Annotated in this window: 42 protein-coding genes and 1 tRNA gene (1 of these 43 only partly in view); 12 read left to right on the forward strand and 31 right to left on the reverse strand. The window is 58.7% G+C overall.

Annotated features, from left to right (window positions below; all coding sequences use genetic code 11):
- Window positions 1-289 precede the first annotated feature (289 nt).
- The 17 genes from HMPREF2884_RS02025 to modA form a co-directional block, all read right to left on the reverse strand.
- Window positions 290-4,192: a DNA-directed RNA polymerase subunit beta' gene (locus HMPREF2884_RS02025; RefSeq protein WP_049356344.1), complete on the reverse strand. Its 3,903-nt coding sequence runs from the start codon at window positions 4,190-4,192 to the stop codon at window positions 290-292.
- Window positions 4,193-4,302: 110 nt separating this feature from the next.
- Complete coding sequence (gene rpoB / locus HMPREF2884_RS02030) at window positions 4,303-7,809, reverse strand: DNA-directed RNA polymerase subunit beta (protein WP_070615143.1); 3,507 nt, start codon at window positions 7,807-7,809, stop codon at window positions 4,303-4,305.
- 257 nt (window positions 7,810-8,066) lie between these two features.
- Entirely contained in the window at window positions 8,067-9,563 is a 1,497-nt protein-coding gene (locus HMPREF2884_RS02035; RefSeq protein ID WP_070615146.1) for an L-serine ammonia-lyase, read from the reverse strand.
- 276 nt (window positions 9,564-9,839) lie between these two features.
- Window positions 9,840-10,958 (reverse strand): glycine cleavage system aminomethyltransferase GcvT, encoded by a 1,119-nt coding sequence (gene gcvT / locus HMPREF2884_RS02040; protein WP_049353778.1) that lies wholly within the window; start codon window positions 10,956-10,958, stop codon window positions 9,840-9,842.
- Window positions 10,959-11,130: 172 nt separating this feature from the next.
- The gene (gene gcvP / locus HMPREF2884_RS02045) at window positions 11,131-13,971 is read right to left on the reverse strand and encodes an aminomethyl-transferring glycine dehydrogenase (protein ID WP_070615149.1); all 2,841 of its coding nucleotides are present in this window, start codon (window positions 13,969-13,971) and stop codon (window positions 11,131-11,133) included.
- A gap of 306 nt (window positions 13,972-14,277) precedes the next feature.
- Window positions 14,278-15,501 (reverse strand): MFS transporter, encoded by a 1,224-nt coding sequence (locus tag HMPREF2884_RS02050; RefSeq protein ID WP_070615152.1) that lies wholly within the window; start codon window positions 15,499-15,501, stop codon window positions 14,278-14,280.
- A gap of 30 nt (window positions 15,502-15,531) precedes the next feature.
- Complete coding sequence (narI, locus tag HMPREF2884_RS02055; RefSeq protein WP_070615155.1) at window positions 15,532-16,365, reverse strand: respiratory nitrate reductase subunit gamma; 834 nt, start codon at window positions 16,363-16,365, stop codon at window positions 15,532-15,534.
- Between the two features lie 26 nt (window positions 16,366-16,391).
- Window positions 16,392-17,132, reverse strand: coding sequence for a nitrate reductase molybdenum cofactor assembly chaperone (gene narJ, locus HMPREF2884_RS02060; protein ID WP_070615157.1), 741 nt, complete (start codon window positions 17,130-17,132; stop codon window positions 16,392-16,394).
- Between the two features lie 3 nt (window positions 17,133-17,135).
- Window positions 17,136-18,749, reverse strand: a complete 1,614-nt coding sequence (gene narH / locus HMPREF2884_RS02065) for a nitrate reductase subunit beta (protein ID WP_005504921.1) — start codon at window positions 18,747-18,749, stop codon at window positions 17,136-17,138.
- Entirely contained in the window at window positions 18,749-22,468 is a 3,720-nt protein-coding gene (locus HMPREF2884_RS02070; RefSeq protein ID WP_070615160.1) for a nitrate reductase subunit alpha, read from the reverse strand. The genes narH and HMPREF2884_RS02070 overlap by 1 nt, the downstream gene beginning before the upstream one ends.
- A 78-nt stretch (window positions 22,469-22,546) precedes the next feature.
- Entirely contained in the window at window positions 22,547-23,740 is a 1,194-nt protein-coding gene (locus HMPREF2884_RS02075; protein ID WP_070615163.1) for a ThiF family adenylyltransferase, read from the reverse strand.
- A gap of 113 nt (window positions 23,741-23,853) precedes the next feature.
- Window positions 23,854-24,360 (reverse strand): molybdenum cofactor biosynthesis protein MoaE, encoded by a 507-nt coding sequence (locus HMPREF2884_RS02080; RefSeq protein ID WP_005504913.1) that lies wholly within the window; start codon window positions 24,358-24,360, stop codon window positions 23,854-23,856.
- Window positions 24,350-24,868, reverse strand: a complete 519-nt coding sequence (locus HMPREF2884_RS02085) for a MogA/MoaB family molybdenum cofactor biosynthesis protein (protein ID WP_005508377.1) — start codon at window positions 24,866-24,868, stop codon at window positions 24,350-24,352. Before HMPREF2884_RS02085 ends, HMPREF2884_RS02080 begins: the two co-directional genes overlap by 11 nt.
- A gap of 65 nt (window positions 24,869-24,933) precedes the next feature.
- Window positions 24,934-25,434: a cyclic pyranopterin monophosphate synthase MoaC gene (moaC, locus tag HMPREF2884_RS02090; protein WP_005504909.1), complete on the reverse strand. Its 501-nt coding sequence runs from the start codon at window positions 25,432-25,434 to the stop codon at window positions 24,934-24,936.
- 107 nt (window positions 25,435-25,541) lie between these two features.
- Window positions 25,542-26,921: a molybdopterin molybdotransferase MoeA gene (locus HMPREF2884_RS02095; protein WP_070615167.1), complete on the reverse strand. Its 1,380-nt coding sequence runs from the start codon at window positions 26,919-26,921 to the stop codon at window positions 25,542-25,544.
- A gap of 123 nt (window positions 26,922-27,044) precedes the next feature.
- Window positions 27,045-27,917, reverse strand: a complete 873-nt coding sequence (locus tag HMPREF2884_RS02100; RefSeq protein ID WP_070615170.1) for an ABC transporter permease — start codon at window positions 27,915-27,917, stop codon at window positions 27,045-27,047.
- Window positions 27,918-27,960: 43 nt separating this feature from the next.
- Window positions 27,961-28,758 (reverse strand): molybdate ABC transporter substrate-binding protein, encoded by a 798-nt coding sequence (gene modA, locus HMPREF2884_RS02105; protein WP_070615173.1) that lies wholly within the window; start codon window positions 28,756-28,758, stop codon window positions 27,961-27,963.
- Between the two features lie 232 nt (window positions 28,759-28,990).
- Between modA and moaA the strand changes: the two genes are divergently transcribed.
- The 5 genes from moaA to HMPREF2884_RS02130 all read left to right on the forward strand — a co-directional run bounded on the left by moaA (window position 28,991) and on the right by HMPREF2884_RS02130 (window position 33,934).
- Window positions 28,991-30,202, forward strand: coding sequence for a GTP 3',8-cyclase MoaA (moaA, locus tag HMPREF2884_RS02110; protein ID WP_070615176.1), 1,212 nt, complete (start codon window positions 28,991-28,993; stop codon window positions 30,200-30,202).
- A 129-nt stretch (window positions 30,203-30,331) separates the two neighbouring features.
- Window positions 30,332-30,598 (forward strand): MoaD/ThiS family protein, encoded by a 267-nt coding sequence (locus tag HMPREF2884_RS02115; protein ID WP_070615179.1) that lies wholly within the window; start codon window positions 30,332-30,334, stop codon window positions 30,596-30,598.
- Complete coding sequence (locus HMPREF2884_RS02120; RefSeq protein ID WP_070615183.1) at window positions 30,598-31,308, forward strand: molybdenum cofactor guanylyltransferase; 711 nt, start codon at window positions 30,598-30,600, stop codon at window positions 31,306-31,308. The genes HMPREF2884_RS02115 and HMPREF2884_RS02120 overlap by 1 nt, the downstream gene beginning before the upstream one ends.
- A 137-nt stretch (window positions 31,309-31,445) precedes the next feature.
- Window positions 31,446-32,759, forward strand: coding sequence for a molybdopterin molybdotransferase MoeA (locus HMPREF2884_RS02125; protein ID WP_070615186.1), 1,314 nt, complete (start codon window positions 31,446-31,448; stop codon window positions 32,757-32,759).
- Window positions 32,760-32,857: 98 nt separating this feature from the next.
- Entirely contained in the window at window positions 32,858-33,934 is a 1,077-nt protein-coding gene (locus tag HMPREF2884_RS02130) for a LacI family DNA-binding transcriptional regulator (RefSeq protein WP_070615190.1), read from the forward strand.
- Between the two features lie 103 nt (window positions 33,935-34,037).
- Here the strand turns inward: HMPREF2884_RS02130 and HMPREF2884_RS02135 are convergent, their stop codons facing one another.
- The 12 genes from HMPREF2884_RS02135 to HMPREF2884_RS02190 form a co-directional block, all read right to left on the reverse strand.
- Window positions 34,038-34,691, reverse strand: a complete 654-nt coding sequence (locus HMPREF2884_RS02135; RefSeq protein ID WP_005504890.1) for a GNAT family N-acetyltransferase — start codon at window positions 34,689-34,691, stop codon at window positions 34,038-34,040.
- A gap of 273 nt (window positions 34,692-34,964) precedes the next feature.
- Window positions 34,965-36,953: a PTS sucrose transporter subunit IIABC gene (locus HMPREF2884_RS02140; protein ID WP_049353794.1), complete on the reverse strand. Its 1,989-nt coding sequence runs from the start codon at window positions 36,951-36,953 to the stop codon at window positions 34,965-34,967.
- Between the two features lie 239 nt (window positions 36,954-37,192).
- Window positions 37,193-38,734 (reverse strand): glycoside hydrolase family 32 protein, encoded by a 1,542-nt coding sequence (locus tag HMPREF2884_RS02145; RefSeq protein WP_070615193.1) that lies wholly within the window; start codon window positions 38,732-38,734, stop codon window positions 37,193-37,195.
- 322 nt (window positions 38,735-39,056) lie between these two features.
- Window positions 39,057-39,431, reverse strand: coding sequence for a 50S ribosomal protein L7/L12 (gene rplL / locus HMPREF2884_RS02150; RefSeq protein WP_005504884.1), 375 nt, complete (start codon window positions 39,429-39,431; stop codon window positions 39,057-39,059).
- Window positions 39,432-39,586: 155 nt separating this feature from the next.
- Window positions 39,587-40,117, reverse strand: a complete 531-nt coding sequence (gene rplJ, locus HMPREF2884_RS02155; RefSeq protein ID WP_005504882.1) for a 50S ribosomal protein L10 — start codon at window positions 40,115-40,117, stop codon at window positions 39,587-39,589.
- Window positions 40,118-40,505: 388 nt separating this feature from the next.
- Entirely contained in the window at window positions 40,506-41,633 is a 1,128-nt protein-coding gene (locus tag HMPREF2884_RS02160; protein WP_070615197.1) for an ABC transporter ATP-binding protein, read from the reverse strand.
- A gap of 101 nt (window positions 41,634-41,734) precedes the next feature.
- Window positions 41,735-42,709 carry a TDT family transporter gene (locus HMPREF2884_RS02165; protein WP_070615200.1) on the reverse strand — a complete coding sequence of 325 codons (975 nt, stop codon included), beginning with the start codon at window positions 42,707-42,709 and terminating at the stop codon, window positions 41,735-41,737.
- Window positions 42,710-42,924: 215 nt separating this feature from the next.
- Window positions 42,925-43,620, reverse strand: a complete 696-nt coding sequence (gene rplA / locus HMPREF2884_RS02170) for a 50S ribosomal protein L1 (protein WP_005504876.1) — start codon at window positions 43,618-43,620, stop codon at window positions 42,925-42,927.
- A 137-nt stretch (window positions 43,621-43,757) separates the two neighbouring features.
- The gene (gene rplK / locus HMPREF2884_RS02175) at window positions 43,758-44,186 is read right to left on the reverse strand and encodes a 50S ribosomal protein L11 (protein ID WP_005504870.1); all 429 of its coding nucleotides are present in this window, start codon (window positions 44,184-44,186) and stop codon (window positions 43,758-43,760) included.
- 266 nt (window positions 44,187-44,452) lie between these two features.
- Complete coding sequence (gene nusG, locus HMPREF2884_RS02180) at window positions 44,453-45,199, reverse strand: transcription termination/antitermination protein NusG (RefSeq protein WP_070615203.1); 747 nt, start codon at window positions 45,197-45,199, stop codon at window positions 44,453-44,455.
- A gap of 104 nt (window positions 45,200-45,303) precedes the next feature.
- Complete coding sequence (gene secE / locus HMPREF2884_RS02185) at window positions 45,304-45,582, reverse strand: preprotein translocase subunit SecE (protein ID WP_005504868.1); 279 nt, start codon at window positions 45,580-45,582, stop codon at window positions 45,304-45,306.
- 77 nt (window positions 45,583-45,659) lie between these two features.
- Window positions 45,660-45,732 (reverse strand) — tRNA-Trp (locus HMPREF2884_RS02190).
- Between the two features lie 353 nt (window positions 45,733-46,085).
- Here HMPREF2884_RS02190 and HMPREF2884_RS02195 point away from each other — a divergent pair.
- Together HMPREF2884_RS02195 and HMPREF2884_RS02200 are read left to right on the forward strand one after the other, a co-directional pair.
- Window positions 46,086-47,288: a pyridoxal phosphate-dependent aminotransferase gene (locus HMPREF2884_RS02195; protein ID WP_005508355.1), complete on the forward strand. Its 1,203-nt coding sequence runs from the start codon at window positions 46,086-46,088 to the stop codon at window positions 47,286-47,288.
- A gap of 472 nt (window positions 47,289-47,760) precedes the next feature.
- Window positions 47,761-48,792 carry a 6-phosphofructokinase gene (locus HMPREF2884_RS02200; protein WP_005504866.1) on the forward strand — a complete coding sequence of 344 codons (1,032 nt, stop codon included), beginning with the start codon at window positions 47,761-47,763 and terminating at the stop codon, window positions 48,790-48,792.
- A gap of 132 nt (window positions 48,793-48,924) precedes the next feature.
- On the opposite strand, the gene HMPREF2884_RS02205 is transcribed toward HMPREF2884_RS02200, so the two are convergent.
- Window positions 48,925-50,160: a CAF17-like 4Fe-4S cluster assembly/insertion protein YgfZ gene (locus tag HMPREF2884_RS02205; RefSeq protein WP_070615205.1), complete on the reverse strand. Its 1,236-nt coding sequence runs from the start codon at window positions 50,158-50,160 to the stop codon at window positions 48,925-48,927.
- Window positions 50,161-50,225: 65 nt separating this feature from the next.
- Window positions 50,226-50,915 carry a nitrobindin family protein gene (locus HMPREF2884_RS02210; protein WP_049341091.1) on the reverse strand — a complete coding sequence of 230 codons (690 nt, stop codon included), beginning with the start codon at window positions 50,913-50,915 and terminating at the stop codon, window positions 50,226-50,228.
- A 639-nt stretch (window positions 50,916-51,554) separates the two neighbouring features.
- On the opposite strand from HMPREF2884_RS02210, the gene HMPREF2884_RS02215 reads away from it, so the two are divergent.
- The 5 genes from HMPREF2884_RS02215 to HMPREF2884_RS02235 form a co-directional block, all read left to right on the forward strand.
- Window positions 51,555-52,232, forward strand: coding sequence for a winged helix-turn-helix transcriptional regulator (locus tag HMPREF2884_RS02215; RefSeq protein ID WP_005508348.1), 678 nt, complete (start codon window positions 51,555-51,557; stop codon window positions 52,230-52,232).
- A 179-nt stretch (window positions 52,233-52,411) separates the two neighbouring features.
- On the forward strand, window positions 52,412-53,476 hold the full coding sequence (mshD, locus tag HMPREF2884_RS02220; protein WP_070615208.1) for a mycothiol synthase: 1,065 nt from the start codon (window positions 52,412-52,414) through the stop codon (window positions 53,474-53,476).
- Between the two features lie 65 nt (window positions 53,477-53,541).
- Window positions 53,542-55,815 carry an RNA degradosome polyphosphate kinase gene (locus tag HMPREF2884_RS02225; RefSeq protein ID WP_083309665.1) on the forward strand — a complete coding sequence of 758 codons (2,274 nt, stop codon included), beginning with the start codon at window positions 53,542-53,544 and terminating at the stop codon, window positions 55,813-55,815.
- Window positions 55,816-56,066: 251 nt separating this feature from the next.
- Window positions 56,067-57,074 carry an NUDIX hydrolase gene (locus HMPREF2884_RS02230; protein WP_070615210.1) on the forward strand — a complete coding sequence of 336 codons (1,008 nt, stop codon included), beginning with the start codon at window positions 56,067-56,069 and terminating at the stop codon, window positions 57,072-57,074.
- Between the two features lie 153 nt (window positions 57,075-57,227).
- Window positions 57,228-57,671: the 5' portion of a thymidylate synthase gene (locus HMPREF2884_RS02235; RefSeq protein ID WP_049353365.1), read on the forward strand. The gene runs 438 nt beyond the window's last position; only the first 444 of its 882 coding nucleotides appear in the window; its start codon is at window positions 57,228-57,230; its stop codon lies off the right edge, out of view.

Here is a 57,671-nt window from a genome sequence, read left to right on the forward strand (position 1 = left end):
TATTTGATCATCATCTAATTTCTTACCCAGTCAAGAAATTTTCCCGATTTGAAAAAATAATGCACTCCAATGATTTTTTATAAATAAATTTGCCCACTAGGCAAAAAATATACAACCTTCTGCTGAAGGATAAAGAATATTAAAGTACCACTTAAAAGAACGCCACCCCTCCCCCACCTATTCGTTAAACACAGAACGCGGATACCCGAGACAACTCGAGTATCCGCGTTCTTTATCAAGGACCAGGCCGGGAGCCTAAACCCCCAATCTACCCCTCACGGCAGGAGCCTTAGTCCAGACCACGACCGTACTCATCCAGCGAAACAGCCATAAAGCCGCCGTTGCCGTAAGTGTACACCTCGTTATCCATCTGGAATGCGCTCTGGTAACCACCGAAAGTGTCCAGAGCCTGCATACGCTCAGCAGTAGCCTGGGCGCTGGGCTCAACCTCAATATCGTTGTAACGTGCCAGACCGGTACCGGCGGGAACCAGCTTACCGATGATCACGTTCTCCTTCAGGCCGAGCAGCGGGTCAGTCTTCGCCTCCATAGCAGCCTGAGTCAGGACACGGGTGGTCTCCTGGAAGGAGGCCGCCGACAGCCAGGACTCGGTAGCCAGCGAAGCCTTGGTAATACCCATCATTTCCGGACGACCAGCTGCGGGCTTCTTACCCTCAACCAGTGCCTTACGGTTAGCAGTCTGGAAAGCAATGTTATCAACCAGCTCACCAGGCAGCAGATCAGTATCACCGGACTCAATCACGGTCACGCGACGCAGCATCTGGCGAACAATAACCTCAACGTGCTTGTCGTGGATTTCCACACCCTGCGACTTGTACACGCCCTGAACCTCGCTCACCAGGTGCTTCTGAGCCTCACGAGGACCACGAATACGCAGAACCTCCTTCGGATCAACAGAACCGGTAGCCAGCTGATCGCCAACCTGAACGTGATCGCCGTTCTGCAGCTTAGAAGCTGCACGACGCAGAACGGTGTAGGACTGGGGCTCGGAACCATCGTCCGGGGTCACCACAATCTTGTAGGACTTCTCGGTATCCTCAATGGTCACGCGACCGGACACCTCAGAAATCGGGGCAACACCCTTGGGGGTACGAGCCTCGAACAGCTCCTGGATACGGGGCAGGCCCTGAGTAATATCGTCGGCCGAAGCCACACCACCGGTGTGGAAGGTACGCATGGTCAGCTGGGTACCGGGCTCACCAATCGACTGAGCCGCAATAATACCAACAGCCTCACCAATGTCCACCAGCACGTTCGAAGCCATCGAACGACCGTAGCACAGTGCACACACACCAATAGCGGACTCACAGGTCAGAACCGAACGGACGCGAACATCCTTCACACCTGCCTTGAAGAGCTTCTCAATGAGCTCATCAGAGACATCGGAGCCAGCAGCAGCCAGAACGTTGCCAGCCTCATCCTTCACGTCAACCGCAAGGGTACGACCGTGAATCGAAGTCTCAACATCCTGGTGCAGACCGCCGTCCTCATCAATCAGAGGCAGAACCAGACCGCGGCGAGTGCCACAGTCGTGCTCGCGAACGATAACGTCCTGCGAAACGTCCACCAGACGACGAGTCAGGTAACCCGAGTTAGCGGTACGCAGCGCGGTATCAGCCAGACCCTTACGTGCACCGTGGGTCGCGATGAAGTACTCCAGAACCGACAGGCCCTCACGGTACGAGGACTTAATCGGGCGAGGCATAATCTCACCCTTCGGGTTCGACACCAGACCACGGATACCCGCAATCTGACGGACCTGCATCCAGTTACCACGTGCACCGGAGGTCACCATACGGTAAATGGTGTTCAGGCCACCGTGAGAGCTCAAGTTCTCACGCATAGCCTCTGCAACCACGTCGGTAGCCTCGGTCCAAACCTTAATCAGCTCCTGACGACGCTCTTCGTCATCGATAGTACCGATCTCAAAGTCGTCCTGAATTGCAGCAGCCTGCTTCTCGTAGCGCTCCATAATTGCCGGCTTCTCAGCAGGAGTAGCAATATCGGAAACAGCCACGGTCACGCCCGAACGAGAAGCCCAGTAGAAACCGGAGTTCTTCAGGTTATCCAGAGCACGAGCCACAACATCCATCGGGTAGCGCTCAGCCAGATCGTTAATCAGGCTACCCAGGCCCTTCTTATCTGCCACACCGGAGAACCAGGGGTAATCCTTCGGCAGAGCCTGGTTGAACAGAACCTGACCAACGGTGCAGTCCAGCAGCACGGGGTCGCCAGCCTTGTAACCCTCAGGAGCTTCCCAGCCCTCAGGAGCAACAAACTGGTCACCATCAAGGCGAATCTTCACCTTGGTGTACAGCTCAATCTCGTGACGATCCATCGCCATCAGGGCCTCAGACACCGAAGAGAATGCGTGACCCTCGTTCTTCTGACCCTCGCGAGGAGTAGTCAGGTGGAACAGACCAATGATCATATCCTGCGAAGGAACAGCCACAGGGCGGCCATCCGACGGCTTCAGGATGTTGTTCGAGGACAGCATGAGGATACGAGCCTCAGCCTGAGCCTCGGGAGACAGCGGCAGGTGAACTGCCATCTGGTCACCATCGAAGTCAGCGTTGAACGCGGAGCAAACCAGCGGGTGCAGCTGAATAGCCTTACCCTCAACCAGCTTCGGCTCAAACGCCTGAATACCGAGGCGGTGCAGGGTAGGTGCACGGTTCAGCAGAACCGGGTGCTCAGCAATAACCTCTTCCAGAACGTCCCAAACCTGCGGGCGGAAACGCTCAACCATACGCTTAGCGCTCTTAATGTTCTGAGCGTGGCTCAGCTCCACCAGACGCTTCATGACGAAGGGCTTGAACAGCTCCAGAGCCATCTGCTTGGGCAGACCACACTGGTGCATCTGCAGCTGAGGACCAACCACAATCACGGAACGACCCGAGTAGTCAACACGCTTACCGAGCAGATTCTGACGGAAACGGCCCTGCTTACCCTTCAGCATGTCAGACAGAGACTTCAGGGGGCGGTTACCGGGGCCGGTCACCGGGCGACCGCGACGACCGTTATCGAACAGCGAGTCCACAGCTTCCTGCAGCATACGCTTCTCGTTGTTCACGATAATCTCGGGAGCACCCAGCTCCAGCAGACGCTTCAAACGGTTGTTACGGTTAATCACACGACGGTACAGGTCGTTCAGGTCGGAGGTCGCGAAACGGCCACCGTCCAGCTGAACCATCGGGCGCAGTTCCGGCGGAATAACCGGAACAACATCCAGGACCATACCCAGCGGAGAGTTGTTAGTGGTCAGGAAGGCGTTAACAACCTTCAGACGCTTCAGAGCGCGGGTCTTCTTCTGCCCCTTACCGGTCTGAATAATCTCCTTGAGAGCCTCAGCCTCAGCCTCCAGGTCGAAGGACTCCAGACGCTTCTTAATGGCCTCTGCGCCCATAGCGCCCTCAAAGTACAGGCCGTACTTATCAATCATGGAACGGTACAGAGCCTCATCACCCTCAAGGTCAGCGACCTTCAGGTTCTTAAAGCGATCCCACACACGATCCAGGTGCTCAGCCTCACGCTCGTAGCGCTTACGCACCGACGCGAGCTGACGCTCAGCGTTATCGCGCAGCTTACGCTTCTCAGCAGCCTTGCCGCCCTCAGCCTCAATACGAGCCAGCTCCGCCTCAACCTCACGGCTGATAGCGTTCACGTCAGCGTTCAGAGCAGCCTCAAGCTCCTGCTTCTCACGATCGTGAGCAGCCTGCAGCATCGGCAGATCCTCGTGACGAGCCTCCTCGTCAACCTTAGTGATCATGTACGCAGCGAAGTAAATGACCTTCTCCAGGTCCTTCGGAGCCAGATCCAGCAGGTAACCCAGGCGGGAAGGAACACCCTTGAAGTACCAAATGTGGGTAACAGGAGCAGCCAGCTCAATGTGACCCATACGCTCACGACGTACCTTAGAGCGGGTCACCTCAACACCACAGCGCTCACACACAATGCCCTTGAAGCGCACGCGCTTGTACTTACCGCAGTAGCACTCCCAGTCCTTGGTGGGGCCGAAGATACGCTCGTCGAAGAGGCCGTCCTTCTCGGGCTTCAGGGTACGGTAGTTGATGGTCTCGGGCTTCTTAACCTCACCAAAGGACCAACGACGGATGTCGTCGGCGGTGGCGAGGCCAATTCGCATCAAACCAAGCGAAGATTCGTTGGACATATCGGTCCTAATCTCTTTCTGTAAGTTTCTGAAGACTTGGGTTAGCGGGCGGGAACCCCACAACGCACGCGAGCGCATGCGGGGTTCCCCACCCTAGAAGGAGGCGGTGCTTATGCCTCGTCGACGGAGCTAGGCTCGTCGTGGGTCAGGCTCACGCCCATATCTTCTGCTGCCCGGAAGCCTTCTTCCTCCGAGTCGCTCATCTCAATAATCTTGCCGTCGGTGGAGAGCACCTCGACGTTCAGGCACAGAGACTGCATTTCCTTGATAAGAACCTTGAAGGATTCGGGGATACCCGGCTCGGGGATGTTCTCGCCCTTCACGATAGCCTCGTAAACCTTCACACGGCCCGCCACGTCATCGGACTTGACGGTCAGGATTTCCTGCAGGGTGTATGCGGCGCCGTATGCTTCCAGCGCCCACACTTCCATCTCACCGAAGCGCTGACCACCGAACTGCGCCTTACCACCCAGAGGCTGCTGGGTAATCATCGAGTACGGACCGGTGGAACGAGCGTGAATCTTGTCATCCACCAGGTGGTGCAGCTTCAGGATGTACTGGTAACCAACCGAAATCGGGTCCGGGAACGGTTCACCGGAACGGCCGTCAATCAGACGTGCCTTACCGGAACGGTTGATCAGACGGTCACCATCGCGGTTCGGGTTCGAGTGGTCCATAAGGTCGAACAGTTCGTCCTCGTGGGCACCGTCGAACACCGGGGTTGCCAGGCGGGTCGGGCCGGATTCCTTCGGGAAGTTCGGCATGTGCTTAAGCCACTCGGGCTCGCCCTCAATCTTCCAACCCTGCTTAGCCAGCCAACCGGTGTGGACTTCCAGAACCTGACCAATGTTCATACGACCGGGCACGCCCAGCGGGTTCAGGATGACATCCACGGGGGTACCGTCTTCCAGGAAGGGCATATCCTCGATCGGCAGGATCTTAGAAATAACACCCTTGTTACCGTGGCGGCCTGCAAGCTTGTCGCCGTCGGTAATCTTACGCTTCTGAGCCACGTACACGCGGACCAGCTGGTTCACGCCCGGGGGCAGATCGTCCTCATCGTTGTTCTCGCGGTCGAAGATACGGATACCGATGACGGTACCGGACTCGCCGTGAGGAACCTTCAGGGAGGTGTCGCGAACCTCGCGAGACTTCTCACCGAAGATTGCGCGCAGCAGGCGCTCCTCGGGGGTCAGCTCGGTCTCGCCCTTGGGGGTAACCTTACCGACGAGGATGTCGCCAGCCTCAACCTCAGCACCGATATGGATGATGCCGCGCTCGTCCAGAGCCGAGAGAACATCCTCGGACACGTTCGGAATGTCGCGGGTAATCTCCTCGGGGCCCAGCTTGGTGTCGCGGGCGTCAATCTCGTGCTCCTCAATGTGAATCGAGGTCAGCACGTCCTCAGAAACCATGCGCTGGGAGAGGATGATTGCATCCTCGTAGTTCAGGCCTTCCCACGGCATGTATGCCACGAGCAGGTTCTTACCCAGTGCCAGCTCGCCACCGTCGGTGGAGGGGCCATCAGCAATAACGTCGCGGTACTCGACGCGCTGGCCTTCCTTCACCACAACGCGCTGGTTGTAGCAGTTACCCGGGTTCGAGCGGGAGAACTTCATGATCGGGTAGGTGGAGACAGAGCCGTCGTCGTTACGGACGATAACGGTCTTAGCGTCCACGGAGGAAACCACACCGGGCTTCTTCGCGAGCACGGAGTCACCGGAGTCCAGTGCTGCGTACTTCTCCATACCGGTACCAACCACGGGAGCCTCAGACTCCAGCAGGGGCACAGCCTGACGCTGCATGTTAGCACCCATCAGTGCTCGGTTAGCGTCGTCGTGCTCCAGGTAAGGAATCAGAGCGGTAGCAACAGACACCATCTGGCGCGGGGAGACGTCCATGTACTGAACGGCGCCGGGAGCAACCAGAACAGCTTCGCCAGAACCATCGCCCGCACGGCAGAGAACCTCGTTCTCAGCGAAGGTGCGGTCAGCGTTCAGCGGTGCGTTTGCCTGTGCGATAACAACAGACTTCTCGTCGTCAGCAGTCAGGTAGCGGACCTCATCGGTCACGCGGCCATCAGTCACCACGCGGTAGGGGGTCTCAATGAAACCGAAGGAGTTGATGCGACCGTAGGTTGCCAGCGAACCAATCAGACCAATGTTCGGGCCTTCAGGGGTTTCAATGGGGCACATACGACCGTAGTGCGAGGAGTGGACGTCTCGAACTTCCATGCCTGCACGGTCACGGGACAGACCGCCCGGGCCCAGTGCGGACAGACGACGCTTGTGGGTCAGACCTGCCAGCGGGTTGTTCTGGTCCATGAACTGCGACAGCTGAGAAGTACCGAAAAACTCCTTGATAGCCGCCACGACGGGGCGGATGTTCACCAGGGACTGCGGGGTGATAGCGTCCACGTCCTGGGTGGTCATGCGCTCGCGAACCACGCGCTCCATACGGGACAGACCGGTACGGATCTGGTTCTCAATCAGCTCGCCCACGGTGCGGATACGACGGTTACCGAAGTGGTCGATGTCGTCGATATCAATCTTGAGGGAGATCTCCTCGCCGTCACGGACGCCGGGGATGCTGGTCTCGCCTGCGTGCAGAGCGCAGAGGTAACGAATCATCTGAGCGATGTCGTCCTGGCTCAGAACGGAAGCCTCGGGAGAATCCATGGGAACGTCCACACCGAGCTTACGGTTCAGCTTGTAACGGCCAACCTTCGCCAGGTCGTAGCGACGCGGGGTGAAGTACATGTTGTCCAGCAGAGCCTGGGCAGCTTCAACCGTCGGGGGTTCGCCCGGACGCAGCTTGCGGTAGATATCCAGCAGAGCCTCGTCGCGGTCCTTGACGGAGTCCTTCTCCAGAGTTGCGCGGATGGAGTCGTACTGACCGAACTCAGCCAGAATCTTGGACTCGGTCCAACCCAGAGCCTTCAGCAGAACAGTCACGGACTGCTTACGCTTGCGGTCCAGACGCACACCAACCTGGTCGCGCTTATCAATCTCAAGCTCGAACCATGCACCGCGGGAAGGAATCACGCGGGCAGAGTAAATGTCCTTATCGGAGGTACGGTCCGGAGCCTTCTCGAAGTAAGCACCGGGGGAACGCACCAGCTGAGAAACGACCACACGCTCAGTACCGTTAATAACGAAGGTACCGGCCTCGGTCATCAGGGGGAAGTCACCCATGAACAGGGTCTGCTGCTTGACCTCGCCGGTAGCGAGGTTCATGAATTCAGCCTTAATGTACAGCGGAGCCGAGTAGGTTGCGTCGCGGTCCTTGCACTCCTCAACAGAGTACTTGGGGTCAGCAAACTCAGGCTCAGAGAAGGAGAGCTGCATAGTCTCCTGGAAGTCACGAATCGGGGAGATTTCTTCAAAAATCTCAGCCAGACCGGACTGAGCGGGGACAGAAGTGTCACCAGCAGCCTGCGCCTTCTCCAGACGCTCCGCCCAGCGCTCGTTACCAACGAGGCGGTCGAAGCTATCGGTCTGGATAGCAAGCAGGTTGGGAACCTTCAGCGGTTCGTTAATCTTCGCGAATGAAATTCGGCGCGAGACGTTCTCTGCGCCGTTAGCGGCGTCATGGTTAGAGGTGCTCGAAGCGACCAAAATGGGGATCCTTCCACAGACATGTCTGTTAGCAATCAGCCTCCCGGCGACATTACCGGCGACACGACAACCTCAGCCCCCGAATAAAACGGTGCTCGAAGCTATAGAGTCGGACGGAAAAACGTCACCTTCAGCCCGTGCCCACCGCTATATGAAGGCACAAAGGTTAGGGAAAGCGTAAATACTAACGATACAGGAAGAAAGCCCTTCTGTCTACCACACCCTCATCAGGAGTGCAAACCTGCCACAGCGTGCACCTAGCATTCCACCACATTCACAGCCAAACCACCCATAGACGTCTCCTTATAACGGTGAGACATATCCAAACCGGTCTGACGCATCGTCTCAATCACCTGATCCAACGACACACGGTGCGTACCATCACCACGCAACGCCATACGAGCCGCCGTCACAGCATTCGACGCAGCCATCGCATTACGCTCAATACACGGAATCTGCACCAAACCACCCACCGGGTCACACGTCAGACCCAGGTTGTGTTCCATCGCAATCTCAGCCGCATTCTCAACCTGCTCGGGAGTACCACCCATCACCTGCGCCAAACCAGCAGCAGCCATCGAGGAGGCGCTACCCACCTCACCCTGGCAACCCACCTCAGCACCAGAAATCGACGCGCGCTTCTTATACAGCACACCCACAGCAGCAGACGCCAAGAAGAAATCAACAACCGCTTGATCACGAGCAGCCTGACCGCAATGGCGGATACCCTGCGTGTAATTCATCGCGTAATGCAGCACCGCAGGAATAATACCCGCAGCACCATTCGTCGGAGCAGTCACCACACGACCACCAAAAGCGTTCTCCTCATTGACCGCCAAAGCAATCAGATTCACCCAGTCAATAGCGAACTCAGGAGACTTCGAAGGATCCTCCACCATCAAATCGCGATGCCACGCACCCGCACGGCAACGCACCTTCAGCGGCCCCGGCAAATAACCCACACGCGCCAACGAAGAACCGATACACTCCTTCATCACACGGTAAATATGCAAGATACCATCACGGACCTCCTGCTCAGAACGCAGAGAACACTCATTCGCCATCTTCAACTGCGCAATCGACAGACCAGACTCATTCGCCATCTCCAGCAGCTCAGCAGCCGAACCAAACGGATACGGAGGGTTCATCAGCGACGCACAACCGGTCGCCTCCTCATCACCCTCAACAATGAAGCCGCCACCAATCGAATAGTAAGTGCGCTCCAACAGCAGCTGCTCACCCGCAAACGCCGCAATCTTCATACCGTTCGTATGACGCGGAAGAACCGTCAACGGACGCAGGGTCATATCCAGCTCACGGTAATTCACCACCGGGCCGTACACCTTCTGCTCCTCACCACCGGGCGCAGTCACACCGTACGCAGAGGACGGGTAACCAGCAAGCGGCAAAGTACCATCCACGCTATTGCGCTCAATCATCGCCTCAGAATCAGCGATATTGATAGTCTCCGGAACAAAACCGCACAGGCCCTTCAACGCAGCACTCATCGTACCGTGACCAGCACCCGTAGCCGCCAACGAACCATACAGGTCAACATGCACACCCGTCACACGGTCCAGCAGACCCTTATCAATCAGCTCCGCCACAAAACGGTTCGAAGCGCGCATCGGCCCCACCGTATGCGAACTCGAAGGGCCCACACCAACGCTGAACATCTCAAAAACACTGATGTCATACGGCAGAGCCTCTGCCTTCTTCTGGGCGCTACTGGGCGCGCTCTGGTTAATAGCCACGTTCTGTCCTTCAAATAAATAATGTCTGTGCACCGCGCCAAAAGATACGCGCCCCTCAATGGAGGAACCACACATCAATCTGCGGTCTATAAGTGCGGACAATCACCCTTGACTGGCCGCTCTAATCCTAACGCACTTCAGAACCAGCACAAACTAAGGCTCAGAACACCTCACGCCCTCCCCCGCTATTCAACGCCCACCTCACGGCGCAGAAAAGGCGCCGTGCCCACACAGGACACGACGCCTCTACCCTACAGATTACCTGCAGAAAAACTCTTACTTCTCACGCTTGTAGAACGGCAGAGCCACAACATCAAACGGAGCACGCTTACCGCGGATATCAACATCCACAGTAGAACCAACCTCAGAGAATTCACGGTTCACCAGCGCCATAGCAATCGGGAAGCCCAGAGTCGGGGAAGGAATACCGGAGGTAACCTCACCAATCTCATTGCCCTCAGCATCCACCAGCTTAGAACCGGCACGAGCAGGACGCTTCGCCTGAGCCTTCAAACCAACCAGGATGCGCTTCGACTCGCTCTTAGCCAGCTCAGTCAGAGCCTCACGACCAACGAAGTCAGCCGCCTTCTTCTCCAGAGCAATCTCGACCAGACGGCCCAGACCGGACTCAAACGGAGTAATCTCAAGACCCAGCTCATGACCGTACAGCGGCATACCAGCCTCAAGACGCAGGGAGTCACGAGAAGCCAGACCGGCAGGAATCATACCGAAAGGCTCACCAGCAGCAGCAAGCTTATCCCACAGCTCAACAGCGTTCTCATTCGGAACGAACAGCTCGAAGCCATCCTCACCGGTGTAACCGGTACGAGCCAGCAGAACATCAACACCGGCAACAGTCAGCGGCACCGAAGCGTAGTACTTCAGCTCGCGGACAGCCTCCTCATCAGAAACACCAGCAGCCAGCAGAATCTCCTCAGCACGAGGACCCTGAACAGCCACCAGAGAAGTCTGATCCGACTCGTTCACGAACTCAACGTTGAAATCGCCCAGGCGCTCGCTCATCGCAGCGAAGTCAGTGTCAATGTTCGAAGCGTTCGGAACGACCATGAACTCCTCATCGCCCAGACGGTAAGTAATCAGGTCGTCAATCACGCCGCCCTTGTCGTTGACCAGGATCGAGTACTTTGCCTTACCGACCTTCAGGATGGACATATTCGACACCAGAGCGTAATCCAGGAACGCACCCGCATCCGGACCGGTCACACGGAACTCACCCATGTGGGACAGGTCGAAAATACCGGCACGAGTACGGACCGCCTCATGCTCAGCAACATCATTAGCGTACTTCAGGGGCATATCCCAGCCGCCGAAGTCGGTGAAAGAAGCGCCAAGCTTCTCGTGGACAGAGTACAAAGAGGTCTTCTTGGGGGACATTAGATTCTCCTCACGCACAGCCTTGTGCTGTTATCGTTCAATCGTCGTAGATTTAGTTCACCCCCACAGACACGAGATACGCTGCGGAGGCGACCCCCACCCGCCCCCAGAAACCTGAGGACGGGTGAGGCAGGTAGGCCGCTACAGCCTACCCAGGAGCGTTACAGGCTCCTTATGCTTCCAGGTCGAAAGCCTCCATCGGGGGGCATTCGCACACGAAGTTACGGTCACCGCCAGCGCCATCAATACGACCCACCGAGGTGAAGTACTTGTTAGCGCGCAGGCTCGGGACAGGGAAAGCTGCCTGAGTACGGCTGTAGGGGCGATCCCACTCATCAGCGCTCACCACATCAACGGTGTGCGGTGCGTTGCGCAGAACCGAATCATCCACAGCGACCTTGCCCTCAGCCACCTCGATAATCTCGTCGTAGATGGTCTCCATTGCCTCAATGAAGCGGTCCAGCTCTTCCTTCGACTCAGACTCAGTCGGCTCAACCATCAGGGTGCCCGGAACCGGGAACGCCAAGGTCGGAGCGTGGAAACCGAAGTCCATCAGACGCTTGCAGACATCCTCAGCAGTCACATGAGACTGATCAGTCAGCTGACGCAGGTCCAGGATGCACTCGTGAGCGACCAGACCGCCGGGGCCGGTGTACAGCACCGGGTACTTGTCGTTAAGCTTCTTCGCAATGTAGTTAGCGTTCAGAACCGCGTACTGCGAAGAGTCCTTCAGACCCTGAGCACCAGTCATCGCAATGTACATCCAGCTAATCGGCAGAACACCGGCAGAACCGAAGAACGCCTGCGAAATCGGCAGTGCGGCATCGTTGGGGAGCTTACCCTCAGCATCAGCGCGGTATGCGTCACCGGGCAGGAACTTCGCCAGGTGCTCACGAACAGCCAGCGGGCCAACACCGGGGCCGCCACCACCGTGAGGAATGGAGAAGGTCTTGTGCAGGTTCAGGTGCGAAACGTCGCCGCCGAACTTACCGGGCTGAGCGAAGCCCATCTGAGCGTTCAGGTTCGCGCCATCCAGGTACACCTGGCCGCCAGCCTCGTGAACCAGCTGGCAAACCTCAGCAACCTGCTCCTCAAATACACCGTGAGTGGAAGGGTAGGTAATCATGATGCCGGCAACCTTGGGGCCGTACTTCTCAATCTTTGCCTTCAGGTCGTCAACATCAATCGAACCGTCAGCCGCAGTTGCCACACCGGCAACCTTCAGACCAGCCAGAGCAGCAGATGCCGCGTTGGTGCCGTGAGCAGACAGCGGAATCAGGACGGTATCGCGCTCGTGGTCACCGTTAGCCTCATGGAAGGAACGGATAGCGCGCAGACCAGCGTACTCACCGGTCGCACCCGAGTTCGGCTGCAGCGAGATAGCATCGTAACCGGTAATAGCAACCAGCCACTCGCTCAAATCCTTAATCAGCTCGTGCCAGCCCTCAGCCTGATCCTCCGGGACCAGCGGGTGGATGTTCGCGAACTCAGGCCAGGAGATGGGCTCCATCTCAGCAGCCGCGTTCAGCTTCATAGTGCACGAACCCAGCGGAATCATGGTGCGGTCAAGTGCCAGATCCTTGTCAGCGAGGTGACGCAGGTAGCGCATCATCTCGGTCTCGGAACGGTACTTGTGGAAAATCGGGTGCTGCATGTAGTCATCGGTACGCAGCAGCTCAGCGGGCAGATCGTACTGTGCATCTGCCTCACCCAGGGTGCCGCCCAGAGCCTCAACCAGGCCCTTGAGCAGCTCCTCACCGTGAGACTCACCCACGGAAATACCGATGCGGTTCTCGTCGAAGCGGCGGATGTTCACGCCAGCTTCCAGAGCCTTCGCAACCAGCTCGTCGGCACGGCCAGCAGCCTCCACCACGACGGTGTCGAAGAAAGTATCGTGAGCGATACCGTAGCCCGCAGACTTCAGCGCGGTAGCAACACGAGCGGCATTAGTGTGCAGGCGGTTCGCGATAGCGCGCAGACCCTCAGGACCGTGGTACATCGCGTAAGCACCAGCAACAATCGCCAGCAGAGCCTGAGCAGTACAAATATTGGAAGTAGCCTTCTCACGGCGAATGTGCTGCTCACGAGTCTGCAGAGCCAGACGGTACGCAGGCTTACCAGCCGAATCCTTAGAAACACCCACCAGACGGCCAGGCATGGTACGCTCCATGCCCTTGTGAACAGCCATGTACGCAGCGTGGGGGCCACCGAAGAAGAAGGGCAGACCGAAACGCTGAGTGTTACCCACAGCGATATCAGCGCCCAGCTCACCTGGAGACTTCAGCAGGGTCAGAGCCAGCAGGTCAGCGACCACAGTGACCAGGGCGTTACGCTCCTTAGCGGCCTTAATCAGCGGCTCAATATCGCGAATATCGCCTTCATTGCCGGGGTACGCCAGGACGATACCGTACAGGTCGCCCTCAGGCAGACCCTCAGAGAAATCAGTAATGACGAAGGGAATGCCGAGCATCTCTGCACGGCCGCGAGTCACCGAAATAACCTGAGGCAGGCAACGGGAGTCAATCGCGAAGAAGCCATTCTTCACCTTGCGGTTCGCACGGTGCATCATGACAGCTGCCTCAGCTACTGCGGATGCCTCATCCAGCAGGGAGGAGTTTGCAATCTCCAGGCCGGTCAGCTCCATCACGGTGTTCTGGAAGTTCAGCAGAGCCTCCAGACGGCCCTGAGAAATCTCAGCCTGGTACGGGGTGTAAGAAGTGTAGAAACCGGGGTTTTCCAGAATGTTACGGCGCAGAACCGCGGGAGTTACTGCATCGTAGTATCCGGCACCAATCATCTGGGCGAGAACCTTATTCTTCGCAGCATAGCCGGCAATCTTTGCCTGAGCCTCATGCTCCGACAGCGGAGCAGGCAACTGCAATTCGCCGTCAAGGCGAATCTGCGAGGGGACAACAGCGTCCATCAGCGCATCCAGGGAAGAATATCCCAGGGTTTCGAGCATCTGCTCTGCGTCTGCGGAACGGGGGCCGAGATGACGATCAATAAAGGACATAGGGATTCTCCTATTGGTCGGCGCAAACCGTAGAGGGGTCACGTCGCGCTATTGCGACGAGTCGAACGCTTTAAGTGTCCCACATCTCCGCACATTTTTCTCACCATTATCACGATTCGACATGCTCGGAGACGATAACTCTTCTCCTAACCCTCATATTGACGACTCGAAGGATTCTCTCGCCCCTGATACCGAACAGAGCAAGGCCCCGGTTCATTCTCCGTTACCGGAAGAACGAACCGGGGCCCCTATGAAAACAAGCTCAGATATACCTCTTACGAGGAATATCTAAATATCTTCAATGGATTACTTCTTAGCGTGATCCGGCTTGCCACCGTGCGGCACGAGGAATACCGACAGGAAGGCGAGGAACGCGGTCACGGCCAGCAGCATCAGACCGATGAAGTAGTTGTTCTCAGCCTGGTTGTAGGTTGCACCCATCACCAGCGGCGGGAAGAAGCCACCCAGCGCGCCAGTAGCAGCAATCACACCGGACACCGCACCAACGTTCTTCGGGTCAGCAACGCGACCCAACCAGCCGAAGACCGAGCCGTGGCCCAGACCCAGCAGAGCACCCATCAGGATGAAGACAGCACCATACACGTGCTCAGCATTAGGCTGGAACGCGGTAATAACTGCCAGAATCACCACACCACCCAGGGAGATGAGGGAGATAATCTTCGGACCGAACTTATCAGCCAGAACACCACCGAAGGGACGAGCCACCACAGCGGCAGCGGTAAAGCCAGCCGCACGCAGACCAGCGTCATTAGCGTTGAAGCTGTAGATGTTGCTCAGGTAAGTGGGCAGGTAGTTCGAGAATGCCACGAACGCACCGAACACAACAGCGTAGAGGAAGCAGAGCTGCCAAGTGGTCTTCACCTTGAATGCCTGAACAATCTTCGGCATCAGCGGGGTGACCTCACGGCCAATGGTTGCCGGGGAATCCTTCAGGAACACGAAAGAAATCACGGCGGTTACTGCACAAATCACAGCAATCAGGATGTGAGTCGGGAAGTAACCAATACCCTGCACCAGGCGGGGGGTAGCGAATGCGGAAACCGCGGTACCCACCATGCCTGCACCGAACACGCCGGTTGCGAAGCCCTTCTTCGATGCGTCATACCATGCCGAGCTGAAGGGAATACCTATAGCGAACACGGTACCCGCAATACCCAGGAAGAAGGAGACAATCAGCAGCATGGGCAGAGAGTTCATCTGACCAGCAACACCAACCAGGAAGACCAGGGGTGCGCTAATCGCCAGAACAGCGGTGAACATAATACGACCACCGTAGCGGTCAGTCAGACCACCAACGGGAATACGGCCAATAGCGCCGATAAAAATCGGCATAGCCACCAGGAGGCTGGTCATACCAGCGTCCAGGTGCATCTGCTTTGCGTACATCTTGGCCAGCGGGCCAACAACGGTCCACGCCCAGAAACCAATGGTAGAGGCGAAGGTTGCAAGCAGAACGTTACGGAGCTGACCATTCTTCAGGTCGTAGCTCGGTGCAGCAGGGGTGCTCATATTTCCTCTTTTGCAATATGGATATGTGTATTAGCGGTCGGCGCGCTCACGCGGGAGAGTACCAACCGGATCCCAACCTCGACGTGCACCAACACGCTGGCCACCACGAGAGCGGTACACGGTGTAGGGGCGGAAGAGGTAGTGCAGGGGCACAGTCAGTGCATGCACCAGGCGGGTAAACGGCCAAATGATGAACAGAACCATAGCCACCACAATGTGAATCTTGAAAGCCACAGGAATATTCACCATCAGAGCCACCTCAGGGTGGAAGTAGAACAGCGAACGGAACCACACAGAAATGGTCTCACGGTAGTTGAAGTGAACCTCGTGACCATTCACCGGAGGCAAACCACCCGAGGGGTTCACTGCCGAAATCAGAGTAGCCGCAGTACCGGCGAGAATCACCAGAACCAAAACGACATACATGAAAACGTCATTACGAGTGGTAGCCGAACGCACACGAGAGTTCGAAGCGCGGCGACCAATCAGAACGAACATACCAACAATGGTTGCGACCGCAGCAACAGAACCGCCAACCAGCGCCACAATGTGGTAAGTGTCATCCGAAACGACCAGGTCGGTGAATGCCTTAGGCACCACCAGACCACCAACGTGGCCAAGGAAAACGGCCGCAAGACCGTAATGGAACAGGGGCGAAGCGATGCGCAACAGCTTCGATTCATAGACCTGGGACGAGCGGGTAGTCCATCCGAACTGGTCAGTACGGTAACGCCAAATGGTGCCACCAATCAGAACGACCAGTGCAACATAGGGCAGAACGCCCCACAGCAGGATGTCAACAATACCCGGATCGACTACAGCCTGTGCAGCATGTCCTGCGTTCTCAGAAGCAAGTACGTACACGTGTTGTCTCCTCACAAGGGATAAAACTAGTTAGAACGAGCCGAAGCCTGCTGGAGCAGCTGGTGATCAGCGTAGCCATTCAGGCCAACAGTCTCGACGGGAGGGCCGTAGCCAGCCATCTTCTGGACCTCTTCCTGAGTCTGCGGAGAGACGCCAGGAAGGGTATCGCAGATGCTCTGCAACAACCCGTAGTGGGGCAGATTTCCGTCCTTCATGGACAGACGAAGAAGCTCAAGGGACGGACGGTACGCCTGCAAAGCGGAACGGCCCTTACGGCGATCCACCAACGCACAGAACTCCAGCACCAGCGGCAGGTAGTCCGGAAGCTCACCATTCAAAACGGTCAACATACCGGAGTCGCGGTACATCTGCTTGAAACGCAGAAGAGTCTCACCACGGCGGCGGGTATCGCCATCGGTCCAGTAGGACAGATGCAGAGAATGACGACGCGAAAGGTCGTACTCCTGCACGTACTCGGACTGCACATCCTCAAGGTCCTTAGAAGTCAGCCACTGCTGAACCGCATCAACGGCAGCAATGAAAGCCTCATCCTGGGTGGAAGCGGTAATCTCCACCAGTTCAGGCAGAACCTTCAGAGTTTCCTCATCGGGGTAGCCCAGGAGCATACCGCTCACCTGGTAGATCACCGAGTCTTTATCCTCGCCGGGACCGTAATCGATATCGAACGGGTTCTCCGGCTGAGCCGGTTCCGAGACAGCAGCCTCGGAACCGGCCTTGCCCATGAGCTTGGAAAAGAATCCAGCCACTTATTACTTCTTTCCGGTGGTATTCGGGAAGAGGCCGTCAGGACGGGAAGAACCGTCCCAGCTGAACAAGCTGACCTTGTTGTTAGCCTCGTAGACACCGGTGGACACGGGGGTCGGGCGACCCTCCATGTCGTTGAACGCATCGCCGTACATGCCGGGTCCGCCATCCACGCTCAGGGAGCAGCCCATTTCCTCAAGGTTGTGGGCGTCTTCCATGTGAGCCTTCGGAATGACGTAACGCTCGTTGTACTTAGCGATAGCCATCAGGCGGTACATCTCGTACACCTGCTGACCAGTCATGCCAACTGCCTGAGCAATCTCCTCGTTGCCTTCGCCACCGAGGTTGATGTCACGCATGTACGAACGCATCGCAGCCAGGCGGCGCAGAACGTTAGTAACAACCTCAGTGTCACCAGCGGTGAACAGCTCAGCCAGGTACTCAACCGGAATACGGAGAGACTCAATAGCGCCGAACAGGTTGTTGCTGTTCTCTGCATCGTGGCCCTGCTCCTTGAGCAGGTCAACAATCGGAGACAGCGGCGGCACGTACCAAACCATCGGCATGGTGCGGTACTCGGGGTGCAGGGGCAGAGCCACCTTCCACTCCTTCGCCAGCTTGTACACGGGCGACTTCTGAGCTGCAGTAATCCACGCATCGGGGATGTCGTTCTTACGAGCCTGCTCAATCACAGCCGGATCCGAAGGATCAAGCATCAGCGACAGCTGAGCCTCGTAGAGGTCCTTCTCGTCCTCAACCGAAGCAGCCTCAGTCACGCGGTCTGCATCGTAGAGGAAGATACCGATGTAGCGCATACGACCAACACAGGTCTCAGCACACACGGTCGGAATACCAGCCTCAATACGGGGGTAGCAGAAGGTACACTTCTCAGCCTTACCCGTCTTGTGGTTGAAGTACACCTTCTTGTAGGGGCAGCCGGTGATGCACTGACGCCAACCGCGGCAACGGTCCTGGTCAACCAGAACGATACCGTCCTCAGCGCGCTTGTAGATAGCGCCGGAGGGGCAAGAAGCCATGCAGGAGGGGTTCAAGCAGTGCTCACAAATACGAGGCAGGTAGAACATGAAGGTCTGCTCGAACTCGAACTTAATCTTGTCCTCAGCCTTCTTGCGAACCTTCTCAACCAGCGGGTCCAGGTGACCGTACTCGGTCGCACCAGCCAGGTTGTCGTCCCAGTTCATACCCCACTCGACCTTGGTGTCCTCACCGGTGATGAGGGAGACCGGCTTAGCAGCCGGGAAGTCATCACCCAGAGGAGCACTGGTCAGGTTCTGGTAATCGTAGGTCCAGGGCTCGTAGTAGTCGTTCAGCTCGGGCTGAATCGGGGAAGCAAAGATCGTGAAGAGCTTCTGGAAGCGGTTACCGCTCTTGAGCTCCAGACGACCGCGCTTGTTCAGCACCCAGCCGCCCTTCCACTTCTCCTGATCCTCGTAACGGCGGGGGTAACCCTGACCGGGGCGAGTCTCAACGTTGTTGAACCAGACGTACTCGGTACCGGCTCGGTTCGTCCATGCCTGCTTACAGGTCACGGAGCAGGTGTGGCAGCCGATGCACTTATCGAGCGCCATCACCATAGCAACTTGTGCCATAACGCGCATTAGAAAGTTACCTCCTGGGACTTACGGCGACGGATGTACGAGACGATGTCTCGCTGGTTACCGGTCGGTCCAAGATAGTTGAAGGCGAACGCCTGGTGAGCGTAGCCACCAATCATGTGGGTGGGCTTCAGAAGAATACGGGTCACCGAGTTGTGAATACCACCGCGCTTGCCGGTGACTTCAGACTTCGGGCTCACGGTACGCTCCTGAGCGTGGTGGACGTAGCAGACGCCCTCGGGCATACGGTGCGAAACGACCGCACGGCCGACGAAGACACCGTTGTTGTTCACACACTCAATCCACTCGCCATCCTTGACGCCAATCTTCTCAGCGTCCTGCGGGCTCATCCATGCAGTCGGACCGCCACGGAACATGCTCAGCATGTAGTGGTTATCGAAGTACTGCGAGTGGATTGCCCACTTGTTGTGCGGGGTCAGGTAGCGAACAGCAACCGAAACGCCATCGGTAGTACCGAGCTCAGGCTCGTTGTACAGGCCGGTCATATCCAGCGGCGGACGGTAAATCGGCAGAGCCTCGCCCATTTCGTGCATCCAGTCGTGGTCGAGGAAGAAGTGCATACGGCCGGTCAGGGTGTGGAACGGCTTCTTCTTCTCGATGTTGACGGTGAACGGAGCGTAACGGCGACCGCCGGTCTCCGAACCGGACCACTCGGGGGAGGTCATCACGGGCTGCGGTGCGGCCTGGGTCATGGGGAAGGTAATACGACGTTCCTCGTTACCTTCTGCCAGGTCCATCAAGTGCAGACCGGTCTGCTTCTCAAGCTCCTTGAAGCCCTTGACAGCGACCTCACCGTTGGAGGTACCGGAAATCATCAGGATTGCTTCAGAGACCTTCACATCGGTGTCCAGTGCCGGGCGGCCTGCGCCCTTACCGGAATCCATCACACCGAATTCCTTAGCCATCTTCGCAACTTCGTCCTTCAGGTCGTAAGTCACGAACTTGGTGGTAGCACCGAGCTTGTCGAACAGCGGACCAACGGTGGTGTACATGTCGTACAGTGCGCCGTAGTCACGCTCGACAGTGACGAAGTTCGGCATGTTCTTGCCGGGCACGCCCACCATACCGGGGGTGTTCTTCCAGTCGGGTGCGTGACCGCCAGGCTGAGCAATCTGGCCGGGGGTGTCGTGCAGCAGCGGGACCGAAACGATGTCCTTACGGACGCCGAGGTGCTTCTTAGCCAGGCGGCTGAACTCAAACGCCAGTGCCTTGAAGGTCTCGTGGTCGGTCTTTGCCTCCCACGGCGGGTCAATTGCCGGGGAGAACGCGTGCAGGAACGGGTGCATATCGGTCGAGGAGATATCGTGCTTCTCGTACCAGGTAGCAGTCGGCAGAACGATGTCAGACAGCAGGGTCGTGGAGGTCATACGGAAGTCCGAGGTGACCAGCAGATCCAGCTTGCCCTGAGGTGCGTCCTCAACCCACTTCACTTCGTTCGGCAGCTTCTCCGAGTCGGAGCCCTGGACGTTGTCCATGCTACCGACCAGGTGCTTCAGGAAGTAGCTCTCACCCTTAGCGGAGGAACCGAACAGGTTTGAACGCCACAGGGTCAGGGTACGAGGCCAGTTGACGGGGTTGTCAACGTCCTCAACGGAGAACTCCAGGTCACCGGAGTTCAGGCGCTGTGCAATGTAGTCCGCGTTCGAGGAAGCCTCGCCGCGTGCCACAGCCTGCTCTGCCTTGTCTGCCAGGTCCAGCGAGTTCTCAGGGAACTGCGGGTAGAACGGCATCCAGCCCATACGGGTAGAACGTGCCACAACGTCAGCAGTGTGAACGTCGCGCAACTCGCCCTTAGCCAGCGGGGACTGCAGGTAGTCGGTGGAGTATGCATCCTGACGGAACTGGTCAGTGTGCATGTACCAGAAGCCGGTACCAATCATGTGACGCGGCGGACGGCTCCAGTCCAGAGCGTTCGCAATGTTGGTCAGACCAGTCAGCGGACGTGCCTTCTCCTGGCCCACGTAGTGAGCCCAACCGCCACCGTTACGGCCCTGGCAACCGGTCAGGTTCAGCAGAGCGAGAATAGCGCGGTAGGTGGTGTCAGCGTGGTACCACTGGCAGATACCTGCACCGAAGATGATCATGGAGCGGCCGCCGGAATCCAGGGCGCTCTTAGCGAACTCGCGGGCAACGCGGATAACAGCCTCGGCGGGGACAGAAGTAATCTGCTCCTGCCATGCCGGGGTGTTCTGAACGTCCCAGTCCTCGTAGTCCTTAGCCCAGGTACCGGGCAGGCCCTCACGGCCCACACCGTACTGTGCCAGCATGATGTCGAAGACGGTGGTGACTTCGTGGCCTTCAACGTAAGCTACGGGCACACCGCGGGTAATGACGTCGCCGTGACCCTTCGGGTTGTCGAAGGTCGGCATCTTGATCTCTGCAGCTGCAGTCTGGCCCTGGGGCAGGTCGCGAATCGACAGGATCGGCTTACGGCCCTGCAGGTCCAGGTTCCACTTGCCCTGGTCTTCCTGAGCGTAACGGTGACCCATGGTGCCGTTGGGAACGAAGACCTCACCGGTCTCGCGGTCCATCAGGACGGGCTTGAAGTCAGCGTTCGGCTGCTCAGCCTCGCCAGCGAGCTTAGCAGCGGTCAGGAACTTGGAGGGGACCTTAACGCCGTCTTCACGGGTTTCCAGGGTGACCAGGAAGGGAAGGTCGGTGTAGGTCAGGGAGAAGTCCTCGAAGAACTCGACACGCTGGTCGACGTAGTTCTCCTTGAGGATGACGTGGCCCATCGCCATTGCCAGTGCCGCGTCGGTACCTGCCTGGGCGGGTAGCCACTCGTCAGCGAACTTGGTGTTGTCGGCGTAGTCGGGGCTCACGGTGACAACCTTGGTACCGCGGTAGCGGACCTCGGAGACCCAGTGAGCATCCGGGGTACGGGTCAGCGGAACGTTTGCACCCCACATGATGAGGTATGCAGCGTCCCACCAGTCGCCGGACTCGGGAACGTCGGTCTGGTCGCCGAAGACCTGCGGGGAAGCCACGGGGAGGTCAGCGTACCAGTCGTAGAAGCTGGTCATGACGCCACCGGCCAGCTGGATGTAGCGAACACCCGCGCTGAAGGACGCCATGGACATTGCCGGAATCGGGGTGAAGCCGGTGTTACGGTCGGGGCCGTAGTACTTGATGGTGTGCACGTGAGCAGCAGCCATCAGCTCGAGAGCCTCAGCCCAGGTCGAGCGCACCAGACCACCCTTACCACGTGCGTTCACGTAGCGTGCACGCTTGGCGGGGTCGGACACGATGGAGTGGAAGGCGTCCACGGGATCGTTGTGGATTGCCTTCGCTTCGCGGTACATCTCCAGCAGGAGACCGCGAACGTAGGGGTACTTAACGCGAGTGGGAGAGTAGGTGTACCACGAGAATGCTGCACCGCGGGGGCAACCGCGGGGCTCGTACTCGGGGCGGTCGGGACCAACCGAGGGGTAATCGGTTTCCTGTGCTTCCCAGGTGATAATGCCGTCCTTGACGTACACCTTCCAGGAGCAGGAGCCGGTGCAGTTCACGCCGTGGGTAGAGCGAACTTCCTTATCGTGGCTCCAACGGTCGCGGTAGAAGGCGTCACCTTCGCGGCCGCCTTCACGGAAGACGGCGCGGCCGTCTTCAGTCTCATCCCAGCGGGAGAAGAACTTACCGAACTTGATCAGCTGATCGGTAAGGGGGCCATCCGGGCCCTTAATCTGTGATGCTTGTTCCATACTGCCCAATATATCGGAAATTTGGCATAGAAAATACGAGATAAAAACCTTGCCTAATTCATGCGAAATAAGGGTGTTTTAGACCGTAAGCCAGGCGGAAATTCCACCCTCAAGCATGTACACAGAACGCTCCTCCAGAGGCGCTATTTCACGAGCCGCTTCAACCGTTCGGGTGTATCCGGTGCAGTAAATAACGATTTTCTGGGCATTTGCGGGGATTTTACGCTCAATCAGGGCTTTGAGGGAGTCATTTCGAGCCGCTTCAAGCAATTCAGTGAGGGGCAGATTAATGGCACCGTCAATCGCAAAGGCATTGAACTCCACCTGCTCACGGACATCCAAAAGGGCAATATTTTCACCTGATGACATCTTTTTAAGGTCCTGAGCGCTCATCGAGCGGGGTTTCGAGTCAGCAGAAGAGCTTGTAAAATCCTGAGAAATATTACGAATTGTTACATAATTTTTGGGCTTATGACTTGTTTCTTGGGGCAAAACAGCGCTTTTCTTAGGTACAGCTTGCACGCTAGCTACAAGAGGTATATATTCCCACCTTCCGCTTAATGCCGAATATAGGCCAACCTCACCTATGAGCGGCTCCCCCACCCCGGTCAGCAACTTCACCGCCTCCATGGCCATCGCAGCACCCACCACGCCAGCCATAGCACCCACCACGCCAGCAGTACTACACGACGGCACGCTACCGGCAGCAGGAGCATGAGGGTACAAATCCTCATACACCGGACCGCGACCAGCCCAAAACACACTCAGCTGCGCATCAAAACCAAGGATCGCAGCCCATACATGCGCAATCCCAGCACGCGCAGCCGCCGCCGACACCACATAACGCGACTCGAAATTATCGCTACCATCCAGCACCAGGTCAGCACCAGACAGAAGCTCATCAACATTCGCCTCCGTCAAACGCTCACGCACCGGCACAACCTCAATAAAAGGATTCAGCGAGCGCAAAGACTCTGCGGCAGACTCAGCCTTAGAATTACCCACTCTGGCGTGCGTATGAATCACCTGGCGGTGCAGATTCGAGGCATCCACGAAATCATCATCAACCACCACAATCTGACCGACCCCGGCACCCGCCAGGTACAGCAGCGCGGGAGCACCCAAACCGCCAGCACCCAGCACCACCACGCGTGCGCGCTTGAGCGCCAACTGAGCCTCGTAACCCATTTCGGGCAGAATCAGCTGACGAGAATAGAACGCACGCTCAGCGGCAGAGAGCTCGCCCGTGCCGGTTGAAGGCTGAGAAGACATAGGGATTCCTCGCGTCTAGTAGTAGAGGTGACTTGAGCTTTCAAGGAGAATAAGCCTGCCCGAGAGAAAACCCCCTGACAGGCTTATATAGAGATATCAGAATATTCAGAAGGCTAAGCGGGAGAAGTGTCCACACCAACCCACTCGATGCTTCCATCGAGCAGTTCCTGTTCCTTCCAAATCGGTACACGAGCCTTCACCCGGTCAGCCACCAGCTCACAGGCATCAAACGCGCGGCCACGGTGAGCAGCCGCCGCCATCACGGTCAGAGCCGACTCACCAATAGCAATCGGACCCACACGATGCACAGCCCACAGACGCACACCGTCCAGCTCGGCAGCAACCTCGGCGGCAACCTCCGCAATATACTCACGAGCCTGCGGATGCGCGCTATAGGACAGCCCGCGAACCGCACTACCGTGATCATGGTTGCGTACAATGCCGTCAAAAATTACCAGGGCACCCATAGCGTCAGTCATGACCTCAGCCTTAGCCGCCGCGTACAGCGGCTCCAGGGGCGCTTCCGTAATATCGGTGAACACCACGGTCGAGCCGCTCGGCTCAGCACCGTGCGCACCCGAATGGTCCAGGGATTCTTCGTTCTGCGGCTTAGTGGTCATGGTAGTCCTCCATCTGACGGCAAATGTGCTCAACAAGCGGGTCGAGGGTTGCCACGCCGTCCTTCACACCACCGCGCGAACCGGGCAGGGTCATCACGAAGGTTCGGTCAATGACGCCCGCCACGCCGCGTGAAAGCACCGCCGCGGGAACGTTCTTCAGACCGTTCATCCAGAAGGCGTGCATGATGCCGGGTACTTCCTTGTCCAGGTGGGGGCGAACCGCCTCCACGGTCTGGTCGTCAGAGTTCAGACCGGTACCACCGCTGGTCAGGATGAAGGTCGGTAGGTTACCGTTCTTCTTACCTTCAGCCACCAGGGTGTTGAAGTACTCGACAATATCGCGGTCTTCAATGACCACGGCATCCGGGGTGTCGAAGCCGCGCGAGCGCAGCCACTCCACGGCGATGGGGCCGGACTTATCCTCGTACACACCGCGGGCTGCACGGGTGGAGGCGACAATCACCAGGCCGGTGAGGTTCTCGGGCATGGTGTAGTCTTCGCTACTCATTGGCTTTCCTTTTCTGTATCTATCAGGTGGCGGTGGGATCGGTGGGGGCGGTGTGCCGCCGTAACTTAGGAGTCCTCGCGGACGGACCAGTCGCCGGACTTGCCGCCGCTCTTCTCCAGAACACGGATATCGGTAATGACGGCGTGCTTATCGACTGCCTTAATCATGTCGAAAACGGTCAGCGCCGCCGAGGAGACGGCGGTGAGCGCCTCCATCTCTACGCCGGTGACGCCGCGGGTCTTCACGGACGCCTCAATACGCACGAAGTCGGTGCCACGCTCAAAGTCCACCGTGATCTTACCCAGGGGCAGCGGGTGGCAGAGGGGAATGATTTCCGGGGTGCGCTTAGCGCCCATGATGCCGGCAACGCGTGCAACGGGAAGAGCATCGCCCTTGGGCAGATCGGCATCAAAAATCATGGCGATAACGTCTTCGCGGGTGCGCACGGTCGCCTCAGCCAGGGCGGTGCGGGTGGTAACCGCCTTCTCCGTAACATCCACCATGTGCGCCGAGCCGTCGGCGCGCACATGGGTCAGTTCCTGGTTGGGCTGCGAGGTAGAGGTCATCGTTTCTCCTGGCTTCTGCGCGGTATTCTTCTGCCGCGAATCGTTACTTAGTGTGAGTCTCAATTATTCCTTGTCTATCGGACAAGGAACAATGCGGGGCGTTTCGTTTAGTTATCGGTGAGGCGAATGCGGTGGTAGTGTACCGCCTCTCCCCCGGTGTAGGTGGTTCCGGGTGCCAGCTCGATGAGCACATCCGCCTGGGCGGCGCGGTGCAGCAGGTGCGAGCCTGAGAGGATGTCCGGGTAGAGCTCCACCCGGTAGGTTCCGGGTTCCACCTCGACCATGGCGAGGGTGCCGCGCAAGAACTGGCGCTTGGTCGCCGGTGCGGTAAGCGGGGTGTCGGTGATGAGCACGCCTCGGGGTGCGTTGTTCAGGGTTGCCTGTTCAGAGGCAACCGCGTGGGGCACACCGTAGGGGCCGCCGGCTCGCAGGTAGGGGCGCAGAATCAGCGCGTACGAGATGAGGGTGCTCACCGGGTTGCCGGGGAAGGAAATCATGGGCACGCGGTGGCCCTTGAAGTCGAGCAGGTTCACGCCCTGGGGGCCGCCAGGCTGCTGGCTGACGTGGCCAAACCAGGAGACGGGCACCAGAATATCGGCTTCGTGCGCCTTGGCGATGGCGTTGCGGACCACCTCGTATTTACCGTGGCTGATACCGCCCGAGGTGATGATGATGTCCGGTTTGAAGCTCTCGTATTCTGCCGTGAGGCGGTGCAGTAGCTCGATAGGATCGTCACCGATAGCGATACGCCGCACCTCCGCTCCGTCTTCGCGGAGCATGGCGGTGAGCATGGGGCCGTTGGCGTCAAAAATCTGGCCCTGGCCGAGTTCCTGGGTGGTGGCGCTGCCGTCTTCTTCAACACCGGAGAGGATCTCGTCGCCGCCGGTGCAGACGAGCACGCGGGGACCTGCCGCGACGGTCAAGCGGGCATAGCCCTGGGATGCGAGCGCACCGAGCAGAGCGGGGGTGACGCGTTCACCGGCGCGTGCGAGGACCTGACCGGTGACGACGTCTTCACCGCGGCGGCGCACGAACTGCCCGGGCTTGCCGGGGGCAAGTTTGACCTTTTCGCTGGGGCGGCCGAAGGATTCGGGCAGGTCGGGGTATTCGATGCGTTCGGACTGTTCGACGGGAATAACGGCATCGTAGCCCTTGGGCATGGGCGCGCCGGTCATGATGGGGTAGGTCAGGTCGTCGGAGGAGCGGGAACGCTGCAGGGGGCGGCCTGCGGGGATTTCACGTCCGACGGTGAAGATGCGGTCTTCGCGTTCTGCAGCTTCGGCGGTGAGGGCGTAGCCGTCCATTTGGGAGTTGTCGAAGCTGGGTACGTCCATGCGTGCGGTGACGTCTTGGGCGAGGATGCGTCCTGCCGCGTGGTAGAGGGGAACCGTTTCTGCTGTGCCGATGAAGACTTCGCGTAGCAGTAACGCCAGGTAGGCGCGGTATTCTTCGGTGCTGGGGGTTCCGTTGAATTCGGGGGAAATCATGGAGGTTCCAATCGTGCGGCGGCGGTTATGACTAGTGTAGGTGTGTGTTTGCGGGCTGGTAAATGGAGCTTGTCCTAAGGCTCTCTGTATACCAGGTGTGGGTGGGGTGAGCGGAGGGGTGGCTTATCGGGTGCTTTCGCGTAGTTTTTTGAGGGCGCGGATTAGGCCGAGGACCCCGAAGATTCCTAGGTAGAGGCTGATGAGAATCAGGGCGCTTCCGAGGGCGCTGGGGATGTCGCTGCTGTTGATGGCTAGGTCGATGGCGAGGGGTATGGTTTGGGTTTTGCCTTGCACGTTGCCGGCGAAGGTGACGGTTGCGCCGTATTCGCCGAGGGCGCGGGCGAAGGAGAGCAGGAAGGCGGTGGCGAGGCCGGGCGCGGCGAGGGGCAGGAGCACTTTGAAGGTGATTTCTGCGGGTTTAGCGCCTTCGACGAGGGCGATTTCTTCGTATTCGCGGGGAATAGCCTGCAGGGTGGTGACCGCGGTGGCAACGAAGAAGGGTAGGGCGACGAAGACCTGGGCGATAATCACCGCGTTGGGGGTGAAGGGGATGGAGATTCCTGCCTGGTAGAGGTAGGTGCCGATCATGCCTTTGCGTCCCCAGAAGAAGAGCAGACCGAGTCCGGAGACGACCGGGGAGAGAATCACCGGGGTGTAGATGATGGCGTAGAGAACTGATCCGAATCGGTGTAGCCGCGAGCGGTTGAGCACTTTGGAGAGCACGAGCGCCAGGGGTGCACCGAGAAGCCCGCAGATGAGGGTGGAGGCGGCGGCGGTGCTGAGGGAGAGGTTTGCCGCCCCAAGCACCTGCGGGGTGAAGATGCTGCCGAGCTGGTTCCAGGGGATGTTGAGGAAGAGCCCGAGGAGGGGTCCGGCAATGAGGAAAATACCCAGCGACGCCGGAACCAGGAAGAGCACGGGCACGGAGGCGAAGAGGCTACTTCCGGGTGTGCGTGAGGTTCCGGCGTTGTGGCGGGTAGCGGTAGTGTCTGTCATGGGTGATGAGACGCGGGTTGTTCCCTACTGTGGCGGTGCTGAATTACTGTGCGGTGTTGAAGCCGTACTCGGTGAGGATTTTCTTCGCTTCGTCGGAGTTCTTCAGCCATTCGTTGAACTTCTTCGCGGTTTCGGAGGAAGAGCCGGTCTTGCTGAGCGCTGCGGGGTATTCGTTGCGTTCCACATCGGTCAGCTCGACGGAGCCGAGGTTGACACCCTTCTTCTTGGCGGCGGCGAGGTCGGTGGTGTAGATGAAGCCCGCATCGGCGTTACCGGTGGTGACCTTGGTTGCTACGTCGGTGACCTTGCTTTCGGTGGTTGCGTTCTTGAGGGTAATGTCGTGCTTCTTCAGTTCCTGGTGAGCGATGGTACCGCAGGGGACGTCTTCTTTGCAGACTGCGACGACGCCGTCGGTGGTCTTGAGGTCGTCGAGGCTGTTGATCTTGCCGGGGTTGCCTTCGGCGGTGACGAGCACGAGCTTGTTGGTGACCAGAACGTTGGTTTTGGAGTCGGAGAACTGGTCGAGCTTCTTTGCTTTGTCCATGTTCTTGGTGTCTGCGGTGATGAGCAGGTCGGGGGTTGCGCCCTGTTCAATCTGGTTGACGAGCTTTGCGGAGCCTTCGTAGACGAAGGTGACGTCTACGCCGGGGTTGGCGGCTTCGTATGCCTTTTCAAGGTCTGCACCTGCGTTGTTCAGGGAGGCTGCGGCGAAGACTTCGACCTTGCCGGAGGCAGCCTGGCTGCTTACCGCAGATGAGGAGGAGCTCTGGGTGGCACCGCATCCGGTGAGAGCGAGGGTTGCTGCGGCGAGCGCGCTGAGGGCTGCGAGGGGGCTCTTCATGAGGTATTTCCTTGGTTAGTTCGTACTGCTATTGAAGGTGAGGTGCGTCCATGTGCGGGCTCTGTATGACGTTCCTTGTACGTCCCTAGCTTGTACATGCGGCGTTACTTCGTCGTGGTTGTCTGCCGTGGCGCAGTTGTAACTTACCCTGCACACACTATGTACGGGGCGCCGGAACATGGAATAATCATATTGTCACCTGAAATATGCAAATTTTCCACATAGGTTTTACATGGCGTACACGGCGAATTCGGCCTCTTCTGAGCTCATTGCGGGCCCAACGTTAAGCACCTTATCTTCTGCGGAGGGTAACGGGGCTGCTTTTATTACGCCCAAAAAATCTGAGAGTGGCGTAAAGGTCGAGCGTAAGCTCCCGAATATTACGAACAGCGGTCCGCTCTTGGACCGTTGGGGTCGCGTGGCAACGGATCTGCGCATCTCTCTGACCGATAAATGTAATCTTCGTTGCATTTATTGCATGCCGGCGGATGGTTTGCAGTGGCTTCCCAAGGAGAATCTGCTCTCCGCCGAGGAGATTGCGCGCCTTGCCGATATTGCGATTACTGAGCTGGGCGTAGAGGAGATCCGCTTTACCGGTGGCGAGCCGCTGGTGCGCGCCGATTTGGTGGACATTATTTCCCGTATCCATCAGGCGCATCCGGATGTTCCGCTTGCTATTACGACGAACGGTATTGGTTTGGAGAAGCGTGCCGCCGCCCTGGCGGAGGCTGGTCTGACCCGCATCAATGTTTCTCTGGATACGATTTGCCGTGAGACTTTCGCGGCTCTGGCTCGCCGCGACAAGCTCGATGCCGTGCTCAAGGGTATTGACGGTGCTGCCGAGGCTGGTCTGTGGCCCATCAAGATTAATGCTGTGCTGATGCCGGGTCTGAATGATGATCAGGCTCCGGAGCTTCTGCGCTGGGCGTTGGCGGGTGGCTATCAGCTGCGTTTTATTGAGCAGATGCCGCTGGATGCCGATAACCGTTGGACCCGCGAGGGCACGATTACTGCCGCTGAGATTCGCGAGAAGCTATCGGCTGAGTACGTTCTGGGTTCGGTGGCTGAGGCACGTGGTGACTCCCCCGCCCAGCTGTGGGAGGTGTACCCGCTCGGCACTGCCCTGGATGAGGCAGGATTCCCGGCTGACGGCACCGAGTCGCTGGGCCGTGTGGGCATTATCGCCTCGGTGACGGAGTCGTTCTGCAATGCGTGCACCCGCACCCGTCTGACGGCGGACGGCAAGATTCGCTCGTGCTTGTTCTCTGACACTGAGACTGACCTGATGCAGCTTCTGCGCTCCGGCGCTGACGATCAGCAGCTGGCTCTGCGTTGGCGTGAAGGCATGTGGTTTAAGCCACGCGCTCACGGCAAGGAAGACGCTGACTTCGATATTGAGGAGTTCGCCAAGGCGAGCCGCTCGATGAGCGCTATTGGTGGCTAAGGAAGCTACCCTATTTATTAGCCGGATATACAGCCAAATATGCGTGGGACAAGGTCTTTTACTGGTACCTTGCGCCCCCCTGGCTTTCGGCTACCCTGCTCAGAGTTTATTCAAGGATTGAGGAGCATTATGCAGGTTCATTTTTTCGCTGCCGCGCGTTCTGCGGCGGGTACCGCGCAGCTGTCGGTGCCCCTGGCTGAGCTGCCGTCTGCAACTCTTGGCGCGCTGATTGAGCATCTGGGCCAGAGTTTGGAGGGTACAACCCCTTCGGGTCTGACTCTTGCGCAGGTCATGGAGCAGTGCTCGTTCCTGGTCAATGGCTCCCGTTCTGATGCGCAGGCTCCGCTACAGGATGCCGATCGTGTGGACGTTCTGCCTCCCTTTGCGGGTGGATAATGCGGGCGGATAAGATGCCCGGTTCTGAGCTTCCCGCTGAGGGTGATTTTTCGTGCGCCGCGGTCGTTGTTGCCGGAGGCGCTTCTCGCCGCCTGAACCACGTTCCGAAGGCGTCCCTGTCTGACGGCACGAGCACCCTGCTGGATTGCGCCCTGGAGGCGGTGGCGAGCGCGTCCCCGCGCGTGGTGGTGGGTCCTGAGAGCTTGCCGTTGCCGTCGGGGGTGTTGCACACTCGTGAGGATCCGCCGTTTTCGGGTCCTGCCGCTGCGATTCATGCCGGGTTGGAGTGTATTGCGACGGATTGCGAGCGCTCGCAGGCGCCGCTGCCGAGCTGGTGCCTGATTTTAGGCGTAGATACTCCGCGTATTGCTCCGGCGGTTCAGCAGTTACTTACCGCCGCGCGGGGTGCCGAGCAGGCCGCGACCGCTACCCCCTCCCCCACCGATTCTGAAGCGCCCAACGATTCTGAAGCATCTGCAGGTTTCTGGGGTGTTTCTGAGGGCATCTATCAGCCGCTGGTGGGTATTTACCGTTTTGAGGCGATCCGTTCGGTCTTTTCGACCGGCACGACTGACGCTTCTGTTCGTTCTTTTTTGCGCCGTTTGAACCCCGCGGCGGTGGAGATGTCTGCCGCTGATACCGCCGATGTTGATACGTGGGAGCAGGCGCAGGCTCTTGGCTATACGACTTCGCTCTGGTCGAGTTATTAGCATCTGAGGCGCGCGGGAGCGCTAGTTGCCAAGCTACGAGTACCCTAGTGGTAGGTCTCAGTTCTTAACGCCCGACCCGGCGATGTTTTTGAGCTCGCGCGCTGTTGCGCGTCCCGCACACACTTTTACGAGGTACGATGTCTCACCATATTCCTTCTGTTTCGTGGCAGCAGGCCCGTCAGATTCTGCATGAGGAGGGCCAGCAGGTTGCGCCCCATGTTAAGACGGAATCTTTGCCGCTGTTGGCGACGATTGGCCATTATTTGGCGGCCGATATTTATTCGGTGATGCCGGTGCCCCACTACAGCTCTTCCGCGATGGACGGTTACGCTGTGGCGGGTGTGCCTCCGTGGCGTCTGGTGACTCCTGCGTACCCGGAGGATTCTCGCGCGAATATTCACCGTCTAACGGTGCCGATTGCTCCGGGTGAGGCGACCCCAATTCTGACGGGTGGCTTGATCCCGGAGGGCGCGGAGGCGATTGTGCGTGAGGAGCATTCGCGTCTGTATGAAGGTGCGGAGGGTTCTTCGCATCCGGGCGTGAGCGCTCATTTGGAGACTGCGTCGAGCATTCATTACCTGGATATGGCGGAGGGTTTTGAGCCTCCAGCACCGGGTGCTGATATTCGCCATGCTGGTGCTGAGCTGGAACGTGGCGAGTTGTTGGCGCGCCACGGTGACCGTGTGTCTGCTCGTATGGCGGCATTCTTGGGCACGAATGGTTTTGATGAGTTGCCGGTGTATGCCCCGATTCCGGTGCGTTGCGCGTTTACGGGTAATGAGGTCATTACCTTTGGTGTGCCTGCGCCGGGTCAGGTGCGTGATGCCTTTGGCGGCTTCATGGAGCATGCGATTATTTCTGCTGGTTGCGAGGCGCGCCCGTCGATTCGCCTGGCGGATGTTGAGTCTGAGTTCCGCACGTTCTTGTCCACGTCGACGGCTCGTGTGCTGGTGTTTACGGGCGGGTCGAGCACTTCGGGTGTTGATTTGGTGCGTAAGGTGCTCAACGATATGGGTGCGACGTATCTGTTTGAGTCGGTGGATGTGCGTCCGGGGCACCCTGCATTGGCTGCGCGCCTGCCGGTTCCGGAGACAGGCCCGAATTCGGGTCGTGAGCGTTTTGTGCTGGGTCTGCCGGGTAATCCTTTGGCGGCTTACACTGCCCTGTATTCGTATTTGCCGCCGCTTTTGGCTGGTATGAGGGATATGCCTCTGCCGGAGCTGGATTCTGCGGTTCTGGGTGAGCCTGTTGATACTTTGCGTAAGCCAGCGGGGGCTCGTCTGCTTCCCGTGTCGGTGCGTGATGGTGTGGCGTATCCTCTGCCGAAGTCGGCGTCGCATATGCTGTCGTCGTTGGCGGCGGCTACTCACTGCGCGGTGTTGGATGATTCTTCGGTTCGGGGTTCTGCTCATGAGGTGGGGGCCCGGGTTCCGATTATTCCGGTGCTGTAGTAAGGCGCTATTTTCCGGCGTTGGAATGTTTATGCGGTATGCGGTCGGGGTATAGTAGAGAGATATGTCAATCGTTTAGCATACCGAAGGGAGCCTCCGTGGCTAAGCCCAAACTCAGCGACGTTGCGGCCCTGGCGGGAGTCTCCCCCACCACGGTCTCCCGCGTGCTCAACAACCGCGGCTACCTGAGCGAAAGCACCCGCACCAAGGTCCACGAGGCAATGCGGGAACTCGGCTACCGGCCCAACGCCATCGCCCGTAGCCTGCAAGGTCAGCGCTCGCAGATGGTGGGCCTCATCTTCCCCACGGTCGCTAACCCCTTCTACGGGGAGATGGTGTACCGACTCGAAAGCTACCTCGCCGAGGCCGGATACCGGGTCATTCTCTGCAATAGCGACGATCACCCCGAGCAGGAAAAGCGCTACCTCGAGATGCTTTTCTCCAATCAGGTGGACGGCATTATCAGCGGCGCGCACTCTGACGCACTGGTGAATATTCCGCATGCCCAGGCTCCCCTGGTGACCGTGGACCGCCTCGAAAGCGGCTTTTACCCGAATATCCGTTCCGATAACTACGGAGGCGCTCGCGCCGCCACGGAGCACCTGATCGCCACGGGTGCGCAGAATATTGTGCACGTGACGTCGACCCTGGGTGAGCACAATGAGCGTCAGCGCGGATACCGTGAGGCAATGCTCGAAGCCGGACTCATGCCGGAGTTCCTGGAGCTGGGTTTCCGCCCCTCCCTGGGCATTAAGCGTGAGGTGCTCTACCGCTACCTCGACGAACGCGCCGATAGCCCGGAGCCGGTGGATGCGGTCTTCGCCTCCAACGATAATTACGCCGCGTTGGCGCTGGGCTGGGCGCGTGCACGCGCTATTCGTGTTCCTGAGGATTTCCAGGTGATTGGCTACGACGGCACGCAGAGCGTTCAGCTACTCATGCCGGAGTTGGCGACCGTGGTTCAGCCGATTGAGGGCATGGCAGCGCGTACCGCCCAGCGTCTACTGGAGCTCATTGAGCTACAGCAGGAGGAATCTTCAGAGAAGACCGCTCCCCCAATTACCCAGCCCGAGGATGTACTCCCGGTTGAGCTCCATCTGGGGGCGACGGTGCGTTCTATCCCGAATCTGGATCAGATTCAGCCTGACACCTCCGCCCCGGACGAGCTCCAATAAGATACTCCTCTTCTGACGATAAAAATCCGCCCCACCGTGCGAGTGCTCACGGTGGGGCGGATTTTGTATATACATTTATCGGTTTTGTGAGCGTCCGGAAGTTTTAGGAGTTGCGCTGCACAATCTCGGCCGGGCCGGTTCCAGGGTAGACCATGCCGACGGCGTGCGCCTTGGAGAAGATGCCGTGGAACGGGCCGAGGGAGAAGAATCCGCGGCGCTCGTAGAGGCGTGCACTGTCGTAGGTCGATGCTTCGAGGTAGGCGGGGTAGTCGCCAATGCGTTCGGTACCGTAGTCGAGTAGCTGGGAGCCAATGCCCCGGCTACGATACTCTTCGAGAACACCAATGTTGAAGAGGTACCAGTGCTTGTACGCGGGGCGGTACTTGAGCAGATGCAGCTCCATTAGGATCGCCTTCAGCAGAGTCTTGCAGCCGAGCGCCTTGTAGTAGGCGCCAATCTGCTTGAGTTCGTTAGCGAAGGAACCTTCCTGGGATTCGGGGGTGTTCCAGAGGCAGACACCCACGATTTTTCCGGTGGTGTTGTCAATAGCAATGTCGATACGTCCGCGGCCCTGGAAGTTACCGTAGACCTGCAGGGTCATGATTGCGCGGAGCTTGGCAAGTTCCTGTCGGCGGCTACCACCTGCAATGACTGCCATCATGGCGGGGTCTCCGTCGAATGCGGCAATCAGCACCTCGAGCGCATCTGCATATTCATGAGACTCGGCGGTGCGGACGGTATAGGAGGCTGAGGTCATATTCACCCTTTACAAAAGCTTGAAACTATACATAAATATTAGCTGGATTATTCACTCCTGGCTAATAAATTGTTCCTTATCAAGACATTTTTCATGGCCATGCACCAATGTGTGCCAGCTTATATTGCACCAATATGCATAATTTTAGCGAATATTTATTCACATACTTTTTGCACGCTCTTGCAGGAAAAATTGAACACCCCGCACCAGCTCTAGGGAGAGCGGTACGGGGTGCACATCACGTTGAGGTTATCTACTCATTAAGAGTGCAGACTATGCGTTAGCCTTTGCCTTCAGTGCAACCTTCAGGAGCGAATCCGCGTTGGTCACAGAAGCGCCCGAAGCCTGGACATCTTCAACCGAAGCAGCTGCCTTCTTGGAGTTGGTGATCACCATGGGGGTTGCCAGCGGATAGCCAGCAGCCTTAATCGCGGGAATATCGAACTCAGCGATCACGTCGCCGCGCTTGACGGTGTCACCCTTAGCAACCTTGGGCTCGAAGTGCTTGCCGTCGAGCTCAACAGTGTCCATGCCGATGTGCATCAGCAAATCCAGACCGTCCTCGGTTCGCAGACCGTAGGCGTGGCCGGTGGGGAATGCGACGGTAATCTTGCCGTCAGCCGGTGCGTAGAGCTTACCTTCGGTGGGCTCCACAGCAGTGCCTGCACCCAGTGCGCCGGAGGAGAAGGTGGGGTCCTTGACGTCAGCCAGCAGAACCACGGAACCGACCATGTGGGAGCCGATTTCGACGCTCTCGCCAACCTCAGCTGCTACGGCAGTAGAGGGGGCTGCGGCAGCTGCTACGGGAGTTGCAGCAGCGGGTGCCTCAACTTCCTCAGTGTTGCCTGCCTCGACCTTCTTACCCCAGATGAAGGAGGCAACGAAGGCGATGACGGTGGTCAGGACGAGGCAGCCCAAGAAGCCCGGGATACCTGCACCAACGGTTGCTTCAATCGAGGGGAAGCCAAGGTAACCAGCAGCGCCCAGCTTACCCGCCTTAATTCCAAGAATAGAGGTAACCATCGAACCAATACCCGCGGAAACGATTGCAATGTAGAAGGGCCAGCGCAGAGCCAGGTTGACACCGAACATTGCGGGCTCGGTAATGCCCAGGAACGCGGAGGGTGCGGCTGCAGAAGCAATACCCTTAATCTTCTTGTTCTTGGTGGTCAGCGCGACACCGGCTGCGGCACCGCCCTGAGCCACGTTAGACATGGAGGCAACGACGAAGATGAAGGAACCACCGGTAGCCCACAGGCTCATCTCGATGGGCGGGAATGCCTGGTGCATACCGGTCATCACGATGAATGCGTAGAAGGTACCGAAGAGCAGACCGCCGAGCGGGCCGGCAACGGTGTAGAGCCAGTTGATGCTTTCACCCAGCCAGGTGCCCAGCTGGAACATCGGGGGTCCGACCAACAGGAAGGTCAGGAAGCCGGTGATCAGGATGGTGAGGGTCGGGGTGAAGATGAAGTCGATGGTTCCCTTGAGGACCTTGTGGAAGAACTTCTCGACGTGGGACAGGATAAATGCGACCAGCATGATGGGCAGCACGGTACCCTGGTAGCCCGCCTGCTGAACCTGCAGACCGAAGAGGTTCCAGTACTTCATCGGGTCGGTGCCTTCAGCACCTGCCAGGGATGCTGCGACGTTGTAGCCATTCATCAGGGCCGGGGATACCATTGCGGCACCCATGGTCATACCCAGGTAGGGGTTACCGCCGAAGACCTTGGTGGCGGAGAAGCCGACCAGCACGGGCAGGAAGGCGAAGGGAGCTGCGGAGAGCAGGTTGACGATATCCGCGAAGTCAGCCCACTCAGGGAAAAGTTCAATAACTGCCTGGGGGCCAAAAATACCCTTAGAGGTCAGGAGGCTATTGAGCGCCATCAGCATACCGCCACCGACCAGCACCGGGATGAGCGGCACGAAGATGTCAGCAATGGTCTTGATGAAGCGGGAGACAATGTTGCCCTGCTTGGAGGCAATTTCCTTGAGTTCGTCCTTGGATGCCTCGGGTGCGCCAGCAGCGATGAGGTGCTTATGCACCTCGTTGACGTCGCCGGGGCCGACGATGATCTGGAACTGGCCAGCGTTGAGGAAGCTGCCCTTGAGGTCTTCGTCGTTGTCGATTGCCGCCTGGTCGACCTTGTCCTGGTTCTTCAGGACGAGGCGAAGGCGGGTTGCGCAGTGTGCGGCTGCAACGATGTTGCCGGCGCCACCGACGTCCTTCAGCACGCGCTGTGCCACTGACTTGTGGTCCACGCTCGCTCTCCTTTGTTTGGAGCACCACCGTATGATGCTTTGTGAATGAGGTGAGATATGTCTGTGTGTGCATGTCATGCATATGTCATACGTTTGACATATCGGATGTAAAACATGGTATCACGGGAAAGTTCTTAAAAGCGAGGGCCCACCCTCCATACGGAAAGTGAGCCCTCAGACATATTCAGAAATTACCAGAAACCACCCGTGCAGGCGGCTCCTAACGCTTAGAAAACGGCTTAGAGACGGCCGTACTCCAGGGACAGCACCTCGCCACCGGTCAGGCGGACACGGCGCTTATCGCCCTTGAAGAAGGTACGAGCGGTCATGACCTCAGCACCCATGGACGCGACCAACTTGCCGCCCACGTACAGTTCGGTAGCCGAGCCATCCACCAGCAGATCAAACTCGCGAATCTTCGAACGCTTCAGGGTACGGCGGCGCAGGCTACCACCCTCGGTGTAGCGGGTACCGCCACGGTCCATCTGCACAAAGTCCTTATCCAGCACAATGCTCAGAGCCACGCCGTGAGTGTCCTTAATCTTCAGCTTCACGCTCTCATCAGAGACGTTCACGCGGCCGCGCAGACGGAAGGTCAGGGCGTTCTTCAGCTCTACGAGCTTGCCCTTCTCCTCCTCACGGTACAGAGGCTTCATCTCCATCGCGTCATTCAGCTGCGGAACCGGACGCTGGAAAATCTTGCCGTTACGCAGGTGCAGCTCACGCGGGTAGGTGAACATGTGCACCCAGCGGTGACTCCACGAGGGCAGGTCGTCCTGGGCTGCGTTACCCAGCCACGCAATCATCACCGGGGCATCGCCGCTCACGGTGTGCGGTGCCTTCGGGTCAGCAGTCAGGCCGGTACCGGAGATGGTCTGCGGAGCGTAGAACTCGAAACCTGCATCCAGCTCGGTGAAGGGGGTCTCCACGGTGAACTTGAGGGTCTCGTTATCCAGCGAACCGACAATGTAGCCGCTCTGGAAAATGTTGTTGTACTTCTCGCCGAGGGGCTCCATGCCCTGCGGACTGAAGATCAGCACGTCGCGGATTTCGCCGGTCAGCTCATCGCGCATGCTCAGCAGGGAGGGGCACTCATACATGTAGGTGCCCTTGAGGGTCTTGTCCTTGATGCCCAGCTCGCCGCGGAAGGTCCACTCACGGCGGTCGGCGGAGGTGTACACGACCACGGCGCCGGTCAGATCCTCACGCTGAGCACCAATGACCATCCACCATTCGCCGTTACGCTCAAAAACGTGCGGATCGCGGTAGTGTGCAGTGTAGCCCTTTGCGGGGCCGGAAATCAGCGGGGGCAGCTGACGGGTCGGCTTCGCGTCCTCACCAGCGGTTGCGAGAATCTGGTAGGTTTCGCGGTTGCCCTTTTCGTCCTTCACGTTACCGGTGTAGAAGAACTCAAAACCGCCGGGAACCTTAATACCGGAGCCGGAGTAGCAGCCGTGCGAGTCGTAGCGGCTATCGGGAACCAGCGCGGTACCCTCATCGGTCCAGTGGGTCAGGTCCTCACTGACCGCATGGCGCCAGTAGACCATACGCTCCGGGTGCAGGGGCGAGTACTGGTAGAAGGCGTGATAACGCTTACCATCGAAGACCAGGCCGTTCGGGTCATTCAGACGGCCCACGGGAGGCGCCAGGTGTAGAGCCGGGTAATCGCGGTCTTCACGAACACCGGCACCGAAAGCGTCCAGGACCTGCTGTGCTTCAGCCGCCAAGTCGCGGGCGGGTCGCTCGGTTGCGCTCTTCTTCTTTTTCTTCTGCTCGCTCATGTCTATCCGCTTTCGTGCAAAGGAATGTCTGGGTTGTCTCATCCCATCATACGGCACCTCTGCCCCGTTGCCGGGCTCTAGGAGAGAGGCACCACAGTGCTCTCAGCCTCTCTCACCCGGGGCACAGGGTGGTCACAGCGGCTTATACCGCCACCTGCCGAATATGTAGCGCATACCCCGTTTGCTACAGGAGAAAAGAGCGGACACGGCAAAGCCCCGAACCTCCCCAGTCTTCATACCGGGCGGGTTCGGGGCTGTTAAATGCCGCGAGGCGGCACATCCGATGGATGCACCGCCCGCGTAAGAATCGAGAAGAAGTCGATTACTTGAGGGTGATGGTTGCGCCAGCAGCCTCGAGCTGCTCCTTAGCCTTCTCAGCGTCTTCCTTGGAAACGCCCTCGAGCAGAGCCTTGGGAGCGCTGTCAACCAGGTCCTTTGCTTCCTTCAGGCCGAGGGAGGTCAGGGCACGAACTTCCTTGATCACTGCGATCTTCTTGTCGCCAGCGGACTCCAGGATAACGTCGAACTCGGACTTCTCTTCAGCAGCCTCGCCTGCTGCGCCGCCTGCTACAACTGCAACGGGAGCAGCTGCGGTGACGTCGAACTCTTCCTCGAATGCCTTGACGAACTCGGAAACCTCAACGAGGGACAGTTCCTTGAATGCTGCAATGAGTTCTTCGATGGACAGCTTAGCCATTGTTTGGCTCCTTCACTATCTGGTGCGGACTGACGCCCGCGGTGTAAATCTTCAGTACCTACCCGAAAGGGTCGGTCAAATTTAGGGTGCGTTACACGCTATTCGCGTTCACGCTGCTGAGTATCTCAGCGCTGGTGCAGTAGCACGAAAGGGGCTTATGCCTCTTCCGAAGCCTCCTCGGCAGCAGCGGGAGCTGCGCCTTCCTGCTCCTCCAGCTTGACGCGCAGTGCGTCCACAACCTGTGCGATGCGTGCGATGGTAGCCTTTGCACCACCTGCAACCTTGGACAGCAGAACCTCGCGGGATTCCAGGTCAGCGTAGCGCTTGACGTCGTCCTCGGTCAGAGCGGCACCTTCGTAGTAACCGTTCTTCACAATCAGCTGGGGGTTAGCCTTGGCAAAGTCACGCAGGCCCTTAGCAGCATCGATCAGGTCGCCCTTGATGAATGCCAGTGCGGAGGGACCCTGGAGGTGGCCTTCGAATGCGTCGATGCCAGCTTCCTTAGCTGCGATAGCAGCCAGCGTGTTCTTCACCACGGCGTATTCGGTCTCTGCACCGAGTGCGCGGCGCAGCTCCTTGAGCTGTGCAACAGTGAGACCGCGGTATTCGGTCAGGATGACTGCGTTCGAAGCTTCGAAGAGTTCCTTCAGCTCGGATACTGCAGCGATCTTTTCCTGAGTCGCCATGGTAGTTCCTTCTTCCGATTCTTGTAAGGTCGCCGGTAGAGCCTCGAAGCATTTATTGCAAGCAATAAAAAATGCCCCGACGCGTAGGCGTACGAGGCACGATAGACGGAACCCTGCATGAGGGCGACGGCTATTCACTTCGAGTTACCTACGCGGGCGGCGATTTCTAGTGAAATCTGCTCTTATCAGAACTCTGTTCTTCGTCTCCATCGAGGTGGCGATAAAGGACATAGTTCTAGACCGGCGGTCTTTGGTTCATTCATCATCTCAGGTTAAAGCCCGAGTCGCAAGTTAAAAACGTGATTAAGCGGGGTTAATCACTTAAAGACCCTCTTTAAGCTGCCCAACCCGCGCTTTCTCCACGGTAAAAGGCCTGGCAACCCATACTTTAGAGGTAAAAGCGCTTTCCGCCTGAGAACAAGAAGCAGCGCTCCGCCGCCACCCCCAGGTGCACCCGCTCCCCCACGTTTAGGGAGGCGGTGCCCTGCGCATCCGAGATAAAGAACTCAAGCTCCTGACCGGCACGCACTCGAGCATACATTCGGGCACTCAGCTCAGATTCCGCCGAAGCCCGCCGAGATTCCAGAGGTAGGGACACCGCCTCTAACAGACGCGCACGGTACAGCATGCCACCCACCAGATGACGGCTGCCAAGCACCTGCACCGGCAGAGCATGAGCAGCGTCTGCTGCCACAGGGCACAGCGCGGTCGCACGAATCGCCAGCTCACACCCGGCAGGAAGAGACTCCGAATCCTCAAGGGCCAAAAGGTTCAGCGCGGGCGCCGCCAAAAGCTTAGCCACCTGCAAAGTATGCGGATGCGCCAGCAAACGCTCCGGAGTATCCACCTGCACCAGGTAGCCAGCATCCATCACCGCCACCCGTTGCCCCAGCATGAGCGCCTCATTCTGATCATGGGTCACGTACAGGCCCGTAAAACCGTAACGCTCATGCAGGCGCACAATGTCGGCGCGGATACTCGCACTCATCTGCTCATCCACACTCGCCAGCGGCTCATCAAAAAGAACCACCGGAGCACGACGAATCAAAGCACGCGCAATACCCACACGCTGAGCCTGACCACCCGACAGTTGCGAAGGCTTACGGGATTCCAGCCCCTCAAGCTTCAAAGCCTCCAGCAGCTCACGGTAGTAGTCCATATCAACCCGACCGGCGAACGCACCCAGCCGGGTCGGAAACAGAATATTGTCCTTCACGCTCAGGTGCGGGTACAGAATAGGGCGCTGAAAAACCACACCCACCGAGCCGCGTTCCAGAGGCTGACCGGCGTAGGTCACCCGACCCGCGCTCGGCTCCTCCAGGCCGGCAATAATACGCAACAGAGTCGACTTACCCGTGCCCGAAGAACCAACCAGAGAAATCAACTCGCCAGGGTGCACATCCAGGTCAATCTCATTCAGAACCGTCGTATCGGTGCCAAAGGTCTTAGCGACACCTCGAATACGCAGGCCTTCAAAAGGCTCCGCCGCGGCAGAAGAGTAGGATGCAGAAGTCATTCCCCCATTATCGCCGAAACTTGTGCCCGGCACGGGTGCAGAAGATAAGCACCGTCATAAAACAGCGCGCGAGCCTCGCACCAGAGTCTCATATGAGCGCCCTAGCTCGGTCGTACCAGCAAACGCCCCTTCAACCCCAGATGCAACGTACCCACCCACAGGAAAATGAGGAAAGCCGTACCCGCCACCGTTAGCGCAGGACCCACCAACCCCAGGGAGCCAGCAGCCGCCAAGCGAATACCGCTCGCCGCCATGGAAGCCATACCGAACGAGAAACCCCACATGCTCATCGAGAAACCACCCTCAAGAGTCCACGGGAGCAAACGCATCAAGAAGAACAGCTGCAGAATGCCATAACCGGTCAGCACCAGGAAGAACCAGTCCACCGTGCCGCCATTAGCCGCCAGGTACGCGTTACCACCCACAAAAGGCGGCGCCATCTGAATACCAATAATGCCGCGCTCCCCCTGAGGTAGCGGAGTCAAGGTGCGCAGGCGGCTCAGAATCGCGGCCTCGACACTGAACCACGAAATCAGGCCCGCACCGAAGAAGAGCATCGCCATATCGTGCCACCCCACAAAGCCCATCGCCGTAGCGGTCGCAAAATTCGTCGCCACAGTCGGCAGATACAGCACCGGCGAAGCGGCCTCAGGCACATACCCACCACGCCACGTACCGGCAATGCGGTGAGAGGCAAAGTACAGCTGGCCCACGCCTCCCAGTACCACCAAAGCGAGAGCCGGAGTCTCCGCATAGGGGTAGAGAGCCGCACCCACCTGCGCCGTCGTCGCCGGAATCAGCGAAAAGAAGCAGGTACGCGCCGGATGCTCCCAAAAACTGCACACCCACGCACGATACTTCACCACCGAGTGAACCAGAAAACCCATCAGGAGCAGCCACACCACAGCGTTAAAAGCCAGGATGCTCTCCCCCACCCATCCAGGAGCCATACCTTTCGAGGCTCCGGTACGCCAGGCAGCACCCAACGCACCGGTACCCAGCGCCACCGCAAAATAATTGACCGGCACGCTGAGGCCGCGGCGGGCGCTCTGCTCGCTCTGAAGGGAAGAAGGCATTAGGTTTTACCTCTCATGGTTGTAGGGCAGACTGTGGGCACGCAGCCCCAATAGGTGTTTCGACAGCCCCGGAACACGGACAAGGCCAAAGCCAGCCGGAGCCAGGACTCGGAGCCAGCAAGTCGCTCCATATTTTAAGCCTATAAAAAATCGCCCCCGACACCTAAACGTCGGGGGCGACTACTAGCTCATGCTAGAAGCTACAGGTGCATACCTTAGGCAGCAACGGCAGCCGGATCAACGGGGATGCCGGGGCCGAAGGTGGTAGCAACGGTTGCCTTGGAGATGTAACGACCCTTAGCCGAAGAGGGCTTCAGACGGTTAACCTCTTCCAGAGCTGCCTGGAAGTTCTCCTCGAGCTGCTCAGCGGTGAAGGAAGCCTTACCGATGATGAAGTGCAGGTTGGAGTTACGGTCAACGCGGAAGTCGATCTTACCGCCCTTGATGTCTGCAACAGCCTTTGCAACATCCATGGTCACGGTACCGGTCTTGGGGTTCGGCATCAGGTTACGGGGACCCAGGATCTTACCCAGGCGGCCGACCTTGCCCATCATGTCGGGGGTTGCAACCGCTGCATCGAAGTCGGTCCAGCCGCCAGCGATCTTTGCGATCAGCTCGTCGGAACCAACGTAGTCAGCGCCAGCTGCCTCAGCCTCAGCAGCCTTGGGGCCTGCTGCGATAACGACCACGCGAGCGGTCTTACCGGTGCCGTGGGGCAGGTTCACGGTACCGCGAACCATCTGGTCTGCCTTACGGGGGTCAACGGACAGACGCATTGCAACCTCAACGGTTGCGTCGGTCTTGGTGGAAGAGGTTTCCTTCGCCAGGGCAACTGCCTCAGCGGGGGTGTAGAGCTTACCCTCTTCAATCTTGGCTACAGCTGCCTTGTACGCCTTGCTGCGCTTTGCCATCTGCTTTTCTCCTTATGCAGTTGTGGTCTCGTGAGCCGCGCTCGGCTCTGCCACATCCCGTCCATACGACGGGCATTTACAAGTTCTGTGTAGAAAAATCTACGGTGCCGATTACTCGGCTATTCGGCGAACCGAAATTACTCGACGGTGATACCCATGGAACGAGCGGTACCTGCGATGATCTTGGAAGCAGCATCCAGGTCGTTTGCGTTCAGGTCGGGCATCTTGGTCTCAGCGATCTCGCGCACCTGAGCCTCGGTCAGCGAACCAACCTTGGTGGTGTGAGGAACAGCGGAACCCTTAGCAACGCCAGCAGCCTTCTTAATCAGCTGGGAAGCCGGAGGGGTCTTGGTGATGAAGGTGAAGGAGCGATCCTCGTAGACGGTAATCTCAACGGGGATGATGTTACCGCGCTGCGACTCGGTTGCAGCGTTGTATGCCTTGCAGAACTCCATGATGTTCACACCGTGCGAGCCCAGTGCGGGGCCGACGGGGGGAGCCGGGTTAGCGGCGCCTGCCTGGATCTGCAGCTTGATGAGGCCAGTGACCTTCTTCTTGGGAGCCAATGTAGGGTCCTTTTCTTAGCTGGGAACCGACGCACAGGAGCGTACGCCGGCAAGACGGTGACCGTGGCGCGGTCACCCGTGCATCCGCATGAAAGCGTGACATGCGCATACACAAACCAACATTCTAGCGTTAATCAGCGACTTAATCCAGCGCCAGCTAGCAGAAAGAGTAAACCTCATCCGCACAGCCGCCGCCGGCTATACAGCCACTACAAAATATGAGCCCCGCACCGAAGTGCGAGGCTCATATTCACACGCTAAAAACGTTAAATCTTTTCGATCTCGGTGAAGCTCAAGGTCACCGGGGTATCGCGGCCGAAGACGGAAATCATCACGACAATCTGCTGGGACTCGCCCTTGATCTCCGAAACGGTAGCGTCCATGCCCTCGAAAGCACCGGACTTCACGCGGACATTCTCGCCCACAGTGTAGTCGGACTCGATAACGGGCTTGGAAACAGGCAGACCCTGGCTCTGCTGCTGCTCTTCGAAGACCGGCAGGAGCATGTCGAAGACCTCGTCCATGCGCAGCGGGACCGGGTTGTACGCATCCTGACCCACGAAGCCAGTCACACCGGGGGTGTGGCGGACAACGCCCCACGAGTGGTCGGTCAGTTCCATACGAACCAGAACGTAACCGGGAACACGCACGCGGCGGATGGTCTTCTTCACGGTGTTCTTGAACTCAACCACGGTCTCCATGGGAACCTGAACCTCGAAGATCTCATCTTCAGCTTCCAGGTTCTGGATACGGGTCTCGATACCGGTCTTCACCTTGTTCTCGTAACCGGAGTAGGTGTGCACCACGTACCAATCGCCCATCTGACGGCGCAGCTTGGACTTGAATTCTTCCAGAGCGTCGACTTCCTCAGCAGCCTCAGCAGCTGTTTCAGCCACCTCGACAGCCTCGGTAGCTTCCTCAGCCTGCTGCTCAATAGCTGCAGACTCCTCAGTAGCCTCAGCAGCGGCTACCTCGACCTCTTCAATCTCGGATACCAGTTCCTGCTCGGACACGTCGCTCCTACTTTCTATCGTTAATCATCTAGAGGGGACTCCCACTCACCAATGTGCTGAGGGAAATCACTGATGGGGCACCCCAGATAAGGATGCAGCCTGTACTAGTTACGCTGAATCGTTCCGTTACCGAAAATCCAGAATGCTCCCTGGCCGAAAAGATAATCCAGACCAGAAATAAGAAGGAGCATCACCACGACGAAGAACAGAACTCCGAAGAAGTAACCAACCAGTTCACGTCCGGTGGGAGTAGTAACCTTCTTCAACTCCGCAAAAACTTCACGGAGGAATGCAAAAATACGGCCGAAGAAACCGAGCTTCTTATCGCTCTTCGACGATGCGCCGGGCTGAACAGCCTTCTCGGCGGTAGCAGACGATGCCATTTCTTCTGCCCCTTTCTGAGTCTAAAAAAGTACGCCCGGGGTGCGGGCGTACAAAGATGTTATTGAGGCAATAAAAGCAGGGCGGACAGGACTCGAACCTGCAACCTGCGGTTTTGGAGACCGCTGCTCTACCAATTGAGCCACCACCCTTTGAAGCGTTAACTTCAGGTGTGAGAGTTGCTTCTCACTTGTCTACTCCTCCACTGCCTCCTAAGCCGTGGCTTTAGAGGGGCAAACAATTACACCCTTGCGGGTGCAGAACTAACTGTAAACCATCTTTCGGGGCCGATGCAACTTCAAAATGTAATATTTTTCGAAAAACCTCTTGAGATACCTTGACGAAGGGTTCCGCATCGCTACTAGTGGACCGTATCCTATTACAAGGAACGCCGCACACACCCGCGCCCATCAGGCGCAGATTGGTCCCGCACGCGCATTCCCATCACCTATTTCCTTGTCGACTTCACGCCGGCAGCGCACAAGAAGAAAGAGAAGAGAGCCCCATGGCGCGTATTTCAAGCCGCATCGGTGCCATCGCACCCTCCGCAACCCTTGCCGTCGACGCAAAGGCAAAAGCACTCAAGGCTCAGGGACGCCCCGTCATCGGTTTCGGTGCAGGCGAACCGGACTTCCCCACACCCGCGCACATTGTGGACGCCGCACGCGAAGCGCTCAACGACCCCAAGAACTTCCGCTACTCCCCCGCGTCCGGTCTTCCCGAACTGAAGAAGGCAATCGCGGAAAAGACCCTGCGCGACTCCGGCGTAGAGATTGACCCCTCCCAGGTTGTCATCACCAACGGCGGCAAGCAGGCCGTCTACCAGGCATTCGCAACCGTCATTGACGAAGGCGACGACGTTCTGTTGCCCGCACCCTACTGGACCACCTACCCCGAGTGCATCCGCCTGGCAGGCGGCAACCCCATCGAGGTATTCGCCGGTAGCGACCAGCACTACAAGGTCACCGTCGAGCAGCTCGAAGCCGCCTACACCCCCGCAACCAAGGCGCTCATCTTCGTTTCCCCCTCCAACCCGACCGGTGCCGTCTACACCGAAGAGGAAACCCGCGCCATCGGCGAATGGGCTCTGTCCAAGGGCATTTTCGTGCTGACCGATGAAATCTACGAGCACCTCACCTATGACGGTGTTCAGGCAGTCTCCATCCTGAAGGCTGTACCCGAGCTCGCTGACCTGTGCGTCATTCTCAACGGCGTGGCAAAGACCTACGCCATGACCGGTTGGCGTGTGGGTTGGATGATTGGCCCGCGCGACGTCATCGCCGCAGCCTCCAACCTGCAGTCCCACATGACCTCCAACGTCAACAACATCGCCCAGCGCGCAGCCCTTGCCGCACTGACCGGTCCGCAGGACGACGTGGAAATCATGCACGCAGCTTTCGACCGCCGCCGCCGCACCATCGTAGATGGTCTGAACGCTATTGAAGGCGTGCACTGTCCCGTACCCACCGGCGCGTTCTACGCCTACCCGGACGTACGCGAACTGCTCGGCAAGGAAATTGAAGGCGTACGCCCGCAGACCACCGCAGAGCTGGCCGAGCTCATCCTCGAAAAGGCTGAGGTCGCCGTAGTTCCCGGCGAGGCATTCGGCCCCAGTGGCTACCTGCGCCTCTCCTACGCCCTGAGCGACGAGGACCTGGCGGAGGGCCTGGCACGCCTGCAGAAGTTCCTCGGTCAGGCACGCGACTAGTTCCGCCCCCCTCTGAGCGCGCCTGCTGAACCTGCAACTCACCCCGTGGGAAGCGGTTCAGACGTGGGATAAACCGGTGCGAAACAATCAATCACAGGACTATTGACCGTTTTTTGTCCTAAAAACGGAGAATCCCACAAATATTTAAAAATATTTTTAAAACGAATGAGGCTTCCCGCATCTTTACAGATGTGAGGAAGCCTCATTCGCCTCTTCGGTGCCATAGGTGGGAAAGGGCGGCTATTTGTGTTTCAAACCCAAACATACAGGTACTAAAAACCTGAACTTTTCAGCACCAAAACAGGCGTTCCCACGGCTTTCCACCACTACCCACACAACCCAAACATCGCTAAAATAGAGACCAAGAGAACGACCTCCCGACCGGCGAACATTCGCGTGCCGAATTCGTGGAGGTCATAGTTATATACACGCGCGCACAACACCTAAAACGCGCAGACATTAGGAGCCAACTATGAAGATCGGTCTGCTTACTTCCGGCGGCGACTGCCCCGGCCTGAACGCTGTCATCCGCGGCGCTGTCCTCAACGGCGTCAAGAAGTACGGCTACGAGTTCGTCGGCTTCCGTGATGGCTGGCGCGGCGTCGTTGAAGGCGACTACATGGATCTGCCCCGTCAGAAGGTCCGCGGCCTGGCAGCCCAGGGCGGCACCATCATCGGTACCTCCCGCACCAACCCCTTCGACGGCCCCAACGGTGGCCCCGAAAACATCGAAATCATGATGGAACGCCACGGCATCGACGCAATCGTTGCTATCGGCGGTGAAGGCACCCTCGCAGGCGCAAAGCGCCTGGCAGACGCAGGCCTGCCCGTCATCGGTGTCCCCAAGACCATTGACAACGACCTGCGCGCAACCGACTACACCTTCGGTTTCGATACCGCAGTGTCCATCGCGACCGAGGCTATGGACCGCATCCGCACCACCGGTGAATCGCACCACCGCTGCATGGTTGCAGAGGTCATGGGCCGCCACGTCGGCTGGATCGCACTGCATTCCGGTATGGCTGCAGGCGCGCACGCAATCCTGATTCCCGAGGTCAAGGTCTCCATGGAGCAGGTTGCTGAATGGGTCAAGGAAGTACACGACCGCGGCCGCTCTCCCCTGGTTGTTGTTGCTGAAGGCTTCATCCCCGAAGGCTTCGACGACGTCATGGCAAACAAGGGTACCGAAAAGGACGGTCGTCCCCGCCTCGGTGGCATCGGTGAGTACATCACCCACGAGATCGAGAAGATGACCGGCGTCGAGACCCGTAACACCATCCTGGGCCACATCCAGCGCGGTGGCGCACCCACCGGCTACGACCGCGTGCTCGCAACCCGCCTGGGCATGGGCGCAGTCGACATGGTCGCTCAGAAGCAGTGGGGCAAGATGGTCTCCGTGCAGGGTACCGAGATTAAGTACGTACCCCTCGAAGAGGCACTGGACGGCCTGAAGTCCGTGCCTCAGGAACGCTGGGAAGAAGCAGCCGTCCTCTTCGGCCGCTAAACCCCGCAGGTTCAGCAAGCTCGCTGAGCACTCATACTAGAACCGCGGAGGCGGGCACTCGCAACGAGTGTCCGCCTCCGCGGTTCTAGTTGGGATGGGTTCTAGTTCAGGCGGTTTTGGGTCGGGGAGCGCCTAGCGCTTCAGGAAGTCCTGACCCGCCAAAGAACGACGCGCCACCTCACCGGACTCCGGCGAAACCACCGTCGTCTGAGCCACCGCGTACTCGGTCGCCGGCGCCGGCGAACCATCGGGCAGGAAATCGCCGCCATCAACCGCACGCAAAGGCGCCTGCGGGTCAACGCCGCGCTTAATCACAGCCAGAGCAATCGGGCCCGCCTCGTGATGCAACGCCACTGAGGTAATACGACCGACCGGGCGGGACTTTCCCTCCACGAACAGCTCACTACCTGCCGCCGGCAGGGTGTGCTCCGAACCGTCAATATCCAAGAACACCAGGCGGCGCGGCGGGCGGCCCAGGTTATGCACACGAGCCACCGTCTCCTGACCCTTGTAGCAGCCCTTATCGAAATGCACCGCGGTACGGGTGTAATCCAGCTCCTGCGGGATGGTCTTATCGTCAGCTTCAGTGCCGTAGCGCGGGCGCCACGCCTCAATACGCAGAGCCTCCGCAGCCCACAGACCCGCAAAACGCGCGTCCGAAGATTCAGCCAGGGCGGACAGAACAGAGCGCCGCACGATGCTTAAGAAACGCACGTAGTCCGCACCCGGGTGAGCATCGCCCGCCTCATCGTAACGGTAGCTACCCGGTGCCGGAGTGTGCCAGGGATCCTCCCACACCAGCAGCTTGCACTCAGCGAGTACCTGATGCACCGAGCCGTCCTGCAGGATCGGGTTGCGGGCGCTCTCCAGCACCGCATACTCGTCGCTGAGGTTCTGCACCTCAACGCGCATCATGAACTTCATGCGGTTTAGGTAATCGGTCAGCGGCTGAGCCTGGTAGCCCTCAACGATTAGCCAGAGCGCCTCGCCGTCTTCAATTGCGGCGGGTGCGTACTCCACGCGGCCCTGAGGGGAAAGCAGCAGGAACTCGCGGCTCTCCCCGGCGGTCATACCGGTCAGAATCTGCGAGGCGATAGAAGTCAGCCAGGTCTGGCGGTCCGCACCCTCAATGCGCACTACGCCCAGGCAGGAGCGATCCACTAGCACCAGCGGTTCGCTTGCCTCGGCGGAGCGGTCGAAGCTGAGGGCGCGCTGCTCCAGCATGGGGTTGCCGTAGTGTGCGGCGACGCCGGCATCCAGCCCGGAGGCGGCAAAAGCGCCGTGCAGGCTCAGCAGGGGGCTCACCGGGCGGGAGGCATCGGGCTGGGGTGCCTCAGCCTGAGGCGCTTCAATCGAAGATTCAGTCACGGAAGGTGCACCTTTCACGCAAAGAGTCTGCCCCGCCGACCAGCGGGGCAGACACAAGTTAGTTATTAGGCGGTGGGCTCGGAACCGGGCTCGCCGGTGGGCTCTTCGCCATCCAGGGAACCGAACATCGAGGTGCCCAGGGAATCGCCGGTCATCGAGGAGGTCTTGCGCAGTTCAGCGGAGGCGTGCTTGTGCAGCTTACCCTCGGCGTCTGCAATCTCCCAGTCCCACATGAGGTTGCCGTTGACCAGGCCCCACAGGCGCACGGAGCCGGCGTAGTCGTGGGAAATATCATCGCGCAGCAGGTTGCCGGTCTGCATGCGAATAACCGGGCCCTTGACCATGCCCACGTAGTTTTCGCTAATACCGCCGGGGTGCGCAATGGTCGCCAGCAGGGAGAATCCGTCGTCGGCGTTGCGGAGAGTCTCTACGCTTGCCGCGTCAGCGAAGGCGGGAACAACGTCCTTGGGGACAATGCCGAAGCCGCCGTCAGCGTCGGTCAGGGGGCGGTCAATCTGCCAGAAACCGGTTTCAACGGTGATGGGGCGCAGCTTCTGGCCCTCATCGTCGAGCAGGAAAGACTCAGCGCGGTATTCGATGAAGGGCAGACCATCCTGCTCAAAAGTAACAATCTGGCCGAAGGGGGTGTTTTCCTGGCCTTCGTACCACATGGTTCCGGTGCCTTCCCAGGTGCCGAGCAGCCATGCGAAGGGAACAAGTTCAGGGGTTAGGTTGGTAGGGATTTCAATAGCCATACCTTCCATTTTAGTACCCGTGCGTACAACGGTAGCCTGTTCGTTCGCTCACGGCACGGGGCAGCGCCGCCGTCTGCAGAGTAAACGGTACGGCGGGCAGCATAAAGAAAAACCCCCAACCGGAGGGGACCGGGTGGGGGTTCACGCCGTCATTGGCGAGGCGGTACGAACCGTACGACCGCCTAAAGCCCTGTGTGGGCGATGCTTCTGCTCTGTGCGGGAAGACTACTTCTGTCCGCTGAAGAGGCCACGCAACACTGCGAATGCACCGATACCGATGCACACGGAGATAATAGCCATCAGCGACATGAAGAGAGCTTCAAGAGCCATAAGATTGTTTTCCATGCCTTAAACCTACCACAGACCCACCCCGAAAGGGCGCAGAATCAACGGCGGAAACATAGTGGACACCCAAGCTGCTTCCCGGGTGCAAGACCCGCCTAGCGCCGGGCAGGACCCCGGTTCCGCGCCAGCATGCCAGAACCCCCGTAGTCATCGGTTGAAAAGGCTGTATGAACAGTCCGGAATACGATATTCGGCGACAGGCTACGCCAGCTCCCACAACTGCATCACAGCCGGGCGAGTACACTAGAAAGAGCCAAAAGTTTTACACGGGAAATATGCAGGAAAGGAGAGAGTGTGTACCGTATTGCGCTCATGAGCGATACCGCCGCGCAGGATATGATCCCCTCGCTGAGCCTCCTCAGCCACAAGGTACACGTCTTCCCCCTCGACACTGCCCACACCACCCTCGAATCTGAGACCTTCGACCTGCTCATGGTCGACGCCCGCACCGCACTCGTCAAAGCACGCCAATGCGCCCAGCTATTGCGCGCCGCCGGCGTACAGTTGCCGCTCATCGCACTCCTGAATGAAGGCGGTATGGCGGCGGTTGCTGCCTCCTGGCAGGTTGACGATATTGTTTCTGACCAGGCGTCCCCCTCCGAAATGGATGCGCGCCTGCGCCTCGCCATCAAGAGCGACGCAGCCGCAGAAGAAGAGAACTCCGAAGAGCGCATCGTGCGCGCGGGTAACCTCGTCATTGACACCCAGGCGTACTCGGCGCACCTCTCCGGCACCGCTCTGAATCTGACCTTCAAAGAGTTTGAACTGCTCAAGTTCATGGCTCAGCACCCCGGACGCGTCTTCTCCCGAGCCCAGCTGCTCTCCGAGGTGTGGGGTTACGACTCCTACTACGGCGGCACCCGCACCGTGGACGTGCACGTGCGTCGTCTGCGTTCCAAGCTCGGCACCGAATACGAGCAGATGATTTCGACCGTGCGTAACGTGGGCTATTCCTTCAACAGCACCCGCTAAATTTTGGGGCTCCAACCCCTGTTTTGGTGTACCCGTTATAAAGTAGCCTCTCCGCTGAGCCGAGTACCAGAATGTGTAAATGTTCCGGTTCTTGTCATATTCGCCCAGGACGAAGAACAAACTCTTCAAAGAGCAACTATCCCCGGTAGAGTTGAATCAGAAGGCTACGAAAGAAGGCGATGATGGTACACAGTCAGACACCCAATCCCTCCACCCTGCCCGCTGAAAGCTCCCTTGTCTACGCGGAACCGCATCTCACCGAAGAGCTGCTGGAACGATTCGATTCCTTTGCGCAGAAGGTTGCCCGCCATGACGGCGTCTCGGCGTTCTCTGAGCAGACCCGCGTTGAGTTGAGCAAGGCATTGCGCGAAAGCACCCTCACCCCTCCGCGTTTCTTTGTTGCCGAGGACGACGGCACCCTCGCCGCCGTCTTCGTGGCGCTCACCCCGGCAGACGACGAAGATACCGGCGTAATTGAGGCAGCCGTCGCCCCCGAATACCGCGGACGAGGCGCCGGCAGCGCATTCTTCGACCACGCCGTTCGCCAGCTGGGTGAAGACGCCGTACGATACCGACTCTGGGTTCACGGCAGCGCCACCGACACCGGCATTGAAAGCCCCGCCCACGCGTTCGCTACCCTGCACGGCTTCGAGCCGGTGCGCGTGCTGTACAAGATGGTTCTGCCTTTGGATGCTCAGACCCGCGAAGAGCTCGTGGAACGCTCTGACGCGCGCACTCTGCCGGAGAACCTGCGGATGCGCACCTTCACCGGCGCGGATGAGTTCCCCTGGCTACGCGTGAATGCCGCAGCGTTTGCGCACCACCCGGAGCAGGGCAAGCTCACCCTTGCCGATTTGCGCGAGCGCACCGGCTCCCCCTGGTTCCGTCCTGAGGGTTTCTTCATCGCCTCCGAGGTGGAGGATGACTCCGCCATCGCGGCATTCACCTGGACGAAGATTCCGACCGGTCAGGAGCAGGGCGAGCTGTCCCCCTCCGGTGAGATTTACGTGGTGGGTGTGAACCCGCAGGCTCAGGGAGGCGGCCTGGGCCGAACCCTCACCCTGCGCGCGCTGGCATACCTCGCCTGCGCTGAGGACGAGAACGGCGAGCCGCTGCGCGCCATCGACCTGTACGTGGACGCCGATAACACCACCGCATATTCCCTCTACACTTCGTTGGGTTTCGGTGTAGCGACGGTTGACCGCATGTACGCCCCCGCCCAGCAGGACGAACCTGCCGCCTAGTTTTGGTGCGCCACAGTTGGCGTGCTTCTTCACGACTTATCCCCGAGCAGAAAGGCAAGTACAGTATGGTACCCGCCCCCAATGGCCTGAATAAGGCGCCTAAGCCTAAGCCGTCTGAGCCGGCACCCATGACCGGTGTCATTCATATCGGCCACGATATTTCGAAGATTGAGCGTGCCGAGTCTCGCGGCGACCGCATTGAGAAGGGTGAGAAGCGCTCCTACTTCAGCCTGGAAGAGGAGTTCGGCCCGGAGCGTTTCTTCGACCGTGAGAGCAGCTGGCTGGACTTCAACACCCGCGTGCTGGAGCTGGCGGAGGACCCGAACCTGTTCCTGCTGGAGCGTCTGAACTTCCTGTCGATTGTGGCGTCTAACCTGGATGAGTTCTTCATGGTGCGTGTGGCGGGTCTGAAACGGCGCATTGCGACCGGTCTGGCGGTGCCTTCGGCGGCAGGTCTGAGCCCCGAGGAGCAGATGGAAGAGATTGCTGAGCGCGCTCACCAGTTGCAGACTCGCCACGCTGAGGTGTTCCACAACCAGGTTCTGCCGGCTCTGGAGGAGCAGAACATCCGCATTGTGGGTTGGAGCGACCTGGATGCGGACGCTAAGCAGCGCCTGCGCCAGGAGTTCATGCAGGATATCTTCCCGATTCTGACCCCTCTGGCTGTTGACCCGGCGCACCCCTTCCCGTACATTTCGGGTCTGTCGCTGAACCTTGCGGTGCTGGTGCGTAACCCGCAGACTGGCAAGGAACTGTTCGCTCGTGTGAAGGTGCCCGATCAGCTGGACCGTATGGTCTCTGTGGATGGTTCCCGCGCCGCCAACACGGCGGGCCGTGAGAGCCGCTACATTGCGCTCGAAGACATCATTGCTGAGCACCTGGACACCCTCTTCCCGGGTATGGAGGTTGTGGAGCACCACGTCTTCCGCGTGACCCGTAACGAGGATCTTGAGGTGGAAGAGGACGACGCAGAGAACCTGCTAAAGGCCCTGGAGAAGGAGCTTCTGCGCCGTCGTTTCGGCCCTCCGGTCCGTCTGGAGGTTGAGGACACCATCAACCCGACCATCCTGGATCTGCTGATTTCTGAGCTGAACATCAACGAGTCTGAGGTGTACCGTCTGCCGGCCCCGCTGGATTTGCGCGGTATGAGTGCGATTATTCGTGCGAACCGTCCGGCGCTGCACTACCCCAAGCACATTGCGCACACTTCCCGTTGGCTCAACGCCACCGAGACCGCGAAGGCTGCGGATGTGTTCGCTGCCGCCCGCGACCACGACGTGCTGTTGCACCACCCGTACGATTCGTTTGCGACCAGTGTGCAGGCGTTTTTGGCGCAGGCTGCCGCTGACCCGCGTGTTCAGGCAATTAAGCAGACCCTGTACCGTACCAGTGGTGACTCCCCCATCGTGGATGCGCTGATTGAGGCAGCTGAGGCGGGCAAGCAGGTTGTGGCACTGGTCGAGATCAAGGCTCGCTTTGATGAGGAAGCCAACATCTCGTGGGCTCGTAAGCTGGAGCGCGCCGGCGTGCACGTGGTGTACGGCATCGTGGGTCTGAAGACTCACTGCAAGCTGTCGTTGGTGGTGCGCCGCGAGGGTAACCATCTGCGCCGTTACGCGCACATTGGTACCGGTAACTACCACCCGTCGACCGCTCGTTTCTACGAGGATTTGGGCATCATCACCTGCGATGAGCAGATTTGTGAGGATGTCTCCCGCCTGTTCAACCAGCTGTCCGGTTACGCGCCGAAGACCAACTACCAGTCGCTGCTGGTGGCGCCGCGTACTCTGCGTAGCGGCCTGATTGAGTGCATCGATCAGGAGATTGAGAACCACAAGGCGGGCCGTCCGGCGAAGATTCAGATCAAGTGTAACTCCATGGTGGATGAGGCCGTCATCGATTCGCTGTACCGCGCTTCGCAGGCTGGTGTGCCGGTGGATGTGGTGGTTCGCGGTATTTGCGCCCTGCGCCCCGGTGTTAAGGGTCTGAGCGAGAATATTCGCGTCCGTTCGGTGCTGGGTCGTTTCTTGGAGCACTCGCGCGTGTTTGCTTTTGAGAACGGCGGCGATCCGATTGTCTACATTGGCTCTGCAGATATGATGCACCGCAACCTGGACCGCCGTATTGAGGCTCTGGTGCCGGTGAAGGATCCGCGCCACGTGAAGTACCTGCGTGACATGTTCACCACTTATATGAGTGATTCTTCGCGTACCTGGCACCTGGATTCTGAGGGCAACTGGACCCGCCACGACACCGACGATCAGGGCAACCCGCTGCAGGACGTGCAGTCGTACTACCTGAGCTCGCGTTCCCGTAAGAACGTGGTCGATAAGGTCTAAGGATGTGCCGCTGACCTACCGGTGATTTCTGGTTGTGAACCCCGTCTGTTCTCGCGCTTTATGGCGTGAGGCAGGCGGGGTTTTCCGCGTGTCGTGCAAAAACGTGCGGTGGACTAGTGCACTTAGCGCAAAAGTGAACAACAGGTTACGTTGAGATTACAACTTGACCGCTCTCTCACCTACAATTAGACGCGGAGCATGGTGCCCTCTGGCATTGTGCGCAAGCCTAGCGAAGAGGTTCAGAGAGAGATATGGCACCGCTGGATTCCCCCTCCATCTACTACTCGGCACGACGTTTTGATGCGGTCAACAGCATTGACCGAGCCCCCGCGAACACTGCGGATATTGTTGCTTCTGGCGCACTGATTTGGCGTATGCGCGACGGTGCGCTTGAGGTCCTGATCATTCACCGCCCCCGCTATGACGACTGGTCCTGGCCTAAGGGCAAGCAGGACCCGGGCGAGTCCCTGGCTGAGACCGCTATTCGTGAGATTCGCGAAGAGGTCGGCCTGCAGGTTGTTCTGGGTGTGCCCCTGGCTGTGACTTCCTACCCGGTGGGCGGCCGTCCGAAGGATGTTTTCTACTGGTCTGCTGAGCTTCCCGAGGGCGCCCGCGCCCTGGCGGATGAGGGTGAAGTGGATGAGCTGCGCTGGGTATCCACCGAGGTTGCTCGCGCCCTGCTGACCAACGAGGACGACCTGGCGCCCCTGGAGTCCCTGGAGGCTCTGGCTGAGGCGGATGCGCTGCGCACCCGCCCGATTCTCATTGCCCGCCATGCGAAGGCTAAGCCTCGTTCGAACTGGGCTGCTGCTGAGGATGACCGTCCGCTCGCGGCGACCGGCAAGCGTCAGGCGTTGGCCTCTAGCCGTCTCTTTGCGGCGTGGGCTCCGAGCCGTATTATTTCTTCCCCGTGGCTGCGTTGCGTTCAGACCGTGACCCCGTACTCGGTGGATTATGGTGTGTCGGTGAAGGAGAAGAAGTCCCTATCGGAGGCGGGCGCTCAGCGTCACCCGGCGCGTGTTGCCCGTACCGTGGCGTCGCTGTTCGATAAGGATTCTTCCTCGTTGCTGTGCACTCACCGCCCGGTTCTGCCCCAGGTGATGGATGTTCTGCGTGAGTACCTGTTTGAGGGTTCCGCGGAGGTTCTTCCGACCGAGGACCCGTACCTGGAGCCTGGCGATGCCCTGGTTCTGCAGGTGACTGAGGGCGATGACCCGCGTATTGTCTCGGTGGAGCGAGTACGCGCGGCTCTGGACTAGCATCCATATACTTTGATCTTCTAACGGCGAGCGCGCTGGGCTTTATGCTCAGCGCGTTTGCTCTACCTGCGCCCATTCGTGGGTGTTACAATAGAGGGGCGGTTGATTTGTGACCGTCTCTCACGTCTACTGACAGGATTCAAGGTTTTTCTTATGACTCACGCAATCCCCACTCCCTATGAAGATCTTCTGCGCGAAATCCTCGAGGAGAACAAGGACGCCATCGCGGCGGATGCGCAGCGTTCCGACCGTACCGGCACCGGCACCTTCGGCGTGTTTGGGCGTCAGATGCGTTTTGACCTGCGTGAGTCGTTCCCGCTGATTACCACCAAGCGCGTGCACTTCAAGTCTGTTGCCATTGAGCTGCTGTGGTTCTTGCGCGGTTCCTCGAATGTACGCTGGTTGCAGGAGCGCGGCGTGACCATTTGGGATGAGTGGGCTGATGAGAACGGCGATTTGGGTCCGGTGTACGGCGTGCAGTGGCGTTCGTGGCCGACCCCCGACGGTGGCACGATTGACCAGATTGCGAAGGTTATCGATTCGTTGAAGAATAACCCGAGCTCGCGCCGCCATATTGTTTCGGCGTGGAACCCTGCC

This window comes from Rothia sp. HMSC073B08 (genome assembly GCF_001812975.1).
GTDB classification, from domain to species: domain Bacteria; phylum Actinomycetota; class Actinomycetes; order Actinomycetales; family Micrococcaceae; genus Rothia; species Rothia mucilaginosa.

Excerpts from the sequence above, each read along its gene's own strand:
- HMPREF2884_RS02025 (WP_049356344.1), bottom strand. The coding sequence starts at position 4,192 with ATGTCCAACGAATCTTCGCTTGGTTTGATGCGAATTGGCCTCGCCACC.
- gcvT (WP_049353778.1), bottom strand. The coding sequence starts at position 10,958 with ATGTCCCCCAAGAAGACCTCTTTGTACTCTGTCCACGAGAAGCTTGGC.
- gcvP (WP_070615149.1), bottom strand. The coding sequence starts at position 13,971 with ATGTCCTTTATTGATCGTCATCTCGGCCCCCGTTCCGCAGACGCAGAG.
- HMPREF2884_RS02050 (WP_070615152.1), bottom strand. The coding sequence starts at position 15,501 with ATGAGCACCCCTGCTGCACCGAGCTACGACCTGAAGAATGGTCAGCTC.
- narH (WP_005504921.1), bottom strand. The coding sequence starts at position 18,749 with ATGCGCGTTATGGCACAAGTTGCTATGGTGATGGCGCTCGATAAGTGC.
- HMPREF2884_RS02070 (WP_070615160.1), bottom strand. The coding sequence starts at position 22,468 with ATGGAACAAGCATCACAGATTAAGGGCCCGGATGGCCCCCTTACCGAT.
- HMPREF2884_RS02075 (WP_070615163.1), bottom strand. The coding sequence starts at position 23,740 with ATGTCTTCTCAGCCTTCAACCGGCACGGGCGAGCTCTCTGCCGCTGAG.
- HMPREF2884_RS02080 (WP_005504913.1), bottom strand. The coding sequence starts at position 24,360 with ATGACCACTAAGCCGCAGAACGAAGAATCCCTGGACCATTCGGGTGCG.
- HMPREF2884_RS02085 (WP_005508377.1), bottom strand. The coding sequence starts at position 24,868 with ATGAGTAGCGAAGACTACACCATGCCCGAGAACCTCACCGGCCTGGTG.
- moaC (WP_005504909.1), bottom strand. The coding sequence starts at position 25,434 with ATGACCTCTACCTCGCAGCCCAACCAGGAACTGACCCATGTGCGCGCC.
- HMPREF2884_RS02095 (WP_070615167.1), bottom strand. The coding sequence starts at position 26,921 with ATGATTTCCCCCGAATTCAACGGAACCCCCAGCACCGAAGAATACCGC.
- HMPREF2884_RS02100 (WP_070615170.1), bottom strand. The coding sequence starts at position 27,917 with ATGACAGACACTACCGCTACCCGCCACAACGCCGGAACCTCACGCACA.
- modA (WP_070615173.1), bottom strand. The coding sequence starts at position 28,758 with ATGAAGAGCCCCCTCGCAGCCCTCAGCGCGCTCGCCGCAGCAACCCTC.
- moaA (WP_070615176.1), top strand. The coding sequence starts at position 28,991 with ATGGCGTACACGGCGAATTCGGCCTCTTCTGAGCTCATTGCGGGCCCA.
- HMPREF2884_RS02115 (WP_070615179.1), top strand. The coding sequence starts at position 30,332 with ATGCAGGTTCATTTTTTCGCTGCCGCGCGTTCTGCGGCGGGTACCGCG.
- HMPREF2884_RS02120 (WP_070615183.1), top strand. The coding sequence starts at position 30,598 with ATGCGGGCGGATAAGATGCCCGGTTCTGAGCTTCCCGCTGAGGGTGAT.
- HMPREF2884_RS02125 (WP_070615186.1), top strand. The coding sequence starts at position 31,446 with ATGTCTCACCATATTCCTTCTGTTTCGTGGCAGCAGGCCCGTCAGATT.
- HMPREF2884_RS02135 (WP_005504890.1), bottom strand. The coding sequence starts at position 34,691 with ATGACCTCAGCCTCCTATACCGTCCGCACCGCCGAGTCTCATGAATAT.
- HMPREF2884_RS02145 (WP_070615193.1), bottom strand. The coding sequence starts at position 38,734 with ATGAGCGAGCAGAAGAAAAAGAAGAAGAGCGCAACCGAGCGACCCGCC.
- rplL (WP_005504884.1), bottom strand. The coding sequence starts at position 39,431 with ATGGCTAAGCTGTCCATCGAAGAACTCATTGCAGCATTCAAGGAACTG.
- rplJ (WP_005504882.1), bottom strand. The coding sequence starts at position 40,117 with ATGGCGACTCAGGAAAAGATCGCTGCAGTATCCGAGCTGAAGGAACTC.
- HMPREF2884_RS02160 (WP_070615197.1), bottom strand. The coding sequence starts at position 41,633 with ATGACTTCTGCATCCTACTCTTCTGCCGCGGCGGAGCCTTTTGAAGGC.
- HMPREF2884_RS02165 (WP_070615200.1), bottom strand. The coding sequence starts at position 42,709 with ATGCCTTCTTCCCTTCAGAGCGAGCAGAGCGCCCGCCGCGGCCTCAGC.
- rplA (WP_005504876.1), bottom strand. The coding sequence starts at position 43,620 with ATGGCAAAGCGCAGCAAGGCGTACAAGGCAGCTGTAGCCAAGATTGAA.
- secE (WP_005504868.1), bottom strand. The coding sequence starts at position 45,582 with ATGGCATCGTCTGCTACCGCCGAGAAGGCTGTTCAGCCCGGCGCATCG.
- HMPREF2884_RS02195 (WP_005508355.1), top strand. The coding sequence starts at position 46,086 with ATGGCGCGTATTTCAAGCCGCATCGGTGCCATCGCACCCTCCGCAACC.
- HMPREF2884_RS02200 (WP_005504866.1), top strand. The coding sequence starts at position 47,761 with ATGAAGATCGGTCTGCTTACTTCCGGCGGCGACTGCCCCGGCCTGAAC.
- HMPREF2884_RS02210 (WP_049341091.1), bottom strand. The coding sequence starts at position 50,915 with ATGGCTATTGAAATCCCTACCAACCTAACCCCTGAACTTGTTCCCTTC.
- mshD (WP_070615208.1), top strand. The coding sequence starts at position 52,412 with ATGATGGTACACAGTCAGACACCCAATCCCTCCACCCTGCCCGCTGAA.
- HMPREF2884_RS02225 (WP_083309665.1), top strand. The coding sequence starts at position 53,542 with ATGGTACCCGCCCCCAATGGCCTGAATAAGGCGCCTAAGCCTAAGCCG.
- HMPREF2884_RS02230 (WP_070615210.1), top strand. The coding sequence starts at position 56,067 with ATGGCACCGCTGGATTCCCCCTCCATCTACTACTCGGCACGACGTTTT.